Here is a 56,937-nt window from a genome sequence, read left to right on the forward strand (position 1 = left end):
ACCCAGGTCGAGCAATAGCCGGTGATCGCAGCGGCATCCTGGATACCGTAGGTCGCCTCCAATTGCGGGTAGGACTGGAACCCCAGGATACCGCACCCGCCATATTTGCGGGCGCGCGCTAGGAAGTCGGACAGCGATGGCAATTTCTGCAGCGTGGGGAGTTCGTCGATGACGCAATAGAGGCGTCGGCGGCGATCGGGCGTCAGGCTCATGACCGCCGAAATGGCGATATCGAGCCAGACCGTGATCAGGGGCCGAAGCGACGGGAGCTGGTCGGCCTTGACGGTGATGAAGAGCCAGCCGTCCCCCTTTTCGTTCGCCACCCAGTCCCGGATCGACAGCCCTTTGCGGGTGTCGTCGAGATAGGAAAAGCTGCGCATGACGGAGGCAAGTTCGGCCTGGATGCCGGCAGACGTGCGCTCCCCTTCGAGGCTGATGAAAGCCGCGGCATCGGTACCAGCGGCGAAGGCTGCAAGATCCTTCAGCTTGGACCGCAACAGGCGATCAAGCAGGATCGAGACCAGCATTTGCTTCTGATGCGCGAGCTTGCGCATGACCGCGACGAGCGTGCCGCGGGCGGCCTTCGCCCAGAACGGATCACCCGCCTTGTCGGGGATCGTCGACTCAGCGATCTGGTCATAATGGTAATCGCGCGGGACGTCGCCCCAGGGCGACCAGCGGCTGGTGCGCTTGTCGAGTGGATTGAGAAGAATGTCCTTTCCCGGGCGGTAGAATTTCTCGACGAAGGTGCCGGCAGTATCATAGACGATCGCCCGCTTGCCCTCCTTGCGGATCCCCTCGAGCATCTTGACGATGAGGTTGGTCTTGCCGGTGCCGGGCGCGCCGCACAGGAGCACATGCTCGGGCTCATAGGCATCCGGAATGGGGACGCCGCCGATCGAGAAGCTCCCCTTGCGCTGGTGGCGGAGCAAGTGTTTGACCTGCCGGATCGTGCCGAACCGGGCACCGCGCAAATACTCGTTCGAGCCGAGTCCCCTGCCCGTGCGCGTGAATGTGAACCAGGCGAAGAACAGCGCCAGCAGCGCGAAGGCGCCGGCGATCAACGCCCCGTGGATGAGGTCGAGCTCGACCTTATGGAGAGTCTGCTTGGCGAGTTTGGAGGCGAGCAGCCAATCGGCTGACGTCCAATATTGGTGTCCCGCCGGCGTCTTGAACAACACCGGATCGTTGGTGCCGGCGGCCGCATCGACCTTGAAGCTCGCCTCGACCAGTTTGCGCAGGATGAAGCGCTCATAGTCCGTCGACATTTCGAGCGCATACCAGATGGTGCCCATCACCCAGAGGACGAACCCCGCGATGACCGTCTGGAAAAACACCTGGGTTGTCATGCGGACATTGTGGACGATCGCCTGTCCGCCGCGGGTCCAGGAGCCGAGCGTGTCGTTGCGAAAGATGCTCATCGTGCGTCTCCCGCGTCCACATGGACAGGAAGGACCGATCTGGGATGCCCGAGATACAGGAGCGGCAGGAAGCCGATCGTCCAGGGGATGGTCGGCAGCTGCGGCGATGCCTGAAGCTCGGCGGTGGGGGTGGGATCAGCCCGTCGTTCATCCCCGCTCATCGGTCGGCTTCCGGGTCGAGCAGACCCCTGTCCCGCAATATGCCGCGCGCCTCCGCCATCCCCTTTTGCAGAACGTCCGGGGTCCGTTGGCCGATCGAGGTGCCGAGGATGGTGAGGATTTGAATGCAGGTCGCGAGGATCTCGTCCTGCGACGAATAGATGTACCGGCCGCGGGGATCGGCGGCCTGTTCGAGAACGGACCGAATGAACACCGAGAGGGAGAGATCGGCGCCGGCCGCGCGCCGGTTGAGGCGGTCGTGCAGGGCGCTGTCGATCCGCACGCTTATTCTGATCATGTCGTAGCTCCAGCACTGGGAGCTCGACGGGCAAGTCTTGAAGCAAGCGCATCATAGCGCGGATGCCGCTGTTTTTCAACGATTTATGCTGTCCGACATGTCAGACAGGAATAGACGCGCAAATCCAACGATTTGCTCGACGCACTGTCGTTCGCGGGTGACATGTCGGACGCCGCGCCGTGTCCAGCGTCGGACTTGTCGGACAGGCTTATAGCATTGATTTATCGTCGGAATAGCCGCGCAGCACCCGTGCGTACGGTGCATTACAAACGGCCAAGGCCGTGAGTGCTCCCCTTCGCAGCGCTCTGCGCGCTGCGTTGTCTCGACCGGGCATGGGCGGACAATCCCCGGCAGGGGATTTCTTCTTCTCGCCGGCGGCACGCCGGCAAGCTCATCTCGATCGCGCTACCGTTGGTGTGCATGAGATCGATACCCCAAGTTCGGGATTGAACGCGCGCGAACCCAGCTTACAATCCGGGACGGCGGGCAGACCCATCACAAAGGACGATGGACATGCCCAAGATGACGGAACGTGAGCGACTTGCCGACCTCGAAGCGCGACAGCGCAAGGTCGCCGACGAAGTGGAAAGTGCCCGGCGCGCCCTGCGCGATCGCTATGCGGGGATGGTGACCGAACTCCCAATCGAGGCGCTGACCGAGCGGGATTTCAAAGACCTACTCAACCAGGCGATCCGGGTCGGTGGGAGTCAGGCCCTCGCCGCCCTGAAGGCGCTGCCAGTGGCAGCGGCCGAACCAAAAACTCGCCCGAAGGGTGGCCCAGCGACGAGCATGGCGTAGCCACGCGCAGGAGGCCGACAGCACGCTGTCGCACCGCCCCGCGACGGACCCGATCTCTGATCGGGCTCCCGAGCGGGGCGGTTCTCTACGCCAACAAAAAAAGGGATCGGCCGGGCATCATGCCCAACCGATCCCCATCACGATCTCAGGCGACAGCGCCGGCTGTGCGCTGATCCGAGAGCCGGAAGAAGTGCGCCGGCACCCGCTTGTCGCGGACCATCCGGGCGAGGTGCGACTGAAGTCCTGACCCCTCGCAGACCAGCGCTTCGACGGGGCGCAGTGCCAGCAGCCGCTCGTTGCGGGCGAACCCTGCCCGCTTCCCCAACCGTGCGTCGAGCGTGAAGGCCACCAGCTTCACACCCGACCGCGCCGCCCATGCCGCCGCGATCGCGTCGCATCCCTTGTTCTGGGCGGTCGTCGCCAGCACCATCGCCGGGATCCGGGCGTGGATCGCGTCGAGCTGATCCCACAGGAGCTGATGGTCCTCCCATTGCTGGCCGCCCGAGAAGATCACCACCGGCCCCTGCGGCGCGTGTTCCTCGATGCGGCGCTGGCGGCGTGCGGCGAGGAAGTCGGTGGCGGCGATGACCGAGGCGGTCCGCTTTCCCGACACCAACGTCGCGCGCGGTGCCGACCATGGCCGGCCGGTTTCGGCATGATACATCTGCGCCGCGTGATCGCGCATGCAGGCGACCGCATCCCGGGCTTCGTCCAGCGACTGGCAGAGCGTCTGGGCCTCCTCCAGTTCGCTCGTCGCGACCTCGCTCCCGTCGGCGGAGCGGATCAGTCCGTTGACCTGCTGCGCCGCGCGATCGGCTTCCCCGTCGAGCTGGTCGGCGACCTTGTGGAAGCTGTGAACGATGCCCCAGGCGAGGCGGTCGGCGATGCTCTCCAACCGGGTGTCGTGCAGGACGTCGAACAACGTCGTGATAAGGAGTTCGGTCGCGCGCTCGGCCTCCAGCGGATCGGGCATGCCGGCATCAATGCTGTCCTCGGCGCGGTCGATCCGGAACTCGCCCACCGTCTCGGTGAAGGCGACGGCGAAGCGGTCGCTGGGCTCGGCCGTCTCCTCGGCATAGTGCGCGGCGATGTCGGCGAAGCGGGAAATGGAACGGGGTGAATGCGTCATGATGGCCTCCTGAAATTTAAAGAGGCATTTTTCCCGGCACGGGCTCTGAGCGACGGGGTCAAGGATCGCGAAGCGACCGCGTAGCGGCGATGGGGGTCACGATTTTCTTTGGCGGCCACCGACGTCGACGCTGAGGCGCTGTGTTCGATCCGCAAAAGAAAATGGTGGGGCCCCGTCGTCCTTGAGGCCGGCGCTGTCCCCGTGCCATGCTTGGACTTCTTGATAGATAGAGAGAGGCTGTGATTCGGGGGGCTCGATGCCCCCCGAATCGCATCGGCCGGTGCGGACCCTTTGTCCGCACCGGCCGTCCCGCACGTCTGAGGATTGTGAGACGCTAGCCGCGCGTAACACCCTTCCACGGCGGTCAAGGAGAAGGGCCAAGCCTGTTTGTCACTCGCCGCCCTTGCATAAAAATAGGCCGGCACGCGGGAATGCGTCCGGCCTCACAGGAACCTCAGATCGTCAGGGGTTCAGCCAATCGAACCCTTCATGGTGCCCGCAATGATCGCAGGCGACCGTGCGGTAGATATTGAGCGAGCCTTCCGCGCGCTCGACTTGGCCGTGCTCGGCTGGTTCGCCACAACGTGGACACGGCGCTCCCCATCGCTCGTCGGCAAGCTCCACGCCGCCGGGCTCGATGCAACCTCCATAGCCGATCATGGCTGCTCCGATCTATCGGTGTCGGGAGGTAGATAGGCCTCATACGGGTCTCCATCGTGAAGATGGCCGAACGGCGTCATCACGTAAGCACCGTCGTCCCGTCCCACGGCGCAGATAACGTAGCGCGGGACGCCGGTGACCGCGTCGGTGCACTCCATCAGGGCGAGATTACCGTCCTCGGCCGCGCGGCGCAGGGTTGCGAAATTGCGCCGGTACACATCTGGTATGGCCATGTCGGCCTCCTGTGAAACGGTGGGAAAGGAGGCGGGAGCGAAGCCCCCGCCCCCGATGCTCAGGCCCGCATCCGGCGTAACGCGGTATCGGCGATCTGATCGGCCTTGCGGAAGGCATGGATGGGCACGCCCGCCTGTTTCAGAGTCTGATAGAGGTTCGCCTGCAGCCCCGAGCCTTCGCAGAGCACCGCCTCGACGGGCTTCAGTTCGGCGAGCTTGCGGTTTCGGGTGAAGGCGGTTTTCCGACCCGAACCGTAGAGGCCAAACGCCACCAGCGGCACGCTATTGCGGGCCGCCCAGGCCGCCGCGATCGCGTCGGCGCCTTTGCGCTGTCCGGTGGTCACAAGCGACATGTGCGGTACGCGCTGATGGACCTCGTCGAGCCGCGCCCACAGGGTTTCCCAATCGTGCCACTGGGCGGGTCCGGAAAAGACGACGATCGGTCCCTTCGGACTGTGCTTCTCGCGGGCGGCAAGTTCGCGGGCACGCAGGAAATCCTGCGCCGCGATCTGGCTCGCTGACGATGCGGAGGATGCCCGGCTTCCCCGCGCCGGCGACCACGGCCAGCCCGACTGCGCACGGTACATCTCGGCCGCATAGTCGCGCATGCACTCGATCGCCTCGCGGTGCTCGGCGGTCGACTGGCAGAGGAGCTGCTTCTCCTCCAGCTCGTTATTATAGACCTCGCTCATGTCGGGATGTCGCACCAGGTCGCCGATTTCGGCGGCGAGGCTGTCTTCGCGGCGTTCCAGCTTCCCGGCGACGAAATGGAAGCTGTTGACGAAGCCCCAGGCGATCTCGGCGGACAGCGGCTCAAGCCGCGTGCCCGCGAAGAGATCAAAGATGGTGGCGATGATCGCCCCGCATTCGGCCTGAACGGCGAAGGGCTCGGGCATGTCATGCTCGCCGGGTTCATCGCCAAGCTCGACGATGCTGAGCGGCATGGGATCGCCGAACGCCGCCTGAAATTCCGGGGTGGCGATCATTTCGGCATAAAGCGTGGGCAGGTCGGCCAGGCGGCTGATGCTGTTTGAGGATGCGGTTCGAGCCATGATGGCGAACTCCTTGTCGAAAGGGGAAACAAAAAAAGGGCCGGAGGCGCTCGACGCACCCCCGGCCCTCGTTCACTTGGCGGTCAGAACGGGATGTCCTCGTCCACGTCCGCGTCCGTCCGGTCGCCGTTCAGGCTGCCGTCGGCGCCGGCGGTGCTGTCACCGAAGCCGTCCTGGGTCCGTGGCGCATAGTCGCGCTGGCTGGTGCCGAACCCACCGCTGCCGAAGCCGCCGCCGAACCCGCCGCCGAGATTTTCGCGACGCCAGGCGACGGTGAATCCACCCGCCTCGTTCGGGAACAGGGCGACCGGAAGCGGCTCGGGCAGGCTCGGATCGTCGATCTGGCCCGCGAGGAAGACCTCGCCGGTCTTCTTCGACACGGCTTCCCAGAGCGCCCCGATCTGCACCCAGCGCCGCGCGATGTTCAGCGCCACGATCTCGTAGATCGGCGCCTTCTCGCTCTGGCTCTGCACCGGGCGAAGCCCGATCCTCGGCAGGTCGATGGTGCGCGTGAAGACCGAACCCATCAGGCGGCCGTTCTCCTTCTTGAATTCACCAATGTTCATCGCCTCAACTCCTTCGAATGTCGCTCTCGAGACCATCTCGGCGACACTCCTCCAGATCCCCCTTTCCTCTGATCCCCGGCCTCCCCGCCCGCGCTGCCGCCCAAGAACAGCGCCGCGCCGCCACCAGCTCCTCCCTCCCCCGCCCCGCCGCGCGCCCAACCGCCGACGCGCGCTCGTTCGCCCGCGCCCGTCGACAACTAGGCAAGGCTTCCGGGGCAAGTTTGGCGTGTGGGTTAGGGGGGCGCGAACGGGAAAGGCCGGCGGGGCACCGACGCGGCGGTGGATTCGAGGAAAGTGTGGGGCGATCGGCATCAGTCGCTGCGGCGCATGGCGCCGTTCGGGTATCCGGAGCTACACGGGCAGAAATGCCGTTGGCTAGGCGTGGCCTGCGGGATGCGCGGTGCCGATCGGTTTGACGATGACTGGGTGGTGTCGGCCGAGCATAGTGAGAAGCCGGTCTTCGGTCTGATCGAGGGCGTCGATGCTCTCGAACATCTCGGTGGTGTAGCAACCGCGGGCAAAGGAATCGCTCGTTGGCGGCACCATTACAGTAAAGTTGGCGGGCCAATGGCAGAGAAGCAGGAGCGGCCAGCCCGGAGCCGGCGCGGCGTAGCGACAGAAGACAATGTCACCACCATTCAGCGCCGAAGGGCGTCGGTCGAATAAGTCTGGGACGACGGGGAAGTCCCGCTCGGCGGCGAGAAAGGTCTCGATCTCGTCGAGTTCGAAGCGGGTTTCGATGATGATGGGATAGTAGCGGCCGAGCGGTAGGCTGGGGGCCGCGTACCGCGGTGGTATATCAATCACCAGGATATCCGGCATGGTCGGAATCGGCCGACGATACAGTATTCGGCGAACGGCGAGGTCGTGGATCAGGCGCATCGTCACGGTAGAATGACGGCGTGGCTAGACACCGGTCAAGGTGAAGCTGCGCGGCCCGGGCGGGGCGAGAAACGGCTGTTATGCCGCGAGTCGGTCGACACCCTCATTGAACCGGTCGAGCCACTCACGCATCCGTGGGCGACGCTCGATCGGGCTACCGAGCGGTTGCTTGCGCGGTGTTGCCTGACCCTCGGTCCAGTTTGAATTCAGCGAGGGACTGGCGGATGATCTGCGCCCCGCCGGTTATGCCAAGGCCTGCGATGATCGCGGCGACCGCGAGATCCGGCCAGGCCGTACCCGTGCCGATGACGCCGGCGGCCGCGAGCAGCACCGCGAGATTGCCGATCGCGTCGTTGCGCGAGCAGATCCAGACCGAGCGCATGTTCGCATCGCCGCTCCGGTAACGATAGAGCATGAGCGCGACGCCGCCATTGGCAATCAGGGCGATCATGCCGACGATTCCCATCGTCCCGGCCTGCGGCACGCCCCGGCCCATAGCGGCAAGAATCGTCGTGACCAGGACATAGAGGCCGAAGGCGAGGATCGTGCCGCCCTTGAGCAAAGCAGCACGCGACCGCCAGCGCAGCGCCATGCCCGCGACGCCGAGGCTGATCGCATAGTTTGCGGCATCCCCGAGAAAATCGAGCGCATCCGCCTGGAGCGACCGCGATCCCGAGGCGATGCCCGCGCCGATCTCACCGGCGAACATCACGACATTGACGGCCAGCGCGATCCACAGAACGCGCCGCCAGCGTGTGTCTTCGATGCGCTGGGTTTCAGCACAGCATGATCCGCAACCGGCCATGTCGCCTCGCTTCCCTTGAGTCGAGGCGCTATATGCACCCTGTAGCAACTACAGGGTCAAGCGATGAAGATCGGTGAAATGGCGTCAACGACTGCGACCAACATCGAGACGGTGCGCTATTATGAGAAGATCGGCTTGCTGCCTCCGCCGGCGCGCACCGGCGGCAACTATCGCAGCTATGGACCGGAGCATCTGGCACGCCTCTCGTTCATCCGGCGGGCGCGCGATCTTGGCTTTTCGATCGAGCAGGTCCGTGCCCTTCTCGATCTGTCGCAACGGCGTGGCCATGACTGCGCGACAGTCGACGCGGTCGCCACGGCCCATCTTGTCGAGGTGGATCGCAAGATCGCCGACCTGACGGCGCTGCGCCGCGAACTGGGCGCGCTCATCGAGTCCTGCGCCGGCGGCACCGTCGCAGATTGCCGCATCCTCGAGGCGCTCGCGCCGAATTCGTCCGATATGGCGTAGGACAAATGTTTGATCAGGCCGGGGACCGCAGCGCCGTGTAGTTGCGCGGCCCAGGCGGGTCGAGAAAGCGGCAGTCATGCCGCGATTCGGTCGACACCCTCATTGAACCGGTCGATCCATTCACGCATCTGCGGGCGACGCTCGATCGGGATATCGGCGGCAACAAGCTGGAAGTCGACAAGGTCGACGGGAGCCCCGGCGATGATGGCATCGATCTCCGCGGGATCGAGCAGAGCGTTCGCACGAATGAACAGCGTCATGGAGCCGGGTCGAGACTTGGTAGAGCTTCGCCACAATCCCTCGACATTGCGCAGGCGCGGTGCGGCACGCGCCTCCAGGAGCACGATCAGTCGGAGGCACCAGCGCGGGAGTGTTATCAGTTCGTTCGGTTTTTGCGCCGCGCAGAAGAGCAAGCCGATTTGATCGGGATGGGAAGGCCCTCGGCGCGGATCCGTGCGGCACAACGCTGGCGGTCCCACCCCCACTCGCGAAGTGGATAGCGATAGTCATAAAGCGGTGAGACATGACCTTCGCGATGTGCATATCGCCGGGTGTCGGCGGGTGAGCTGTCATAACCGATAAGCTTCACCACACGCTGGCCGTGAGCCCATGCTCGTTGCGCTGGCTCCCAGTTCGCAACCCATTGATCTTGAGGCTGAATTTTCCATTTCGAGCTGCACGAATGGCGCCCGAAACTGATTGACGGCAGGGTCGCGTTAGTCAGGCAGTTCTCAAGTAACGTGAAGTAGGGCGGCCAATGTTTGAAGCGCTTCGGGACGTAACGGACGACATGATGCTCGATGCCGTGATCGTCCATCCATTTCTGGAAGATCGGGAGATACGCATAGGTTTCTTCGCGCTCGACTCCAGTATCGGCCGTCAAGACGACGGACAGGGGGAGGCTTCGAGCGACCCATTCAATAATGAGGGTCTGAGCGGAACCGATTAACGCCCTTTGCGGAAGCAGTTATACTGAACCGGCAATTCGAGTCGTTCCCGCAAGGAGAATAGTGGATGCCGGCGTGACCGACAAATCTGCCCGTTTGCGTTCTGGCGCAACGGTGCGGTTCGCCCGAAATCCGGCAGGACGGCCGGGGCAAAGATCGTGCACGGGCTGGTATCAGTCGATCAAGGCTGGCGATGCGCTACCTTATGAGAGCCTGCTCGAGCGCGATGCGCTGTTGCTTCTCGACTTCGATCCCGATGTTGCACAGTTCGGGGTGCAACCGGAAACGTTCGTTTGGACGGAAGCTGGCCGACAACGGCGTTACACCCCCGATATCCGGCTGGAGACGGTGGGCGGCGCGGTCATCTACCGGCAGGTGAAACTGGCCACGCGATTGGCGGCTGACCCGACCTTGGGCGGACGGTTGCCAGCAATCGAAGCCGAGTGCGCCGCGCGTGGGGCCCGGCACGAAATGTGGCTCGATACCGATATCCGGCGACAGCCACGCTTGTCGAATGTGCGACGCCTGCGCGCAACGGTGGCGGTGCTGGCGGCAGAAAACCTCGACGCGATCCACACCATAATCACCCGCCTCCCCATTCCGTCGAACCTGGGCGCAGCCGCCGAGGCGCTCGGCGGCCGGCCCGTGCATGTCAACATTGTGCTCGGCCTCGTGGCAGTCGGCGAGCTTGCGGTGGATCTCGATCGACCGCTCGATGACGACACGGTCCTCATGCGGGGAAGGAATGCGAAATGAACGCAACGCCGATGCGCTTCCAGCAAGGCGACACGCTCTCGATCCGGGACGATCAAGGTCAGGTGGCGCTCTGGTTGGTGATCGAGCGCAAGCGCCGTGGCTATTTGCTGCGACCGCAGAGCGGCAGCGATGCGCGAACATGGAGCGACGATGAAATCGACATCGTTTATGGTGCCCGGCGGCTGACGCATCATCCTTGCAATGCGGACGGCCTGCCCAAGGCGATCGCCGAGACGCTGGAGAAAACCTGGGAGTTCTGGCCCGAAGAAATCCGCCGCGAGGCCGAGCGCAGGGACACCTATGTACGCATGGTCGACGCGATCCGCGGCGAGCACCCGACACTCATGGGCGCCTATGCCGCTGCCGCCGAGGCCGTGTTCGACGCGCATCATGAACAATGGGAACGCGAAGATGCCGCGCTTGCGGCCCGGATGGCTGCGGAGCGGCGAAAAGGGAACGGCGTGCCACGCCGCACCAAGGCAGCGGCCCGGCCCAATCCCTATACAGTGCGGGCGTGGTATAGCGTATGGAGCCGGCACGGCCGGGATGTCCGGCTCCTGATCCCGCATTATCATCGGCGCGGGGCACGCCAACCCCGCTATGCGCGCGAGGACGGCGATCACCCCGATACCTACAAGCTCATGCGGCAGGCCGTCGAAGTCTGGTATTTGGGCATGCCGCGGCGGCAGAAGAACTATGCCTATCGCCGCTATGTGGATCTGTGTCGCGAGAAAGAGGTTCCTGCGGTCAGCGACCGCACCTTCCGCGTGTTTATTCGCGACAATTATACCGAACGGCAGGAATATGAGCGTCGCTTCGGTCGGCGCGCCGCCTGGCTGAAGTTCGGCATCTTCGAGCGGCGGAGCCCGCCCGAACGGCCGCTCGAAGAAGTGGAGGTGGATCATTGCCTGATCGATCTGGTGGTGGTGCATCCGGAGAGCGGCCGCGCCTTGGGGCGGCCCTGGCTCACCGCGCTTCTCGATCGCGCCACCCGCATGATTATAGGGGTGCATCTGAGCTTCGAGGCGCCGTCCTATGCCTCACTTCAGAGAGCGCTTGCCCATTCCTTATGGAAGAAGGATCTCTCCGGGCTCGCCGATATTGAGCATGACTGGCCGTGCCACGGCGTGCCCGAATGGCTGATCTGCGACAACGGCAAGGAGTTCCGGTCGCAATCGCTGCAGTCGGCCGCCAGGATGCTCGACATCGGCATCGTCAATCTGCCGGTGAAAATGCCATGGTTGAAGGGCGCGGTCGAGCGCGTGTTCCAGACCATCGGCGTGCAGGTGTTCAGCCATGAGGAAGGGACGACGTTGTCGCGGACCATGGATCTCTATGATCCGGTGGCGCAGGCAAGGCTGTCGCTCGAGGATGTGCGTAATCGTGTCCTCAAGTGGATCGTCGACGACTATCATCACAGCGTCCACGATACGTTGAAATGCACGCCCTACGAGCGCTGGCGAGAACTCAGCGCGCTTTACCCGGTGCGCCCGGTTCCCGACTTCGACCATATTGTGCGACTGACCGGAGAGACCTTCTTCCGGCGCATCTCCAACATCGGCATCCAATATGAGGGGCTGCTTTATGCTGATCGGGAGAAGCTCGAACCCCTGCTAGCGCGCCGCGGCGGGTTGGAGAAGGACTGGGAGTTACGCTACGACCCCTATGATCTGGGTGAGGTCTGGCTGCTCGACGACGAGCGCGGCGAATGGCTGATGATCCCGTGTATCGACCAGAGCATATCGCGGGGCGTCTCCAAATATCAGCACAAGATCCATCGTTCGATAGCAAGGCGAAGCCTGCCGAAAAATGCGCCGGTGACTGTCGCCGATCTCGAAGCGGCGCGCGGTCTTGCCGAACAGACGGCGGGAGAGCTGCAAAGCAAGGCGAGCAAAGTCCGCAGCAAGACGCGGGCGGCGCGGTACGAGACCGACGGTTGCTACTTCACGCCGATCGAAGGCCAGAAACGACCGCCTGAAATAGGAACGCAGGGACCGGCGATAGAGACCGCACCACCTGCGGCGAAACAGATTCCGGCGCCGGCGCCTCCCATCATAGATCTCGACGCGGACATCGAGGCTCTGGTTGCACAATGGGCGGATCCGAAGCGATGACACATCGTCGCGCCGCGAAGTTATCGGCACGGCCAGCGGTGCCCGACGCCGTGCTTGCGTTCGAGACCACGGTGATCCCACATACGCGCCACACGGAAGCGAAGGCGGCGATCCGCGAGTTACATGGCCGATACCGCCCGCGCGGGGACAGCCGACGCTTCAAGGCCCGGGCCCTGCTCATCATCGGCTCTGCGGGGTCCGGCAAGACGACGGCGCTCGAGGACTATATGGCCGACTACCCCGACAGCGCGACAGAGGATGCCGATATCCGCCGCATCGTTTACGTCGAAGCACCGGAACGGACGACGCGACGGGCGCTGGTGGGGGCGATCCTCGGCGCCTATGGCTATCGTGCGCGGGACCATTGGAACACCAGCGAGGTGATCGAGAAGATCGCGTTCTATGCCGAGGAGACGGGCACCGAGATGATCTTCATCGATGAAGGGCATCACATGGTGAACGAGAATAATCCCGACATGACGGCGGAAGTGACCGAGTTCATCAAGTCTTTGCTCAACCGTGTGAAAGTCCAGATCGTGATCGCGGGTCTTCCCCGGCTGCTCGACATCTCCGTGCCGGGCGAAAAGACGATGCAACTGCGCCGTCGGCTGCAACCGACGATCATCCTCAAGCCCTATGACTGGGCGACCCGGAGCGGTCGCACGATGTTCTCTGGCGTGCTCGGCGTCATGGAAAAGATGATGGGGTTGCCGGATGCGTCCGGCCTCGCGAAGCATGAGATGGCGAAACGCATCTACGTCGCGACGGGCGGCGAGATCGGGATCGTCTCCAAATATCTGAGCCAGGCGCTGAGCGTGGCACTGGCGATCGGCCGACGGTCGATCGATCTGAACCTGTTGGGAGAGGTTCACTCGGGCTGGCATCCGATTTATGAGCCCGATGTCAGGGATATGCTGGACTTTGATGCGATCCTTGAGGATGAACCGACAGTTCCGAGCGGCGGCCCGCCCCACCACGACAATCCCTTCCTGTGTTCGGCCGAACGCCTGCGCGAGATCTGGCTGCGCGACACCGTACCCCCGTCACCCAGGAATATGAGCCGCGTCACAAAGCTGCGCGGAAGCGGCGCGCAACCCCTGCGGCCCTTCGTGCGCGAGGGATTATGACAGCACCGGCAACTCGACTTGCGTTGCGGGTACGGCCGGCAGCGTTCGAGCCAGGCTGGGCACTGTTCAACCGGCTTGCCCTGCGGCATGGCTGTGAAACCCAGCTGGAATTTGCGCGTCAAGTGCCGCTGGTCGACCGAACCGACTTCGTTCGCGATATGGAACGTGGGCGACGCTTCCACGATATCGCCCGGCTCAGCGGCGTCCCGCTCGAAGCATTGCTTCGCAACTCGATAATGCAGACCCAGGGTGGGAGCGTCCTTGCAGGTGAGCTGGTGAGCCGCAGCGGCAATATCAGCTATAGTTGTCACTTCGCCCGTATCTGCCCGGACTGCATGCGATCGGATATCGAGCAGGGTCAAGGGCCGGTCGCCTGTCGGTCGTGGCGGCGCTCCTGGTGGGATCTGGCGAAGGTATCGAGCTGTCCTCATCATGGTCGGGCGCTGTTAGCGATCTGTCCTGCCTGTCGACATGCGTTCCGCCGTTCGGACCTGTCACCAGCGCGTTGCACGTGTGGGCACGATCTGACGCAGGAATGTACCGACGCGGTCACGTCGGATGGCACGATCGGCGACGCCTATCTTGTCGGCAGGCTTGGTGATGGACCCCGTATCTCTCACGCGTTCCTCGACAGCCTGGCGTTCGCGGACGCCGCCGAGATTATGCAATGGGTGGGCTCGGTCGCACGCTGGGGCAGATCGATCGTCAGCTGGCGTAGGCAGGAGCCTGCGGAGCGTGCCCGCACAATGGCGGCGGGCTTTGCGGTCTGCAAAGACTTCCCCGACCAGTTCGAAAAGATGCTGGACGGGATGCTGGCGGCATGTCCGCTCAAGCGTCTGACGCCTGTGGGTGTCTATGGGCGTCTGCAATACTGGCTCGGCCTGTCCACCAATCCGGCTCTCGACCCGATCCGGGAGGCCGTTAAGAATCATGTGGTGAAGAATGTGCCGATAACAGCAGGCACGATGCTCTTCCGTCAGCCTGCTATGGAAGGGAATCTCAAGACATTGGGAGGCCTAGCGAGGCTGTGCGGCGTATCCTCGGGACGGGTCGCAACGGTAGCAGCCGCACTGCACCTGATCGAACGGTTGCCTGGCGACGCCCGGGGCGTGGTCATCCCGAAATCCCTCGAGGAGCCGTTGACCGCCTTCTTCCGTGAGTCCTGTTCTCCCGAAGACGCACGGCGTCATCTCGGCGTCGGCCTCCCGCTGTTCAAGGCGCTCATAGCGCGACACTATCTTCCCCGCGCCTTCCCGCTTGGTGGGGCGTCGATCCCGGCGCAGTATCGTCTGGCCGATCTCGACCGCTTCCTCATTGCATTGCACGGCGATGCGCCCTTCGTCACAGCGCCGCCACCGGGCAGCGAGACGATCCTGCGCGCCGTGCGCATCTGTTATCGGTCCTCGGAGGCGATTATCGGCGGGCTGCTGCGCGGCCAGATCAGGGCAACGGGCCGCTTACGCAGCGAACGAGGCATTGCGCAGATACTGGTCGATACCGACGCGGTGATCGCCGGCCTCGAATATAAGGATGATCCGGTGTTCATGCTCATGGCGCAAGCCGCGCGCCACCTCGGCCTGACCATCCCGACGGTTGCAAAGCTCAAACAAATGGGATGGCTGACAATCGACAGGAAACAGACACGGCTCAGGATCGTGCCCGCCTTACGGCGAGCGGAGGTCGAAGCGTTCGGTGCGCGCTTCGTCAGTGCTGCCGAGTTGGCGCGCATCCCCGGAAAAGCTACGCATGCCGTCAGGGTTCATCAACATCTGCGAAGTGCCGGTCTGGTGCCGGCGATCGCTGGAAGCCGAAAGCTGCAGCCCTTCTATGATCGTGAGAGCGCCGAAAAAGTGATCCGTGGGGTCTATCGTGATCGGTTGCCCGAAACGACTGCAGCGATGTGACCGGATCTACCGGCATGGATGAAGCGGTACGGCTGCGGGCCCGGCTCAAGGCGCTGGATGATGAGCGGGCGGCAGTGGTCGTGGCGCTGGATGCCCTCGCGGCGCAACAGTCGACCGAGCACCGAAAAGCCGATGCTGTCTCGCTGTTCTCCGACGCGCCGGTGACCGCGACATCGCCGACAGGCGAGAAGGTCGCGTTGTTCCGCAGGCTGTTCGCCGGTCGTGAAGATGTCTTCCCACTGCGCTGGGACAATCGCAAGACCGGGCGCGGCGGCTATGCGCCCGCCTGCGGCAACGAGTGGAAACGCGGACTCTGCGACAAGCCACAGGTCAAATGCGGCGAGTGTCCGCGCCAGGCGTTCCTGCCCGTGACGGACGAGGTGATCGACAAACATCTGCGTGGGCGGGCGTTATCGCGATCGGATGCCGGCGACTTTGTGGCGGGCGTTTACCCGCTGCTTGCGGACGAGAGCTGCCGATTCCTCGCGGCCGACTTTGACAAGGCGAGCTGGGCCGAGGACGCGCTCGCCATGATGGAAACCTGCCGCCTGCGAGGGGTGTCCGCCGCGCTCGAGCGATCCCGATCCGGCAATGGCGGCCATGTCTGGATCTTCTTCGCCGACGCCGTGCCGGCACGAACCGCCCGCGCGCTGGGCGCATCGCTATTGACCGACACGATGGAGCGGCGTCCGGAGATCGGGTTCGGCTCCTATGATCGCTTCTTCCCGAGCCAGGACACCATGCCGCTCGGCGGGTTCGGCAATCTGATCGCGCTGCCGCTGCAGGGGCATGCCCGCAGGCGGGGAAACAGCCTGTTCGTGGATGAGCAGTTGCGCCCCTATCCCGATCAATGGGCGTTCCTGTCTTCGCTGTCGCAGCTGGATGCGCACGACGCCGCGCGCATGGTGGCCGACGCGGAAATGCGCGGGCGGGTGCTGGGTGTGCGGATGCCGGTGGAGGACGAGCATGCCGCCGAGCCCTGGCGGATGACACCGTCCCGGCGGCCGCCCTTGTTGCCTGTGGCCGAACCGCTGTCTGGGACACTCGATATCGTGCTGGGCGATCAGGTCTACATCGACCGGACTGGGTTGCCGGCGGCGCTAACCGCGCAGATCGTCAGGCTCGCGGCGTTCCAGAATCCCGAGTTCTATCGGGCGCAGGCGATGCGCCTGCCGACGTTCGGCAAGCCGAGGATCATCTCCTGTGCGGAGCTTCACCAGAAACATATCGGGCTGCCGCGAGGATGCCTCGACGAACTGGTCGCGCTTATAGCTGCTCATGGAAGCACTGTCAGGATCGACGACCAGCGAATGGCAGGGACTCCGCTCCCGGACGGTCTGTCGTTCCAGGGTGATCTCGAAGAACCCCAGCAAAAGGCGGTCGACGCGCTCGATCCGCATGATGATGGGGTGCTGGCCGCGACAACGGCGTTCGGCAAGACGGTGGTAGCCGCACACCTCATCGCAAAGCGGCAGGTCAATGCACTCGTGCTCGTCCATCGCAAAGAACTGCTCAGCCAATGGGTCGAACGGCTGCGAACGTTCCTCGATATCGATCCGAAGCTGATCGGGACGATCGGCGGTGGCAAGTGGAAGCCTACAGGCATGATCGACGTGGCGCTGATACAGAGCCTCGTAAGGCGCGGCGAGGTCTCGGATCTGGTTGGCGACTATGGTCACCTCATCGTCGACGAATGCCATCACCTGTCCGCGGCGAGCTTCGAACTTGTAGCCCGGCGCGCCAAGGCCAGGTTCGTGCTCGGCCTGTCCGCCACGGTTGCGCGCAAGGATGGGCATCAGCCGATCATCTTCATGCAATGCGGCCCGATCCGCTATCGGGTAGATGCGCGAACCCAGGCCGCTCGCCGGGGGATCGCCCATCGCACACGGCAACGGCGCACGGCATTCCGGCTGCCGCAGCCGCTCGCGATCATGGACAGACCGCCAATGCCGGCGGTTTATGCCGCGCTGGCGCAGGACGAGGCCCGAAACGATCTTATCTTCGATGACGTGCTGCGTGCTCTGGAGGCGAAGCGGTCGCCGGTAATCCTGACGGAGCGCAAGGACCATCTCGAATATCTGCAGGGCCGGTTATCCCGGTTCGTGCGAAATCTCGTGGTGTTGCGGGGTGGAATGAGCGCGGCGGAACGCAAGGTAGCGGACGCCGCACTGCGTGTGCCTGACGGCGAGGAGCGGCTCATCCTCGCAACGGGTCGCTATATCGGCGAAGGGTTCGATGACGACCGTCTCGACACGCTGTTCCTGACCATGCCGATCTCCTGGAAAGGGACGCTCGCGCAGTATGTCGGGCGCCTGCATCGCCGGCACGCGGGGAAAACCGACGTGCTCGTCTATGACTATGTCGACGATGCGGTTCCGATGCTCTCGCGAATGGCCGCCAAGCGTCAGGCCGGATATCGCGCGCTCGGCTACACCATCGAGTAATCCGGGGCAGAATCACTTATCGATTCTCGGAGGCCACCGGCGAATCGAGAACCAATTCTGCGAATGAGATTAATGGTTCTCGACGGCCGCCAGATGCCGCCTGCAACCGCCAACGTCATATGAGCTTATCGATTCTCCACAGACCAGGGCTCGTGATGATCGGCCTCGGAGACTATCGGGAAATCACAGCCAACGGTGAGGCCGTGGAAATTGATGCGCGGGCAATCCAGCGGTCGATTGCCGAGACCGCGGAACACGCCGATGCGACATCCCTTCCATTGTTCGACATGGATCGCTCCGCCAAGGAAGTCGGCGCGAGGCTGGACGTTGCCGTGCAAGAACACGGGAAGCGGATAATGCAGTGCGCAATGGGCGGCAGCGCCGTCGAGCGCAGTTTCCCAGATCTCCGGGAAATCGATGAGGATTTCGGTTCCGGCGTCGATGTCGAATGGCTCGACGGCAAGCGGTGCGCCGGTCTCCCAGGCATCCGGGGTGATGACGACGCGCCAGCCCTGCGCAGCCGAACGGGAATAGGAACGGATCTCGACGCGGTGTCCCGCAAGGCTGAACACGCCCATGCCCGCCGGGTCCTCGCGGTCGGCGATCTCGGCGTTCCAGCCTGAGTCGCCGAGCGTCACGAGTTTGACAGGATCGTCGATCCCCGAACCGTCGTCGCGAACGACAAGTGTCGGATGGCCAGCAAGATCATAGGAGCGGATATCGACATAGGTCGCGGCGGCGCGGCGTGCGTTCTGAAGTAGCTCCGTGAGAACGTCGGACAGGCTTCCGTTGAATAATCTCGACACTTTGTGGACCAGGGATTGGCCGACGGTGGTCCGGATGGTGGTTGGGAGGGACATGGGGGCGCTCCAGGTGGACAACGGACCGATTCCGCCGCCTCACCTGTCGTCCCCTCCCTCCTCCCATGCGCGAGCGGTGGCCCGCCGAAACAGGATCGGCCCTGCTTGATACCGTGCGCAGGCCCGTAGTGTTCGGCGCGTGTTTCGGCTGGCGTTCGGACCTAAGAAAGGTCCTGGCACGGGGCGTGCGATGGAGCCGGTCACGCGCAGGATGCTGTCTCAGGCAAGGGATCGAGAAAGCGCTCAACGACCGTAGCGTCTGCTTCGCAGTCGGCGCAGAAGGCATAGTCGAAGACCTCGCCCAAAACCCATGTCTGGGACGTGACATCCCAGGTCGCCCAAGCATCGCGCATGATATCTTCGCCACCGCATTGGCCACAGTGCATGCTTTTCTTGGTCATGATATCCTCCAGGTTGAAGTTATGCGGATGTGCAGCGCCCGTGCGCCCATGTTCTTCAGGCGAAGAGGCGCTCAGGTACGGCGGAAGGTGCGGAGAGACGCAGGTCACGGCGGATGCGCGCGGCGAGCCGCTCGGGCTGGACAAGCTCGTGGACCGACGCCCAGTGATTACCTTCGCCAACATGATCGTGGCGTCCGGCGACGCGGCGGTACATGATCTCCTGGCCAGGGCCCATGCAGCCGAGACTCAAGCGAACCTGAACCTCGGCACCGTGCAGGACCACGTCACCGCTGACGGCAACGCCGCCATGATGGGAGCGAACGTCATAGCTGTCCGGTGCAAGTCCGAGGGCATCGGCGAGGCGCTTCATCGCCTTGCGGCCATCGGCGTGAAACAGCGTCTTGGCCGGAGCATCGTAGGCGACGCCTTTGTGCGCGAGAGCGATAAGGGCGGGATGACGCTTCAATTCGGCGACGGCATCCATGCAGGCGCGGCGCAACTGCATGTCAGCGGGGCCCATGGCTTCGGCGACGGCGCCGAGATGGCGCGCGAGAAGCAGGACGGCGGGATCGCTGTCGCGCAGCTTGCCGGCATTCCGGCAATCCTCGATCGCGGCGGTCAGGGCATGGAGGCAGGCCGGGAGCGTCGTCAACGCGGACGGATCGAGGGCCTGGCTGAAGCGGAAGGCGACATCGTACGGCATGAGTAACTCCGACGGCAAAGCGCATCGTTGCGCCTCCCTTTCGTCCCCCCTCCCTCCGCGACGAGGCCGGGCAGTCACAGGTCAGGCCGCTCGGATCCTGTTGTTCGCGAGGAGTTCTGCGAAGCGTCGCTGAACCGACCACGCATCGGGATAGCGATGATCAAGACCGTGGCGGGACAATATCGGCGCGCGCGCGATCGCTATCATGCCTGCCTCTTGCAGCGTCGGCAGCCGCGGCGGCCAGCCTTTGACGAACCGGAGTCCGGTCGGCATCGCGCGCTCGATCCGCCGTCGTTCGATCGCGTCGCGTTTCGCGCGCGCAACGTCGATGGCAAGCGACTGGGGAAGCAAGTGTGGGGCAGCGTCCGCCAGCCACCGTTGCGGCTGGAACGAGAAGGTCGAGTCGGCTTCCATCGAGACGAGATGGCGATAGAGATCGAGATTGCCGTCCGCCTGCGTCGCCGCCTGAAGATCGTGTGCGGATGCGAGTACGCAAAAGGCGCAGGACAATCGCGTGGAGCGATAGCGGCAATACGCTTCGTGCAACGCGAGGTCGTGACGTGCGTGGTAGGCGAAGATGTCGTCCGATGACCAGTCGACCCCGGGGTGCCAGCTGAGCATCCGCGTGCCGGCGGCATTGCCTGCTTTGGCAAACCGTTCGTCGGTGCGCGACACGGGCGTGAAGCGGCGGCTGGCGCTCTCCTCCCGTCGCAAACCGATGACGGAGACGATCGTCTCGCCTTTGTAGCGCCGCGCAAGGTCGGGACCGATGACCCGTATTTTCAGTTCACTCGTGCAAAATCTGAGCGACGCCGAGGACCATGGTCCGATGAGATTGTACGTCGAGAGCGCCTCGTACCGGTTTTTGCCGGAGGTGAAGCGTTGTCCCCAGCGGTCGACCATATCGCCCGCGCGCCGGCGCAGGACGAGGAGCGGAAGACCCAGTTGCTGCGCAACGCCTTCGACGAAGGACGACGTCGATCGCCACTCTGCTTTTCCCAGATCGGCATGGACGGCGATACGCCGCGTGCGGGGATGGCCCTGGCGATCGAGCCAGACCATCGCGGCATGACTTGTCGCCGTGGAGTCCTTGCCCCCGGAGAGGTTGAAGACGAACCATGCATCGCGGCGGACGGCGTCGAAGATCGTCGTGTCGGTAGCGACGTCGAATTCGGCGCCATTCGTGTGGCAGGCGGCGGTCGTGGCGATGCTCATTTCGCGGTCCGAGGTGCTTTGATCAGGCGACTGCGATCAGGATATCGACCGCCTGGCGGAGGACAGCGTCGTCCGCGCCATTGACGATCACAGCGTCGGGATTGGTTGCGACGACCGCGCGGGTGACGATAGCGAGCGGCCGCTTGCGCAGCGGATATTGAAAGACCTGGCCGCGCTCGATCGTCACGAGGTTCGTGCGCAACAGGCGCTTCAGGCGGCGATATTCGAGTTCATGGGCGAGGAGATCCCCGACCTCGGTTTCGAGGTCCGCCTCGAGGGTAAGGCCGTGGACCACACGCGCCGGACGATTGGCCTTCAGCCATGCGTTGACCTGTGCTTCAGTCCAACGGCCGACCTGATGGTAGAAATCGCATCCGCCATGGCCCTGGTTACGGGCGTGGAAGGCGAGCTTGCCATCGATCCAGATGTCGGCCGTGAAAGCGCTCGTCTCCTGCGAGAGCGCGGCGCTGTAGGTGATGTTGCGCAGTTCGATCTTCATGATGGAAACTCCAGGCGCACCTGTTCTGAGGAGCATCCCACACCTCCCGCTCCCCTTCGGGTCGATTGCGGTCTTTGGGATCATCGGATTCCGGCACGCACGGTCGACCAGATGCTATAATGGGTCCGCCGACTCAGCGTCGGCTGGATCAACTACAGCGCGCTGAACTCATCAGGCTGCGAGCGTCGCGATGGAGCGAGACTGCAATGCGTGAGCTGGACGATGAAGAGAAGTTGCTTTTGCACCAGCTGGATGGCGATATTTCAACCGGCGATCTGATCATCATGGTTCGGGATCTTGGAGAGATCCTGCGTGGGCGAGGCCATGTGATGCAGGCCAACGTCGCTGAACTCGCCGCTGACCGGCTCAGACTGCTCAGCGGCCGCAGGCAGGAGTGATCTCCGCGGCGAAGATTTGAATCTGCTTCTGGCGCGGATGGCGAGACCGCCGACGTTGCTACCAGCTGTGAACCGGTAGTCCGTCGGCGGTGCCGGCGTCGCAGTCGAAGAGGATGTGGTCGAAACCGCGGTCCCGGCCAAAGCAAATGGCTGCAAGCAGGTCGTTCGGAAGTTGGCCTTGTGTGTCCGGGTCGATCTGCCGGGTCGGCACGAACCAGCCATAGATGCTGCTGGCGATATTGAGCGGACGATCGGTCGCCTCTTTTGAACACCAATGGTCGAGCAAATCGGCGGTTGATGTCGAAAGATGCGCGGTGGCGAGAACGCAGTACCAGCCGGTTTCGAGCAGGTACCCGGCGACGGGAGGCGATGCGCCGAGTTCGATCCGATCGGTCGAGAGATGCTCGTTTTCATGGATATCGAAATAGACGCCGGCGACGGCTTCGTCGTCGAGCGTGGCGGGATCGCGAGGGTCACTGATTTCGGTCCAGCCCTCGCGGCAATAGGCTGCGACTGCGCCCATAAGCCCCGCTCGCGTCAGCGCGACATAGTGATTCAGGCCATGCCGATGTTCGACCGAGGCGATGTGAATCTCCAGCGACCACGGCATTGGCGATCCTGCGACGTGGGATTCGGCGCTGGCCAGTGCCCCCAGCAAGGCAGCGCGGTCGTGCTCGACAAGGCTGGCGGGGTCTTCGATGGCGCGACGCGCGCGCGCCAGCAACCGCGCGAGATCGCGTTTCGACGTGTCGGTCATGACAGTTCCTCATCGTATCGGGCGAGCAATCGCCGATTTCGGCCATGGGCGGTGCTCGGCTGAGGTCAGGCAGCCTCGGCAAAAAGCGGTGGAAGCGTCACGTCGCCTTCGAGCGCGCGCCGATCGAGGACAGGATATGCCAAATCGGGCACCTTGCGCGCCGCGAGCTTGGCGGCGCGGGTCAGTGGGAAGAGATAGGCGTGGCAGCCGGGATGGCGCTGTCGGCGAAGGAAGCCGGTCCGTTCAAGATCGGTGAGCCAAGCGGCGCGATCTTCGCCAAATCCTGGTGGTCGGGCGCCGGCGCGAACAAGATCGTCCATGGCGTAGCGTTGTCCGCATTCCGCGTTGCGGATCTTGGAGACCGCGCGCGAGGAGATTGGGCGGCCGTTCGGCAGGATGAGATCGGTGCGCGGGCTTGAGCGCCCGACGTATCGGCTTCCCATGACCGCATAGAGTCCACCCACATGTCCCGGCAGGAACACGTGCCCGCCCTCGTCAACCCTTCGAACGGGGTCGGCGTAGGAGATGACGGAAAGAATCTCCGGTTTCTCGCGGCGCAGGATGCGGAAAGCGCGGGATACGAGGAAAGATTCAGCGTTGCCGCCTTGGGCTTGGTCGATCACGAGCCGGCCGAGGTCGCAGGCGGTGCGCGGATCGGAGAGTCCTGCCGTCTTGGGGACGCTGGCATTGTTCACCGGGTGCGAGAAGACGCAGACCCCGACAAGCTCCGATCGGCCACCCTTGCCATTGGCGAAAAGGCCAATCGAGAGGCGAGCGACCGGCATGGATGCGGCATAATGGTGCGCTTTGACGAAAGGTGCCGCGTGCAAGCGCGTGTCGATCACGTCGACGGAAAGGCGCGCGGGATCGATTTCGCTGGCGTTCGGGATCCAGCGGCAGCGGCGGTCGCGCCACCGCTGCGTGCGGGTGGTGAGCATCGTGCGATCTCCTGTATGATCACCGTCTGCGCCCCCCCTTCCCTCTCTTGAGCCATCATTGATCGGCGCGAGGGTTTGGAGGTTCGACCGAGGGCAGCGGGATTGGGACGGCTTGACCGCTAGCCAGATTGAGGAAGGCTCCGGCGTGGCCGATGGAACCGCGTCCGAGAAGATCGAATAACAGCGCCAGCGCGTGGCTGGCGAGGACCCGGTTGACGAACAGGGACTGGCGTTCGAGCGCCTCAGCAACCGAGCAGGACGGTGCATCGTCGTCGGCCACGCTCTCGTCGGCAAGTTCCGGAAAGGCCTCGAGCACGGTGGAAAGTCGTCCGGATCGTTCGTCGGCGCGCGACGGACAGCCGATTAGAAATTGGCCGTCGCTGGCGCGGTTTCCGAGATCCATCCAGTAAGCAGGCGTCGCCTTGCCATTCGCGATCGCTGTGCCAAGCGCTCGCCGTGCGGAGGCGGTATCGACGCAACTGATCAGGAGATCGATGCCTTCGAGCCCTATTGCACCAGGCGCGCGGCCATGAACCGCCCTCCAGTCAAGTCCGTGCGCGAGGTTGATCCGTTCGGCGAGTGTGCGCGCCTTTGAGTTGCCGATGTCGCACCGGTAGAATGGCTGGCGGCCAAGATTCGCCTCGGTGACGATATCGTCGTCGACCACAGTGACGTCGAGCGAACGCGAGGAGATCGCGCGCAGCGCCGTATCGAGTGAGGCGAGACCCATCAGCATTTGCCCGCCATTTCCGCCGCAACCGACCAGCAGGATGCGGATTGAGCGATTGTCGAAGGTGGCGGGCAGATAGTGGCGCTGCCTGGTCTCAGTTCGCATGGGACTCTCCTGCAAATGGGCTGCGCGGCAGGGGCAGGAACATGGCGCCGGCGCAGAGGCGGGATGCCATCACTGGGCCGTCCGGCTGGTCGAGCCGGCCGAAAACGAGCGATATCTTGGTTGTATGTGAGTCGTCGGCATTATCGGTCGCGCTAAAGAATGCGGGCCCACGACCATGGCTATGGATGTCGCAGATCATATGCCAGTCGGGCGGCAGGGCCGGCGTGCGGTAAACGAGGCGGGAGGGTGTCGCCTCTTCGATGACGGGTAGGTTCACCGTGAAATCCCCGGTCGCTTCGTTCCAGAGCACGAACGCCGCCGCCTCGTTAGGCAGCGATGCGCGGAAGTGGTCGAGAATATACTCGAGATGCTCACGCGGGATCAGGCCGCAGCGCAGGTCGGCCCTCGGCGCGCCGATGCTACCATAGGGAAGATAGGCGGCGATCGGCGGCGTGATAGGCACGTCGAGCGCGAGCCAGGGGCGGCGGAGGATGAGCATCACGCCGTCGGCTCCTACGGCAAGGCCGTGGCCGGACCGGGCGCTGCGAAGCGCTTCGAGGGCGGACGATTTGCCAAGCGGCGGGACCGGATGGCAGGGTACGGCGGCGAGCACCGCGGCTGCGGTCGGATCATCGGCGAGCTTCGTCATACCCGCGCGCTCATGGAAATGAGACTTGCCACGGTTATCTTGGCCGCGACTGCCGCTTTCGCCTGTGGCCGATTCTGCTGTCCACCACGCGAACCGAAGGGCTTGAGACGGCTGACCGGAAAGCGGGTCGCCCGGCGCGCTGCTAGGTCATCCCATAGACGGACGAGGCCGCCCTTTCCGCTGACTGTCAACTCCTGCCCCGGATTGGGGTGCGTCGACCAGGAGTCGAACACCGCGCTCTCATAGGCCGGGATGGACGCGGTGCTGAGCGCTTTCGGCCTCGGGATGTTGCCCCAGCAGAGGCGCCCGTTGACGAAAACATTGAGGACCGGGGAGTGCAGCACCGGCGTCGCGGCGTTCGGACGCTCGCTTGCCGCCAGGGCGTAGACGCCGAGGCCCGAGCGCGTGGCGATGAACAGGTGCGCCGGATACGGAACCGGCAGGGTCGTTCGACCGGAGAGCGCCCTGAGGCCGGCGGGAGGAGCCGACAGGGCGAAATAAGCGTGGCGCACTTGTGCCGGGCTCCACCAGGCCAGCATGTCGGGATGGGCAACAAGGATATTGTCCGGCAGGATTTCGGGCACGACGGTGCGGCCGAGCGCCTCGGTCCATTGGCGCAGGTGCGCGCGTGACAGCGGCACGCCCGCGGCGATCGTCGGCCGGCCGTCGCCGTCGTGCTCGACCGCGTGAAAGCTGGCGAACGCCGGACCGCTCTCGCACGAAGCGCCGTAGGGCTTGAGATTGCGTGGCGCCTGGTTCCTGTAGAGCAGGATGGCGTTAGCCAGGACCAGGCCGCCACCGCTGGCTTCGAATTGGGTGCTATGTTCGGACATGAGAGCCTCGAGATATGGGTGGGTCGAACTGGACGAGGTCCTGGGCTGCGAGAAGGAATTGCGCGCCGAGACGCATTGAGGCGAACCAGTCGTCGATACGGCTCGCGTCGGGCAGCGGGCAGATGCCGGCGATGTCCATGAAGCCCATTTCCATGCCCTGCCGCCCGACATCATCGAGCTCCCGCGTGAACTGGTCGAAGGGAACGAGGGTCAACGGCGGCAATGAGGCGCATTCCTCGATGCCCGGAAGATATTCGGAGGCGACCTGGAAGTCGAAGTGCCAGGCGTTGCGTTCGGGCGTCAGGGATCCGAGAGCCTGGTGCGCTTTGCGGAGGTCGGCGAGCTTTCGGCGGAGAGCCGCTGGCAGCCGCGCAGAGGGCGCCGCATTCGCCGCGATCATCCAGTCTGGCCGCCGCGCGTTCATCTCGGATGGCAGCGTCATCCCGTCGAGATCGTCCTCGTCCGCGCCGTGATATGCGATCAGGCACTGCCGGGCGGCTTCGTCGTCGGTTGCGCCTTCCCAGTAATACATCGCGATCTCGTCGAAGAGATCCTGGTAGCCGAAGACGGGAAGCGCTCGGCCGAGGGTGTGCTCGAGCGCCCTATATGCGGCAGCGCGCCAGCCGATGGGGGCATCGCTGGTCTCGATCCAGCCAAGGTCGAGTTGCCCCATGCTCTCGCAGACGATGGCGATCGCGGAGGGTCCATCCTCCTCGCTGTGAAGAACGGCGACGCGTAGATCGACAAGTTCGACGGGAGCCAGAATTTCAAGCACCGCGGCGTCGAAAGCGCGCTCGATGTACCGGCGGGCCGCCACACGCGTACAGGATGGCGTCGAATTCTCCCGCGACACGACCCATCGACCGATGAGCTTGTGATGTGGCGCGAGCGGGGCATCGAAGATGGTTGGGATGTCGGTTGAGAGCGCGACGGTGCGTCCTGCAAGCTCAGCCCAAGGGCGGAAGGGGAAGACCTGCAGGGGGCTGGAGCGGCTCGCAGGCGTCGCCCTTGCCGTCGTGCGGGTCGTGGACGATCCGCGCGTGAAGGGCCTGGGCCTGCGGGGTGCAGGCAGGATAGGTGAAGCTGGTCGTGTCGCCATCGTCGGTCTCGATCCATTCGAGGAGCGTCTTGCGGATGGTGGGCGGGATGGCCTCGCCAGGCCTTCGGTACATGGTCAGCCCTTGGTCCCGACGGCGCGCCTGTATTCGATGACGTGAGCCGCGCCCGACACGCCGGCATCGACCGTCTCGGCGTTGAGGATCGCCGGGTAGAGCGTGGCATGATAGGCGCGGAGCGCAGTCGGGTCGTTTGCGAGATGCGGCGGGACCGGGAGGTCGATGCCGTCATAACGATACGCGCGGGTGAGGTGGTTGATCTGCATGGGTGCCTCCGGCTGATGATCATGGAGAAGGTCGTGGCGGTGCATCACCAGAGGCTGGCGGGCTCCTCGGCCGTGGCGTCGACGGGCGGACTGGCGGGAGCGTCGACCTTCGCGCCGGCGGTGGCGGGCTTCGGCGTCGGCGTTGCCGCCTTTGCCTTCGCGGCCTCGGCAGCCGCGGTGCGCGCGGCGTCGGCCGCCTGCCGCTGCTCGGCAAGTTGATCGGCGAGTGCCTTGCGGGCCGCGATGAGCTGGCCGAGCGCGCCGTCCTCGCCCTTGGCGAGTTCGGCGTCGATGTCCGCGGCGCTCGCCGTGAGCGAGATCGGGCGGGTTTCGCCGGATTCGAGCTTGTCGGCCGCGCCTTCATGCCTGCGGGGAATGACGGTCAGGGTGACGGTGTCGTCGGGGCCGGCGACGAGATCGAAGCCGAGCGAGTAGCGCGCGAGCAGCGGGAGCAGGGTCGTGATCAGCATGGACGCGTTTCCTTATTTGGAGCGTGCGGGAAATCAGGCGGCGAGTTCGGTGATCGGCGCTTGGGCGAGCGGTGCGGCGTTGACCGGGGGTGGCCCGTATTGGCCGTCGAGGGTCATCGCGCTGGGCAGGCGGCCGGCCCATTCAAAGCCAGTTCGATTGAGCATGCCGGCGACAACATCCGCCTTCTTGGAGCCCAGGAGCTTGGCGAACGCTTTCTCGCCCATGTGCGAGACTAGGCCGGTTTCCTGGGCGATGAACCTAAGTTCGTCTTTGGTGTACCGCTCCAGGAATGCCTTATCGACCTGCCAGACGTCGCGCAGATCGACGTCGAAAGCGCGGGCGAGATCGGCGACGTGCCCGAAGTTCAGCACATCCTTGGCATAGGCTGCGCCGATCGCGGAAAGCACGGTCGCGGCTTGGCCTTCAGGCAGCGTGCGGATCTCGGCAATCTTGGCGCTGTACGTAAGTTCCGGGAAGGACGCGCCGACGAGCAGGCCCGCGCGTCCCTTCAGGGTTTCGCCCTTGATCTGCGAGAGCGTCCCGGACATCGCTGCGACGAGGACGGCAATATGCGCCTGTGCGGCATTGGCCGCGAGCGCCCGGGCGAGCGCGGTTCGCCACGTCGCTTCGCGAAGATCGCTGGTACGGCTGGCTATGGACTTGACGGTGACGGTCGGCTTGTGCGCGGTCGAGACGCCGCTCACGGAAGGGGGCGGCGTCGGGGTCGCTTGTGCGGACACGTGCGCCCCGGTCGTGCCGGGAGACGGGGCTCGCGGGTTCTTGGAATCGGCCCCGCTCTCGTCGATGGCATCGTCCTGCTCGTCATCCTCCGCGTCTTCGTCAGCGTCTTCGTCAGCTCGTGGAGCTGCGGCCCTTGCCGCTTTTTCGGCCCGCTCCTGCTCCTCGAAGCGGATCGCTTCGGCGGTTTGCGTCTTCAAATCGAAGCATCCGGGATTGGTGCAATGCCCGTCATCGACATGAGTCTCGAACAGAGTCCGCTGGGCGGCCGAGTTGAACGGGCAGGTCGTGCACTCGGTCTTGTCGAAACAGGCGGCGCCGAGGTTCTGCGTGACGCGCATGAGGAGGTCACGCGTTTTGTTCACATCGAGGCCCGAGCCGAGGATCGTCTCGAGGGCCTTGTCCTGCTTGTCGGCGGGGATGGCGGCGAGCAGCTCGGCATGGCCGACCTTGATCCGGCGTTCGTCGAGCGCGAGCTTCACGGCGTCGGAAAGTTCGGCGAGCGCCAGACGACGATCAAGCTTGGCCCGGGACCATCCGAGACGCCGTGCCGCCTCGGCGCGATCGTTCTGGCAGGCCGCGAGGTAGCGGACGGCGGCATCGGCCTGCTCGGTTTCCGAAGGATCATCGCGGTCGTCATTTTCAGCGATCGCGGCGTCGAGGGCCTCCTGATCGGTCATCTCGCGAATGATGACGGGCACTTCAGCATCGGGGCCGTAGGCTTCGAGGCCGGCCCTGTAGCGGCGTTCGCCGGCGACGATGGCGTAGACCTCGCCCTTCGGACGCAGCAGGATAGGCTGCAACATTCCGCGGAGGCCGATCGAGGCTACAAGCTCGTCATGCTTTTTCCGATCGAAATAACGGCGGGGGTTATCCCCCTTCGTGATGAGGGAGAGCGGCAGCGTGGAGCGGGTTGAATCTGGTGTGTTCAAGGCTGATCTCCTCAGGGAATGTGGCAGGGCCGTGGCTCGGGTCGTGCGTCCTCATTTTGACGCGCCCGATCCCGCTCCCTCCCCCTCATCTTCATGGCGGTTTGTCGCCGACGCCCGCAGCGGTCAGACCGGTGTCGGTGCGCCGCCGGATGCGGGCGGCGGCCCGGGGTCATCTGAATCGGGCGACGTGATCTCGATCGTGCGGCTGAGATCGGGAACCCGTTCGTCATGGTAGACGCTATGGTCGGCCAGGCCTTCGGCGGCAGCCTGGGGATCCTGGCCTTCGGGAAGGTCGATGATGAAGGTCTCGACGGCGAAGCATTCGCCGTCGGAGAAGAATTGGACGCATATGCGGAACGCGCGCGTCGACGTCGCCGAAATCTCGGTCATGGCTGGGCCTCCAGATAGCAAAGGAAGAAAAGGTGCCGGGCACGCCGGCACCGCACGTTTCAATTGGCGCGTTCGAGCAGTTTCCGCGCCTTGCCCTCGAACTCTAGGCGATCGTTCTGATGCGTCTTTCCGCGCGCGACGGCGGTGATCCCCTGGACGAAGTCGTAGAGCGAGGCTGCCGGATGGCCTTCCTCGTCCAACACCGTCGCGATGATCTTCGCGGTGTCCGACTTGGAAAAGCCACGCTTGCGGAGGAACGCCTCGCGATCGTCATCCTTGCGGGCGACGATACGTTCCCGTGCCGCGCGGACGCCCTGCACGAAGGTCAACGGGGAGGAGTCCGCGAAAGTCTCGAGCGCCGGTGCTGCCTCATGGGCAAATCGATTGGCCGCGAATTTGGAATGGCGGATGGAGATTTCCTCGAAATTCTCGACGCCCCACAAGTTGCGGTTCATGCACACCGCGCGTAGGTAAAAGGTAGCCATTCCCAACGTCTTGGAGCCAACTTCTGAGTTCCAGCAATAAAAACCGCGAAAGTAGAGATCGGGATCGCCATTGGGGAGTTTGCCGGCCTCGATCGGATGCGTGTCGTCAACGAGGAAGAGGAAGACGTCGCGATCGGACGCATAGAGCGTCGTCGTCTCCAGGCTGACATCGACATAGGGATTGTAGCGCATGCTCGACCAGTCGAGAACGCCCGGCACTTTCCAGCGCGTGTCGGATACGCCGTCCCCGGCGATTTTCATGACGGCGCCAACAAGCTCATGATCCCAGATGCGGCCATAATCGGGGCCGGTCACGGCGCGTAGTTCGGTGCGCCCATCTTCGGTCTGAAGCATTTTCACCTGTTCACCGCGGTGGGAGAGCAGGCCATGCTGGAGATTGATGCCGGCGAGCGCCGCCGGGAGCGTCCGCAGATAGGATGCCGGCGCGCCGACGAGGCTCGAGAGCTGGCCGAAGGACCAGTTGGTGGGTGCCACCGGCCGGTCATCGCCGGGGACGATGAGCGAAAGCCGTTCGGGATCTTCGCTGCGCGCTTCGACGCGAACGGACTTGCTCTCGACCACACGCGTCGTGGCGCGTTCCGCGCGGGAACGGACGCTGTCGTACAGCTCGGTCAGCGACAGGAACTTCTCGTCGTCAGGCCGCGAGAACCATTCGGAAGACACGCGCCCGACATTGCGACCGCGAGAAATGTCGACATGGTAGGCGCCGCCGACGAGACGGCCGGCGGCAAGAGCGAGACTGGCCATTTGGGGTTCTCCTGATGGGGACGATGGAGCAGCGGCGACAGGGGTTTCACCCGACCCGCGCCACCACCCCGTTCCCTCCCTCCCCTTCGATCAGGCCTCGTCGGGCAGATTCGCTGCCCATTCGAGTATCCACGCTTCGGTGATTTGCTCGAAGCCGATTTCGCCTTGCTCAATGAGGTCGCGAATTTGCTGGCGTGCAGTGGCGAGGGCCTGTTCCCAGGGACTGGAATTTCGTGGTTGGCCGATTGGCAGATCGAGCGTCTGTTGAACTGCCCGAACGGGTTCGCGCAGGCGATCGAGCTGGCGGCCTGTCCAACGCGCCATATGATCGGCGACGAAGCAGTTGGTCTTCGATTGTCCGGACATGAGTGCGGATTGACGGGCCGCGACCCCATAGGCGGGGCTGTCGATGCTGGCGACGCGATCGCCGAAGGCAGCGAGCGATGGAAGCGCACTTCCCTTCACGCCGAAGAGATGAAGCTGCAATGTCTTTGGGAGGCGGCGATCCAGGAGTTCGATGACGGCGATCAACCCTTCGGGGCCGTGAAGATGGCGGCGGCACATCGAGCCGACGCCGAGAGGTTGGCCGAGTTGGATGAGGTCGGCGATCGCCTCGAAGGATCGGATATAGTCCTCTAGGAGACGACCCTGTACGACCGGCATGAAGCGGTGCGTGATGTCGGCGTCGCATGCGCGTATGTGACAGGCGCGATTGAGCTGGATCGTACGGGCGATCCGGTCGAGGACCTCGTCTCGATCATGCGCGACTGCTTGTTCGACGCACAGATCGAGGCTGGCGAAGCGCCGGAATGGATGGCTTGAGGCAAGCGCAATGTAATCGTCGATGGTCCAGGGGATGCCGCGTTCGCGAACCGCCAGCACGAAGCCGGCGCTGTCGAGATCGATCGATGCCAGGCCGTGTGCGTTGGCGAGTGATCCCAACCGCCATCCGCGCCACTCGCGGGTGCCGTTGCGCCGGTCCCAGCGCGAAAAGCTGTTCGCCGAGACCAGGACGGGCACCTGCATGGCTCGGGCGCGATCGAGCAGCGGACCTTCCGAGAGTCCGGGAAGTCCGACGATCACCTCGATGGCCATGAGGGTCAGACGTCGCGCGACATCGGGCGGCCGTCGTCGTCATAGCGATCGGGGTCAGCGCCCGGTATGTCCCAGCCGAACATTGAGCCGGCTAGCATGGCCGCGAGCTGGGCCGGCCTCGCCTCGAAGGTCGTGTTGATCAGATCGACGGTCATGCCATCGGGTAGCGGCCAATAACCGGTTTCGCCGCGTTTGATGACGATCGGTTCGCCCGTCTCAGGAAGATGGGTCGCGCACATCTCGGGCAAGCGGTCGAGTACGGCCAACCTGCGCGCGGCCGCGTCGAGCGTCGCCTTTTTGAGATCGCATAGCCAGGATGGCCCGAGATGGTTGCGGATCATCCTGAGCGAGCTGCCAAAGGGTTCGTAATCGTCACCGCCGTTCATCCATTTGATCGACAGCGTTTCCTTCCAGCGACGTCCGTGGCGCGCGCGGAAATCGACAAGGGCGCGCCACATGGCGTCGTCCGGTTCGGTCATGACGATGCTCCGATATAGGCGACATTGCCGAGACGGTCTGTCGCCTTGAAACGAATCGGCTCGGACATCATGGGCTCCCATGGCTGAATTCACCCCCATCGCCCTCCCCCTTGCTCCTCGGGCAATCGTGTGCGGCGGCCGGGATCGCGGGCCGTCAGAAAGGCGAATGTTGAAGGGGCTGCCGGCCGGACGGGACGGGATCGCTGCGTGAACGCTCCGTCGCGGCACAGCCGAGCGGTCACTGCTCCGCTGGCAGCCACTCGTAGAGAAGATGTCGATCGGGCTCGTGCTCATTCCCATTGGCGAACCGCACGAGCCGGCCATCACAAGCGAAGCCCGCGGCGCGCGGGAAGTCGAGATAGACATTGCCTTCGAAAATGAGATCGCCGGAGCGGACGGCTTTTACGGACCTGGTCGTCCCAAGGGCGCGGTGTCCGTCGGGTGCGGCGATGAGTTGCAGGCGGTCGCCGGGCTTGATCCGCCGTTTGAAGGCCGCGAGCGAAACCAGCGGCTCGACCTTATTGGCGTTGCCGCGTCTTGCGGCGAGTGCCGACCAATAGGTTTTGCCGATCTGCACTTCTGAATGGAACGCGCATTGCTGATAGTCCTGGTAGAAATTGGACCGAGTGAAGCCGAAACGCTCGATCTGGTCTCGCACCATAATAGTGAAGGCGCGGCGCTCAGATTCGTCAGTAAGGTCCGCGGGCGAATCGAGAAGCTCGACCGTTACCTTCCGACCGCCGGCATAGCGCTCGCCGCGGCTGGTGAATCGGGCATTCCCGATGAGGCTATGGAGGTGGTTTTCGATCCTGGCACAGAGCGCGGGAAGCGCTTCGCCGGGGCGATAGAGATCGCCATCATAATGGAAATTGCCCCGATCATCATGATCGGTCTGGCTGTAAAGGCGCGGCGGCGCGCTCGCCGGCTGGGCCTGCGTCATGAGCTTGTCCTTTCGAAGAGGTCAGGCGAGGAGCGCCGGATCGAGTCCATCGGTTTCGGAGCCGTCCGTGCTCCAGAGGATGCGATCAATCAGCGCGATGCCGGCGGTGATGACATCCGTTTCCGGCAGGATCATGTGGGACATGTCGCCGTCACGCCGGACAAGGCAGTGGTGGATACCAGTACTGACGTATCGCCCGATTGCTTCGGCCTCGGCGTCCCGTAGCGATCTGCCGGGACCGGCATGGATGAATGCCATGTCAGGCAGCCGTGGCGACCGGTTCCGGGTCGCCGACGATTTCGACATACGCGCGGCTATAGCCATGACGGCCGAGCCAGGCGGTGGCGGCTGCGTCGCCGGCTGCGACATGGAGCAACTCGCGGTGACCCTCCCATTCCTGAAGCACAAGCGCAGCGCCGGGTGGAGGTATTCGAACGATCTCGAATGTGCGGGCGTCACTGACCGAGAAGATCTTGTTGACCGAGAGGACGATGGTCTCGCCGCTCCCATAGTTACCGTCGTGCAGCGTGAAGGTCGCTGGGTAGGGATATTGACCGGTGCCAGCGGGCGATCGCTGGGTAAGCTGCCCTTTGCCGTTGCGCGTTTCCCACGCCTGAACCTTGCGCTTGAAGCGGTCCGGCGGCCGCGGTGTCCCGTCGGAATAGCGAATGATCGCGCCCAGCGGCGCTACGTCGAAGATCGATTGGGCGGTGGCGGTCATGCAAGATCTCCTCATGCTGAAGCGCCCGGCGTGGCCCCGGGCTTGGTTGGGGACAGGTGAAAGATGGCGCCGATGCTTCGGATCGGTGGAAGCCTGGTCGGCGCGAGCGGCACGTCTCAATTTGGCCGAGGCGTGACCTGGTCTTGCGCATCGTCGGCGCGCGACGCGACCCACGCCCAATAGCCGAGCCGTGTGTCGTCATTGGCGACCTCGGCCTTCCAGCCATCGACGGGATGATCGGGATGTTCGCCCCAGGGTCCATACAGCTGCAGGAGGCGATCCATCAGATGATCCCTCCCTCAAGGGCGCGACTGAGCGCCTCGTTGGTGCTTTCGATTTCGATGCGATCGGCAAAGATGGCGCACCATCCACCGCCAAATTCACCGACTCTCGGCCTGGAGCAGCTCACTGCCCATTCGAAGCCGATCGGTGCCTTCGTGAGGGTTTCGCGGCAGCACCGATAGATGAGTTGAGCTAAAGGATCCGGCTGGAAGTCGGTGTCGCTGGAGAAGCATATCGTGCAGACATCAGGCGCTTCGAGACTGTTACCACCCTCGAAGTCGACACCGAAGCTGGGAAAGTTCGGGTCGCTGAAAATCGCACGCAAGCCGCTCCAGCAATGGGCCGGATCGGTCGGTGGAAAGATGGCGAGGAATTCGGGCTTGGGATCTGACGGTTCGCAATCATCCATGAGATCGGCCGCGGCTTGAAATGCTTCCTCAATCAAAGCCATTTCGGCGTTGCTGCAGGTGAAGGCAAAGCTGCCCTGGATCCAGGTGTCAGCCATGATTGCCTCCGTCAGGCTGGCGGGCCTCGACGATGACGAGCGCCGGCACAGCGAGGTCAGCGGCCGCAAAATGCGTCTCGATGGAAGCGATCGAGCCCAGGCGGCGCACATCGTCGCGCGAGATCATGACCTCGTCGTCATCTGTGACGGCGAACGTCATCTCCTCTATGCCATTGAAGACGAGGCGTTCCGGTCCGAAGCTTCCGGCGCATCCGCCTGCCCAGCGAGCGAATATCAGCTGATTGTCGCGACAGAATTGTTCGATCGCCTCGAAGGTTCCCCAGGCCACTTCGTTGGCCATCAGGGAAAGGGGTTGATCGATCGGCAGTTCGGCGACGGTAAATTCAGAGCCTTGCCAGTCGGTCGAAGCGCCGTCGCTGATGATCGCCGCTTCGAAGTCGGCGAGCAAGGACCGCGGAAGCTGCCCGCCAAGCTTGATCGCTACGGAAACGCGGTCTGCCATGTACTCCTCCAGGGAAAGACGGTGGTGCGCGGATATCTCCGGGACTCACCATCCTCCCCACCCTTCCCTTTGACTTCACGATCGGGCCACGGCAGGATTTGTGTTTACGTCTTTGAAAATTGGCGCGGTTAGTGCGCTGTGCTGCGCATCTGTTCGCACAATGAAGGAGTATCCCATGGCCGAGGCCGAGACGCCCGATCTCACGACGCTGACAGTCCAGCTTTTGAGCGCTTATGTTTCGAACAATTTGGTGCCGAGCGCGGAGTTGGCCGGCCTTATTCAGTCGACGCGTACGGCGCTGTCGGGCGACGTCGCGGCCGTGGAACCTGCAGTGCCCGAATTTGCGCCGGCGACGACGGCTCGCAAGAGCCTCGCGTCTCGCGATCACATTCTCAGCATGATCGACGGCAAACCGTACAAGACCTTGAAACGCCATCTGTCGACGAACGGACTGACGCCTGCGGAGTATCGGGACCGGTACAAGTTGCCGAAGGATTATCCCATGGTCGCGCCAAGCTATTCAGAGCAGCGACGGGAGGTCGCGAAGCGATTGGGCCTTGGGCGCAAGCCAGCGGCGCCGGCAGTGGTAGTGAGCGAAAGCGAGGAAGCGCCGGCACCGGTGGAGACGGCGCAGAAGGCTCCGACCGTGAGGAAAGCGCGTGTCGCCAAAGCAAAGTCGGCCGTGCCAGCCAAGGATGTGGGACTGAAGGCGGGCCGCAAACCGAAAAAGTCGGCCGCGGCTGTACCAGCGGCTTCCGCTGCCGAGACCAATGAGGCCATCGTGAAGCCGACGCGGGATCGCAAGGCCAAGACAAAGTCCGCCCCGCAGGACGTGGCAGCTGAGCCTGCAACGAAGCCCCGTCGCGGCCGGAAGGCGGCGGTGGAAGCGGTGTCGGAAGCAAGCTGACCATGGTGGGCAGGATCCTGTTCCCGCCCATCGACCAGGCTTCAGCCTGATGGGGCGGGGTCAGCGGAACAGGTATCGGGGGAGTTGCGCGTCTCGTTGGTTGCTTGCGATGATGATGCCCCACCTTTAGCTGTCGGGATATGCAAGCACCGCGGAAGACACTGTCGATTCGGCGTCGTAGCGGCGACGGTTCCGCAGAATCCGATGCCCTGGCGCTGCTTTCGCAGGCGATCCGCAATCAGTTATGCATTCGTGCCACCTATAATCGCGGCATGGTCATTCTAGCGCCGCACATTCTCTACACACGTCACGATGCGCCCTTCGTGGATGCCGTCGTGATCGAACGGAACGGTGGAGCGCCTGAGGAGGCGAAACTGGCAAGTTTCAGGGTAGCTGGGCTCAAATCAATCGCGATGACGATTGAAGGCTTTGTGCCGTTTGCCGGTCTTGATCTAAGCGACGCGCGCTATGCTGAGCGCATCATGGCGCAACTGGAACCCTAGCGGTCTGGTGACGGCGTCGGACGTTTAGTAGGTAAGACCATATAGCCGAGACTGAGCGGAGCAGGATGCGACGCGCGGAGTGAAGCGACTGGCCGACTGGTTTCAGAGATAGCCGATATCGGGAGTCTCCTGCCTCATCGTCATCAATCCGTGCACACGGGTGGCATTGGGTTTGATGTTTTGCCGGTTTGCGCGGATCGGTCGATAACGGTGTTTCTTTGAGGTCGACCAGCGACGTGGAAGACGACATGGTGCAGGAGCGTGCGGAATCCGGGGATGTGATTGCGCAACGCCGTTGGGGGATGTTTGAATTTTCTCGGATGGGTCGATCACGACAGCGAACATGAACAGTCGGTCCTGCGTGCGCTCGGCGCCGCCAAGGGGCATGACGCGCGTGACGAATTGGGGCTGGGCACAATTCGCGACAGCTTCGCCGACCTGTTCTTTCCGGGGCTCAGCACCATCCAGGAACGGGTCCGCTATTTTCTGTTCGTTCAATGGTGCTGTGAGGTCGCGGCCCGGCAGGGTGATCCTCAGCGGATTATCGACGAGTTGCGCAGGACGGAAGTCCTTCTCATCCAGCGTCTTTCCGTGCTGGGGGCGGGCGAAGGTGTCATCGGTATTCAGAGCCAGGAAGATCTGGAACGGATGCCGAGCGAGATCTATTGGAACGGCCTTGCGGTGCTGGGCATGCGCCGTGCAGGCGGTAGCCGTCTGCGCTGGGCCCGGCAGATTGCCAGTTCTCGGGATCGCGTAAAACAGGCGGCACCGATCGAGGATGGCGGCGGCAGCGCTGTCGATATCGGTTTCGACATGGTGCGCCCGCCACCTCCGGCGGGGTTTCCGTCGATTGAGGGTTTGAATTTCGGCCTGGATACCGACGAGGCGGCATTCCTGCGCAACCGACTTCGCAATGCCTGTGTCGACCCAGTCGGGCGGGGTCATGAATATAATCTGTTCGGTCCCTTCAGCGCTTATCGGCGCAGGACATCGGCGAGCGATGCCTGGGACCATCCGCGGGTCTCGCGGCTCCGACCGGCGGCGCGCGATCTGCTGATGCTGGGTGCGGCGTTCTCGCGGCTGATGCACGGTGCGGTCATCCTCTACAATATCCGAGTGGCTGAGTTGATGTTGCCCGAGGGTGGCAGGCTCGATGTGCGCGACGCGCATGTCGCATCGTTCACCACATGGCGTGACCGTCTGTCGCCGGCCGATGTCGATCTCGTGATCAGACGGATCGGCGAGCTGCCGACGCTCGGTGCGATCACGCGCCACAGCGTGGACCCGCATGCCATCTTATTCGTCCGGCGTTGGGCAGAGCGATGCCTGGGGCCGGATACATTGCTCTCCGATCCCCGGGCGGCGGCGCTCGTGGGCGACAGAGAGGTGTTCCTCAAAGGCGCGTCGGGCACCTCCCGGATCACATCGCGCAAAGCCCGTGCCCGGTGGCGTGGTGAGTCGGGAAGCACGCTCGATTATCGCTGGCACGTGGCGCGGCGTTGCCTCAACGATCTGGCGGCCGCGCCTTGATGCTTGAGCCACAGAAGCGTCTGTCCATCTATGACATCGTGCGGCCACCCGCTGGGTTCGCGATCGATGCGCTTGTGGTCTGCACCTATTCGGCGTCGCTCGATACCGTGCTTTCCTTGCCGGCAGCGATGCTCGCTGATCTGCCCGGTATGGCGAAACGGAAAGCCGGGATTTTTACGGCGGTCGAGTTGGCGGCGCTCAAGCGCGTATGCGATCGGACGCTGATCTTCTGCCAGCGCGGTGCGATTCATCCCGCTGAATATCTGCCTCCGGCGATTATCGAGGCGGAGCGTATGGTCCACGAGGTGAAGGCACCGATGGGCGGCGCCTTCCATCCGAAACTTTGGGTGATCCGGTTCGTCGATCCAGCGACGGGCCGCTCCATGTTGCGGATCGCCATCCTCAGCCGCAACCTGACCGGTGATCGTTCATGGGATCTAGGCATCGTCATGGACAGCCGCGGCGCTCCCGGATCCGGCAAGGGGAATGATATCGGCGCGCTCTTGCGGGCTATGCCGTCCTGGTGCGCACGGCCGCCCGATCAGGGGCAGCTTCGGCTGATCGCGGAGATGGCTCGGGACGTTGAAAGGGCGCGGTGGCGTTTGCCGGACGGTCTTGGCGCGGTGACCTTCCGTGCTTTGGGAACCGGGCCTGGCCGGACATGGGTCCAGCCGAAGAGTGACCGGCTCGTCGTGATCTCGCCGTTCCTGACAGGTCTGGCGCTTCGCCAACTGGCGGGGTCGAGCAAGCAGCCGGTCATCGTCATTTCGCGGAGCGACGCGCTCGATCGGTGCTGGGCTGCCGCACGCGACGGGTTCGCGCGGCAGGCCGTTCTGGCGGTCCCCGACGATCCCCTGCTCGCAGGCAAGGTTGGAGAACTGCACGCCAAAGCCTTGATCTGGGAGACAGGGCGGCAGGCGCGGATGGCGATCGGTTCGATGAATGCGACCAGCGCGGCGATGGACGGGCGCAATGTCGAGGTCATGGCGACATTCGACTGTGGGCGGGCGCTGGGCGAGTCCGGCGTCGATGCCCTGCTCGACCGCCACAGCCTCGGCGCGGTGATCGAGGATTTCGAACCGGCTCAACCGGCCGACGAGAAGCCCGCGCCTTTCGACGATCGCCCCGCGCGCGCCGCGTTGTGCGACGCGAAGCTCCATATCGCCTGCACGGCATGGGACGATGGCTGGCACATCGCGCTGGTGGCCGATGGCAAGGTCGACCCGGCGTTGCCAGAGCTTCTCCCGGGCCTGCGTTTTCGCCCGGCGACGCTATCGGCGAACCGAGCCACCCGGTGCGGGGCGGGGCTTATCGCGGGATCGCCGGCAACTTTTCGCGGCACGCTCGACCTATCGGAGATCACTGGGTTCACGGTGTTCGAGGCGGATGGCGCCGATGGGCTGATTTCGTTCACGCTGAACCTCGAGGTGCGCGGCGTTGATGAAGAGGAGCGACGACACGCGGCGTTACGGGCGCTCCTGCCCGACCGGCAGCATTTTGCCGATTTTTTGCGAATCATGCTGGGCGATTTCACGGGCCTTGAAGGGCTGGCCGGGGGTGATGGGATGGACGGCGGCCCCACAGCCTGGAGGGCGTCTGGTCAGGCGGGGCTTCTCGAACTGCTCATCCGCTGTGCGACGGACGATCCCGAGCGGCTGGGCTCGATCCGGCAGATGCTCGAGAGCTTTGGTCCCGAGGAGCTGGAGACTGTCGCGCCGGAGGATTTCACGGCCCTGTGGTCGTCGGTCATGCGCGCGGCGGGCCATGTATCATGAGCGGTCCGACGCGCTTCCAGCAGCGGACCGCTGCTTACGTCGTCAAACGTTTCTGGGAAGACGCGCTGCCGGCACGGCGCTTTCTCGTTGCCGACGAAGTCGGTCTGGGCAAGACCGTCGTCGCGCGCGAAGTGATAGCCGAGGCGCTTGGACGCCGCGAGGGCAAGGCGATCGACATCGTTTATCTCTGCTCCAGCCAGCCCGTCGCCAGCCAGAATCTCAAGCGATTAAAGGTCCACGGCCATGGTGGCGCGGTCAGTGCGACACGACTGACATTGCTCGCGACCGAGGCACGGTCGGCCGACGGCGTGCGCTATTTCGCGTTGACCCCCGATACCTCCTTCAACGTGACCGGTCGGGCCGGCCATGTTCGCGAGCGGGCGCTGATCTACCTGTGCCTGCGCCGTCACTTTCGGAGTCCCGGCTTTCGCGTGATGATGCAGCAGGTGAACTATGTCAGTTGGCAGGGACGGCTGCATGATCTTCACCGGCGCCCGCCCGATCCGCAGATCGTCGACGCCTTCGCGAACGCAGTATCGACGGATGAGGATCTGTCTGCCGAGATTCGGGCGATCGCATCCGAGGCGTCAGAGGCACGCGACGCCCTCGCGGAGCGCGTGTTCCGGCGGAAGCGGAACCAGGTCATTGGCCGGCTGCGCAAGGAACTTGCGATCGGCAGCGCCGAGGCGCTGGCGAGCAATGGATTGATCATCGTCGACGAATTCCAGCGCTTCTCGCATCTTCTCGATGTGAGCAGGATCGAGACCGATCTCGCGGTCCGGCTTGCCGAGCGTTTGCTGACCGACACGCTTCCGGGACGACGCGTGCTTCTTCTGTCGGCGACGCCCTATCGCCTGCCCGGTGGCGCGCTCGCCCCAGGCGAGAAGCCTTACGATGATTTCGTCGGACTGGTGCGGTTTCTGGCCGGAAGGGATGCGGCCATCGCCCTGGAGAGCGCGCTCGACGCATTTTCGCGTGCGCTCCGGGCGCATCCGCCAGTCGAAGCGGAGGTAATGCAAGCACGCGATGGAGCGCAGGCTATTCTCGGCAAGATCATGAGCCGGACCGAACGTACGGGATCGACGAAGCGGGCGGACGGAATGGTTGCCGAAGACGTGCGGGTTCTGGCGAGCGAGCAGGAAGATTTGGCCGGTGCGATTTCTGCGCGGCGGATCGCGCGGCGGCTGAAAACCCGCGACGGTGTCGAATACTGGAAATCGGCGCCCTACTTTCTCGATTTCATGCGTGAGTATCAGTTCCGGACCGCGTCCGTCGCAGCGACCGGCGGCGATCGACGGTTCGTCGCGAAAGAAGCGAAGCGTGGGAACCTGCTGCTCGATCTGCCTGCATTGCGCCGACTCGATCCGATCGTGGCGCCATCGGCGCGCCTGCGTGACCTGATCCGCGATGCAGTGCCGGCCGGTGTGGAACGGCTTTTGTGGGTGCCCCCCGCCCTCCCCTACATTCATCCCAAGGGGCTGTTTGCCGGGGCACCGGTCGACCTCAAGCGCCTGATCTTCACGGAATGGCGGTTAGCGCCGGACGCGATCTCGGCGATGATCTCCTATGAGATGGAGCAACGGCTTGCCGCGGATCTGCGCGGGACGCGGACCACGCGGATCCGTCGAAACAGTCGTGAAGTGGGTCAGCGGCACATGCGGTTTGGCGAACTGGGCGATACGCTGCGTCTTGGCCGACCGGGCCGGGCTGCGTCGGACCCGACGCTCGGCATGGCGCCACTTGCCTTGCTGCTGCCTTGTGCCGCGCTCGCGGCACTGGGCGACCCGCTATCGTTCGCGCTGAGCGAGGGAGCTGCGGTCGAGCGGAGCGCGCTGCTGGCCGCCGTCCGGAAGCGGATCGTACCAGTCTTGCGATCGCTCGGAGGCGGCGGCCCGGTCGGGCGGATCGATGAACGCTGGTATTGGGCGGCGCCGCTATTGATTGAGGACCGGCAGGCGGTTGAAAGCTGGTTGAGCGCCGATCCTCTTCTCAGCGAGGGTGAAACCGGCCCGGCCGACCTTGATCGTGTCCGCGAGGCGATCCAGGCAGTCCTGGACGACCCGGGGCAACTTGGCCGACGGCCACGCGATCTGGCGGACATGCTCGCGCGCCTTGCGATCGGATCGCCTGGCATATGCGCCTACCGCGCGCTGGCGCGAACATCGCGGGGAGAAGTTGCCGGCAGCACGCTTCGGCGGGGCGCTTTCCATATCGCCCGTGGGTTTCAGACGCTGTTCAATCAGGGTGAGGCGACTGCTGCGGTTCAGCTCCAATATCCAGGGCGCAAGCGCGTCTATTGGCGCCAGGCCCTTGAATATTGCATCGATGGCAATCTGCAGGCGCTGCTTGACGAACATCTGCATTTTGAAGCCGATGGCCTCTCCATGTTCGAAGGAACTGCGGAGGAAAAGCTCGAGAAAGCCGCGAAGGCGGTCCATGGCGCGTTGACGCTGCGCCGGGCTTCCATCGAGGTGCGCGGGCTGGAGCGGCGGCGGCGGCGCGGCAAGAACGGACAGGATGTCGAAGGTGTTCGGCTGCGGTGCCGGCATGCGCTGCGATTTGCCGAGATCAAGGAAGCCAACGGCGCCGTCAGCCGTTTGGACGCAGTCCGGTCCGCGTTCAACTCGCCGTTTCGGCCATTTCTGCTGGCATCGACCGCCGTTGGCCAGGAGGGCCTGGACTTCCATCCCTGGTGTCATGCGGTCGTGCACTGGAATTTGCCAGGTTCTCCCGTCGAGCTCGAGCAGCGTGAGGGCCGGGTTCATCGGTACAAGGGCCATGCGGTGCGGCTGAATGTCGCGCGCGGCATTGGCCTGTCCGGGCTGGTTGCGGCAGGCGTCCAGGGTGATACGGATCCATGGAGCGACATGTTCGTCCTAGCTGCGCAACAAGACTTGGAGAGCGATCTCGCGCCCTGCTGGGTGTTCGAGCGATGTGCCGAGCCGGTCCAGATCAAAAGGATCGTGCCGGTGCTCGACTGGAGCCGGGAACATGACGCATGGCCGCGGCTGCGCAACCGGCTGGCCACCTATCGACTGGTGATGGGAATGCCGCGTCAGGACGATCTGCTCGAGACCCTGGAGCGTAACGGCATCACGCCGGATCAGGCTCGGGCTTGGAAGATCGACCTGTCACCGCCCAGTTGCTGAGCTCTCGTTTGCAACGGTTGCTCGCCCCGTGTCGATGTCGAACTATATTCGGCGCGCAATTCGCGTCAGTCTAAGAGACGCCATTGCCAGGAAATATAATTTCCGTTATATCGAACGCGCAGAACGTCGCTCCATGAGGTGTGAATTGCGCGAAACATCTAACCTCAAGACGCTGGGTCCGCGCGCTGCCCAGCTCGTCGTGGAGCTCAACGAGCGGCGCCAGCAGATTTTCTCGCTCGCCGATGTTACGGACATCACCGGGCTTAATCCGCCCTCGGCGCGCAATCTTGTCGCCAAAGCAGAGGCACGCGGCGTCGTTACGCGTCTCAAGCCGGGTCTCTACAATCTGGTGCCGTTCGAGCGTGGCCGCGACACCGAGCATGTCGGCAACCCCTACCTCATCGCCAGAACCCTGGTCGGCGATGCGCCCTATTTCATCTCGCACGGCAGCGCGCTCGAGTTGCATCGCATGGTCACCCAGCCGCAACTGGCGATTGTGGTGTCCTGCGCCAAACGCCTGCGTCCGCAGCATATCCACGGCTATGAATTCCGCTTCGTCGAGGTTCGGCCGGAGGACTTTTTCGGTCTTGCCCAGATCTGGATCACTTCCGAAGAGCAGGTCATGGTCAGTGATCCGGAACGCACCGTCATCGATGGCCTGGACCATCCGCAATATGTCGGCGGCGTCACCGAAGTCGCCAAGGGCCTCTGGATGAAGCGTGACACGCTGCGGATCGATCATCTGATCGACTACGCGCTTAGGCTCGGCGTCGGCGCGGTGATCCGCCGCCTCGGCTATCTGCTCGAATATTATGATCTGGCTGACCCGGGTGTGCTGGAGCCGTTGCGCGCGCGGCTGACCCCGACCTATCAGCGCCTCGATCCGTTATTCCCCAACGAGGGCCGGATGATCGCGCGCTGGCGCCTTCGGCTCAACATCGAGCCCGACGAACTCGATCTGGTCCGGAGCAGTTGATGATCCCCCAACGCGACTTGTCCCGCATCGCCAACACTCTGCGTTCATCCGGCGGCCGTCGTATTCCCGAGGCGGTGATCGAGCGCGACTATTGCCTGGCGTGGTTCCTGACCGGTCTGGCCCAGCATTCCCTGCGCGACTATCTCGCCTTCAAGGGCGGCACGGCGCTCAGGCGCTGCTGGTTCGAGAATTATCGCTTCTCCGAAGATCTCGATTTTTCGTTGATCAAGCCGATCGAGCTCGACGCGATCTTGTCCGGTCTGAACGAGATTTTCGCCCTTGTTGAGACAGCGTCGGGAATCAGCATGGCGTATGACCGGCCTGATCGGCATGGCCATCAGAATACTCACACCTTCTATTTGAGCTACAAGGGGCCCCTGCCCGCGCGCAGCGATGTAAAGGTCGATATCACGATCAACGAGGTGTTCTGCTTTCCTCTCGCCGAGCGACCGATCCTGCGGACTTTCGAGGAGTTTTCCGATCTGCCCGATGGACCGACCGTCCTGGCCTATGGCCTGGCGGAGATTTTCATCGAAAAGCTGGCCGCCCTGTCCGACAAGGCGCGTACCGAACCACGCGACCTCTATGACCTCTGGAACCTGCTCGACGAGCATGACATTCGCCCCGCGGAATATCTTGCCGAGTTCACGCAGAAACTTGCCCTTCGCGGTCGCCCGCCCGGTGGCGTGACGGCGACGATCGCCGCCAAGGAGAAGCGCCTAAGCACGCTGTGGACGGCGCGCTTGCAGCATCAGATGAGCGATCTGCCCGAATTTAACGGGGTGTTCCGCGAAGTGATGCGCGTGCTGCGCGAAGCCGAGCTGCCGGAATAGGGCGATGACACAACAAGAAACTTTCCTTGAGACCCTTGCTCGACAGCTCGCGCCGCGGGCGGCGTCCTTGACGCTGCCCTGGCCACAACCGGGTCAGCCGGCAGGGTTTCGGACCTTCGAGACCTTGTCAGAATGGAGGTTGTGTGTGGAAGATCTTGGCCTGCGCCAAGGGATTCCCGAGATCGTCGCAGCGAAGTATCGGCGGGCGCAAAAGCTCTATCTGCTGGCCTGGGTCGATATCGATCTGATCAAGGCCGGAGAACTGGTCGCCCTCACGGCTCTCGAGTTGGCGCTGAACGACTGCTACGGTGACAAGGTCCCTGCTCGCGGTAAGCCGCGCAAGCCGAGTATGATGCGCAAACCTCCGATCAAGGCGTTTGCCGATCTGCTCGACCATATGGTGGTCCAGGACGGCCTGACCGACGCGCAGATCCCGATGATTGCCCGCTATGGCGGGACCGTGGTGGATCGCTTGCGTCTCGATCGCGAAGGCGGCCCACCGGCCGCGCGACCGACGCTGTCGGAGATCCGCAACGACCTCGCGCATGGTTATCCGTTTGACGGCTTTCCCCGCAGCGACATCCTCGAATTGGTGCGCGACCTCATCGAATATGCCTATCGCGACTTCGGCACGGCGGCGGTGTGATGACAGGATCAGATCGAGACTGCGCGCAAGAGCAGGATAGATATTTCTGATGGCGCTTCCTGCTCAGCCCGGCGGGCCGATCCGTCCGGTCAATGCGGCGGCGCCCCCGCGTGGCGGGGCCGCAGCGCTGGAGGGTTTTCATTACCAGCTCGACGTGTCGATCCTGGCGGCGTTGGAACTGCTCCTCGTGAAGAAGCTGGCGTCGCACATCACGCTTGAGCCGGCGAACGAAGAGGACCTGGAGGCGGACCTCCAGCCTGCGGTTCCAGGCAGGGTCTCGTCGTCGGCAGCCATCGGTGGCTACAGACTGATCGTCCAGACGAAGCTGCGTTCGACGGGGCCATGGCAGATCCAGGATTTCGAGGCGCTTCTGCAGCACGGCGTGCAGCGCCCGCCCGCAGCCGTCCAACTCGAAACGCCGACGAACCGGTATCTGCTGGTGACGAGTGCCGACGTTTCGGGTGTACTGCGAGACCTGATGGTCGGTGATTTCGGGGAATGGCCGGATACGGGGCGATTTCCGGCCCACCTGCGAACGGTGCTCCCGCCTGCCCCCGAAGGCCGGGTCGCGATCTGGGCGGGCGCCACAGCCTGGGTGATCGATCGCATGATCCGTGAGCACCTCGGCGATTTTCTTGGGATTGCGCATGATCGGCTCGATCGTTGCCGCGGCCGACTGAGGGAGGAAGCGTCGATACGCATGCGCGGAAATCGTCCGGGCATCTGGACGCGCGCAGATCTGATCGGGCTTATCCGGGAACATGGCGGCTATCTCGCGAGCGCGCCCGAACTCGAGACATTCGTCGAGCCCTCCAATTGGGATGTGCTGTTGGGCAGGCTGGAGCGGGATCACGCGGTCGTGATTGCCGGCCCATCGGGAACGGGGAAGACCCGCACCGCGCTTGCACTGATCGCGGCCTTGCAGCGCAGGATACCGGAGTTGAGGGTCGACACCGTCGTGGCCGATCCAGCGTCCACGCGGACGGTCGTACATAGCGGTCCGACGCTATTTTATATCGAGGATCCGTGGGGGCAATATAGACTGCGTGGAGGCTCGGAGGCCTGGACCGATCAGTTGCCGCGGATGCTACGGGACGCGCGCGGCGATCGGATGTTTGTCGTCACCAGTCGCTCGGATATGCTGGGGCTGGCACGCGCCGACACAAATCTGAAGCGCTGGTCGGTTCTGCTGGATGCAGACCAGTATGACGGTGCGCCGCTGGCGCGAATCTACGACCTGCGTCTGAACGGGCTGGCGGTCGGCCTGCAGGGGCGTGCCGACAGATTCCGGGCGCGGGCCCTGGAGGCCCTTGAGACCCCGCTGGAGATTGACCAGTTTTTCGACCATTTCGCTGCCGGGCCAGAGGACGGCGAGGTCGACGAGGCATTTTACCGGAGGATTTTGGATCTCTCCCATCGCGACGCGATCGAAGGCGTTGTCCTGCGTCAGGTGGAGGCGATCGACAGCGCAGGATGGACGGCGATCGTCTGGGCGTTGCTGGCCACGTCGTCGGGCTTCGATCGAGAACGGCTTGTCGACATACAGCGTGCCCTGCGGTCGGATCGGGCCTTCGAAGATGGCCTTGATCGGTTCGTCAACACGCTCGTCGCTGCGCGGCATCTTCGGCAACCAGAGAGTGCAATCAGCTTTGCGCATCCGAGCGTGCGCGCCGGGCTGGAAGAGGCGATGCGTGCACAGCCCGGGCGCGCCTGCCGGGCCATCGAGCTATTGGTGGCGAGCCTGTCCGGTTTGACCGGTACCGCGCGGGGCTGGGGTCTGGAGACTGCGGCGCTCGTCATTCGCGCGGCTCGCAGGGAAAATTATTTGAATTTCGTCGCGCCTGCGGGCGCGATGGTGGCGATCGATCCGTGGCTGGCCGAGGGTCTGATTGATCCGCAATCGGATTTTCGCGCGCTGCTTCAGCTTGCCGCCGATGTCGGGGCACCCGCCAATCCGCCCGCCGAGCTTGCGCGATGGTTCGTGTTGGGCGTCCGGCATGGCGGTGACTTTTTCAATGATGACTGGGTCGCACCGACCTATCCGGATGCCTGGTATACTGCGATTGCGGCGGACCCACGCTCTCGGATCATCAGCGAAAGGTTCATCCGTGATATCCTGCCGCATGAGCGTGATAGCTACGGTGCCGACTTTTTGGAGTTGCTGGATCGGATTGCACCCGATCTGACGAGGGCCTTTATCGATGCCGCGCTCTCGGCCACGGGCGGCGGATTCGACAACAACTATGAGACGATCGCCGCCGGCGCCCTTGGCGACGCGCATGGCTACGAGGTGGTTGTCACGGCAAGCCTCGATGAGGTGTCGGCGTCGTCGAGGCAGTGGCGGGAGACAGGGCTTGTTCGCAAGCTCGAGGTCGAGAATGGCGAGTTCGACCAGGCCTATGAGGAACATTGGGAGGAGTCCTATCAGGAAGACGGCTATGCCGCCGGGGTCTTTCTCACGGCTTATGTCGAGCATATGCGTGATCGCGAGGGGTGGCTCGCCCTGGCGACCCATCCCCGCGGCGCCGAGCTTTCTTGGTGGTGGTCGGGGGCGTTGCTCGCCAAGGACGCCGTTTCGGAACCGGATGAACTGCGGGCATTGCTCGCGCTCGCGCGCGTGGACGATGTTGAGGCGCGCGCCTGGGATGCCGTTCGCAGGCAATGGAGCGCCGATCTTGAGTCGGATTTGATCCAGCGGATCTGCGAGTGTTCAGCGGACCAGGATTTGCGGGATGCACTTGCTCAAATCCTGGCCGGTGTGTCGCCGCGTTTGATCGCGGTCTGTCTGACGGAGAGCGCCCTGCCCCCGCACGAGTGTGTGATGATCGTGCATGACCTGTCCCGGACGGACGCGGCGCGGGACGAGGCCAGCGGGCGGGTCGTGGTGGAAGAGGCCGTGGCGCCAGCGGGGTCCGCCATGGTCGAGTTGTTTCAGGCCTTCCTCGCATCGCCGGGTGCCGCCGGTGAGCTTAGCGCCGACGCCCGGGCATTGATTGCGGCGGCTGTGCCCGAAGTTTCTGATCTCGCGCTTGATCGGCTGATAGACGTGCAACTGGCGAACGGCATTTATGACATTGACGCCGTGCAGCGCTTGTCGACTATCGCGACTGACGCGGCCGTCGCACGACGGGCGGTAGAAGCGGCGGCTGCGATCGGCCGGGTGGACGGCCTGGAACTTGGCCTGGTCTCCCGTTTCGCCGACGCGCGCCAGGTGACGATGGAAGCCTTGTGCCGCAATGCGATGACGCCCTTTCCGCCGTCGATTCTCGTCCTTCGCGAGGATAAGGGCCACCGTGTGCGGCGATCGCTGGTCGCTCAGCTAAGGGCTCATCCTCATGCTGATCATGTTGCGTCGCTCATCCATCTCCTCGGCGATCGGTGGTCAGACGCCGAGCCATATCGGGAAGAGCCGGCCTCTTATCCGATCGCCAGGGCGGCAGCCGCGGCCCTGACGGACTATGGACCGCTCGACGCAGGCATTTGTGATGCCCTTATTGGAACGGCGGACCGCACCGAAGATCGGTTGCTGGGTATTGAGGCCTTGAAGGTTGCAGCCAACTTCGGTCCGCCTGGCGCTCAGGAAGCGATATGGACATTGGCGTCCGACCCGGAGCCGCGTTGGGTTCGCGTCGATGCGATAGACGCCCTGACAGCTGCGGCGTCGGTAGCCCCGGCTATTCTCGAGGCGATCACGCCGCGGTTTCTGCTCAGAGCGCCGGCGCCCATCGCCGCTTCGGCTATCGTGTTGCTGGCCACCCATGGTGAGCTCGACAAGGCCGTTGAAGCCCTGGAGCGAGTGGCGCAGGCGCCAATGCAGCGCGCCCTGCTGCTGGTGGGAATTCGACGCCTGGCGGTTCGTGATCCGGATACCGCGGCGCGATTGCTGACGATGTTGCCGGACGGCCATCCCGGCCGACGCCTGTTGGAGCTGGAGGCGGGCGAGCGTCTGCCGCATAACGTGCTGGATGATCTCGGTCATATCCGGATTCGCAATGCTGCCGCTGTCTGGTTGAAGGACGTGATCGGAACAGCCCCGGCCGTTTAGGCCGTAGAAACTGTTCCAACAAGCGATAGCGGTCGGCGAAAAGGACAGCGCACCGGCGTCGCGCGTTGCTCATTTGGTGGACCTGCTCCTCTCCGGCATGCGCGTGCGTTGATGAGTCCGGTGATCCGGATTGCCGTGTAATACTTTTTGGTATATGTGAATGTTGCTGTGAAATTGGAAGGGTAGCGATGGCCCGCAATACATCCGTAACGATTGGAGACCACTTCACCGGCTTCATAAGCGAGCAGGTGCAAGCAGGGCGTTATGGGTCAGCCAGCGACGTCATTCGGGCCGGGCTGCGGCTCTTGGAAGAGCATGAAGCCAAAATAAAGGCGCTGCAGGACGCCTTGATCGCCGGGGAACAATCCGGAGAACCACGCCCCTTCGACTTCGAGGCATTCAAAGCCCGCAAGCGGGCGGGGTATGAGGGCTGATGAAGGCTCTTGCCTTCTCGCCTGCGGCGGAAGCGGATATCGAAGGTATTTGGGACTACAGCGCCGACAATTGGGGACCAGATCAGGCCGACCGCTACATCGACGAAATTCGCGACGTCTGCCATACGTTGGCGGCCGGCGCGAAGCGAGGAAGGGTGGTTGATGTGCGGCCCGGATATCTGAAGTTTTCGACCCGGTCGCACATGATCTATTTTCGCGACCACGGTGACCGGTTGGAGATCATGCGCATCCTGCACGGTAGGCAGGATGTGGAGCGGCATCTGTAGTCACTATCGCCGGGGATGCTTCTTCTCCCATTGGGGAAAGAGATTGGAGTTCAATTCCAGATTGTCCCACTGCCCAACGGGCCGATGGACTTTCAGCGCGGCGGGGCCTTTCACGACGCTCGCCGTGGTCAGCGCACTGGTATGCGCCGGGTTCAAACAGCCGGCGCGACGATGCGATCGATGATCTTCGGAGCCAGATCGGCCGGCACGAACATGCGCGCCTTGTACGCTATGATCTCGACGAAGCATCCGAGCGATTTCAGCCACTCGCGCCGCTCGGGCGGGAAGTCCCGGACTTCCAGTCGGCGCTGTCCATTGACCAGCGCCGTGACCAGGCGCGCGTCGCCGAATCCTGGCAGCGGTGCCCCGGCGCCGTCCCTGGCGGCGGCGATGATCTGGTGCGGCGTGAGGCGGAGTTCCGCGTCGATACCGAAGGCGGACGCGAGAGCGCCGATGGCGTGGTCGGGGACGATGCGCCCGAGGAGACTGTTGCCGCCTTCGTCCGACACGCGCCATACGCGAACATCGTCGGTGGGCAATTTGTGCCAGACCGGCAGGAGCAGGCCGGTTGCGATACTGATCGTCTCTATATCGACCTTCGATTGCGCTTCGACGGCTTCTTCGTCCCAGCGCGACTGGAAATCGGCTGGTTCGATCGAGGTCCAGTGTGAATGCCATAGCGACGCTGCATCAAGGCGATCGCTGCCGGTCGGGCGCACCATGCGACACATCGGAATGATGCGGCCTTCCTCGTCGGTGACGGACCAGGATGGGACGCGCAGCGCCACACGTTCGGATCGGCTGTTCCACAGATAGCCGATGTCGGGAGTCTCGCCCCAGACCGTCATCAATCGGTGAAAACTGGTCGCATGGCGTTTGATGTGGAGTTCGAGACGCTGCAGGCGGGTTTCGGCGCCGGTGACCGGGTCGCGCCGGAGAAGCTGGTCGTCGAGACGGATGATCTTCTCGGCGAGGATGGTTTCGACGCCGACATCGAGGGTGCCGGCTTCGCGTGCCGCGTCGACTCGGGCCTGGATGAGGCCGAGATATTCCTCAAAAATGGCGTTCTGGGTGGCAATACGCAGCGCGAGAATGCGGTTCAGCCAGCGTTGGATCGGCGGAAGATGCTCGAGCAGCGAACCGTCGTCGGCATTGACGAGCTTCAGCCCCGTGAGTTCAACGAAGGCTTCAAGCGTCGTGCTGGCGAGCTTGCCGTCGTGGAGCAGATGATACCATTGATTGAGTGCTTCGCGGGCATAATCGCTTTCGAGATTGTCGGCCGGGTCGAACAGGTTCTGACCGCCGGTCTGTCGCTGGCCGCGCGTGAGCGCCCCCAGGCTGTCGAGTCGACGCGCGATGGTGGAAATGAAGCGGCGTTCCCCCTTGCAGTCGGTGGTGACGGGGCGGAACACCGGGGGCACGGTCTGGTTGGTTCGGTGCGTGCGACCCAGCCCCTGGACGGCGGCGGCCGCGCGCCAGCCTGGTTCGAGGAGGAAATGGATGCGGCGTTTCCCAGCGCTTTTGGCGTTGCGCTCGGCATGATAGCTGCGCCCGGTGCCGCCCGCGTCGGAGAAGACCAGCACGGCCTTGCGCCCGTCCTGAAAGGCGTCGGCGTCGGCGATGCTCGCACGGGCGCCGCGCCGTTCGAGCTTCTGGCGCCCGGTCCTGTCGACAATGATACGGCGGCTGCGGCCTGTGACTTCCGCGACGGCGTCGGTACCAAAATGCCGGAGCAGGGAGTCGAGGGCTGCTGGGATAGCCGGCATGGAACAAAGCTGCTCGATCAGATTGTCGCGGGCGCGGATTGCCTCCTGACAATGGACGGGGTTGCCATCCTCATCGACCATAAGCTCCGACCGTAGGTCACCCCCATCGGTGCGGAAGGTCCGCATCTGCCGCGTGGGAAAGCCGCTGCGCAGATACTCGATCAGCGTGTCGAGCGGTGACAGCTCAAGGTCCAGGCTCGCGCGTTCTTCGTCGGAGAGACCTGCAAGGCGTCGATCGAGGATCGCTTCCGCCGTGGTGACAAGCTGGACGACTGCCGCGTGACCGTGGCCGATCTCGGCCTCGATAGCCTTAACGAGGGTCGGCATCTTGAGCGCGACCAGCAGGGCCGAAAAGAAGCGCTGTTTCGAGCTTTCGAAGCGGCTGAGGGCGGAACTGCGCGCCTGGGCATTAAGGACATCGCCCGACATGCGATCGACGATGCCGGAGGCTTTCAGCACCTCGTCGAGATTTCGGTGGATGATGCTCCAGCTGTCCGCAAATGCATCGTAGATATCGATCTGGTCAGCGGTCAGTTGGTGCTCGAGCGCTTCATATTCGACGCCGGCGAAGCTGAGCGCCCGGGCGGTGTAAAGGCCCATCGCTTTCAGGTCGCGATTGGGTCGGGGGGATGCGCCTCGTGAGAGGACACATCTCCCCCGCCCACCGAACCGGACGGGATACTTTCGCATCATCCGGCTCTCCAGTCCTGCGTGTCGATAACCGTTTGCCGTGTCAGCTTCCCGGCATGGAGCGCCCTGTGACAAGGCCGGCAGAGAACGACGCGTTTACGTCGCCGTGCCGCCGCGACCTGTTGCCAAAGCTCGGACCCCTTCATGTCCCGCATTCGCCGAACATGATGGACCTCACATGGCTGGTCCTGCCTGCCGCAGTATTCGCATGCGTTGGCCCGTAGGCGATCGAGTACGTCCGATCGTGCCTTCGTAAATTGCACGACTGGCCGTATGTCGACCGCCTGACCGAGCTTAGGCAATTGATCGATCTCCTTCATCTTGAAGACCGACGCCCCACGCTCCTTCCCGCCCATTTTGACAGAAACCGCAAGGTCTGTCCCGCTTCTGAGTTGATGCACGACCTTGTTGACCGACGACCGGTACTTACTTGCCAAGGTCCGCAACAAGCTGGTCCTCCAAAGGAAGTAAAGCTTGTTGAGGCTGTGCTTGACGAAATATGCGAGCCGGTAATAGTTCGCAAAGCCGCGCATCTCGGCGTTGTATGCCAGCACGATCTCCAGCGCAGAGCTGTCGATCAGATAGGCACGATGGACCGCCCGGAGACGCCCCAGATCGCCATACCCTTTTTCACGGTTGAACCTCACGATCCTGTTTTGCGGAACGAGAAGGCGGACACGGTCGCCGGGCGAGCGCATGAGCACCACCCGACCACCGATACGTGTTTTCCGTAGCCTGTTGGCCGTGGCGGTTTTCACGCCGTAGCCGAGGAACAGGGTTCCGGTCGTTGCCTTGCTTATCCCGCTCTTTTCCGCCGATGCTTCGAGACGCAACTCGTCCCGCAAAAAGTCCGTGACGCGTTGCATGATGTCCCGGGCATCGGCTTTGCTGCCGATGACGCCGATAAGGAAATCATCAGCATATCGACAGAAGAGCAGCCGTCGGTAGTTCGGGTCGAACCCATCCTTCGACGGCGTGGATCGCCGTTCTGCTTCGAGCTTCGCCACCTTTTGCTTCAGCCGATCTGCCTCGACCGTCCGGCCTTCAGCGTAGAGGACATCAGCTTTCTGGCGGTTCAGCCGTATGGCCGTTGCTAAGGTCCGGTAGCGCCGGGTGAAAGCCCGCATTCTACCCTTATCGAACCGCGCTTTCTCCTGCTCCAGAAACTCGTCGAGTTCATGAAGATAGATGTTGGCGAGGATCGGGGATACGATACCACCTTGCGGCGTACCGCTCATGGTCGCGTGGAATTTCCACTCTTCCATGTATCCGGCCTTTAGCATCCCTTCGACGACCTTGATGAAACGTTTGTCGTCGATCCTTTTCTTGAGAAGGTTCAGAAGGATGCGATGATCGATGTTGTCGAAGAACCCGACCACATCGACATCAACGAACCATTTTACACCCGTCCAGCCGTTCTTGATCTTATCCAGCGCGGTATGGCAGGATCGGCCACGCCGGAAGCCGTGCGAATGAACGCTGAAAACAGGTTCATACACGACTTCCAGCAACAGCTTCACCACGCCCTGAACGAGCTTGTCATCGGCGGTAGGCACACCCAACGGGCGCTTCTTTCCGTTGGCCTTGGGAATATAAACCCGGCGGACAGGGGTAAATCGGTAATCCCCCGCACTGATCCGCGCGATGAGGTTCTCGACCCGCTCGGATGAGAAGCCATCGAGCGTGTTGTTCGTCACACCACGCGTGAGCGCGCCCTTGTTGGACGCCATCTCGGCATAAGCTTTCTCCCAAAGGATACGGCTTTGCATCAGGCGCGAGAGACCATTGATCCTCTTTCCCTGCCGGGTCAGGTTACCGATGGTTCCCAGCCTTTTGTACACGGTATCGGGTAGCATCAGCACATCCACCATGTTTCTTTGACTGGTCCTGCAAGTCCTGCCGTCCTTCACCCGGCTTCGGAAATCCCGTCTCCGGTTGCCCGGAGCCTTTCATCCTTCGACCGTCCTCCCGAAGAGGAAGGCTGTCCTGCCCATTACGGCAAGCGTTCGGCTACTATGACGGCTCTGTCGCCATGCGGGTCGTTGACTGGGTCAACGCCCGTTTAGGCGATCCCGTGTTTACGCAATCGAGGAGATACAGCACGGACAGGTGCCCCGTTCGTCCCTTTGATCCCCCTGATAGAGGGCAGGCCGCGTCGGCTGGACCGGGAGCGTGTCGCACGGATGCTCCCTTCATCGATGGCCCCTAGTCCGAGGACCATCTTCAACGCGGTGCGACGTGACAGCCATTGCTACGCCGCTGTGGAACTTAACGCCCTGAGGACTGGGGTTCAGGCAATTCAGCTTTCACCATACGTGCCTTGCGCTGATCCTCCCGGCATACAATGGCTTCTGCCGCTTGGACCTTTTCCCGACATGCTATGGTCCCGTTCCCCTTTCGAGGTTTCAGCCGATTCATCGTCGGCACCGGTGAGTCGGGGGCGCATGGATTCTTCCAGCTATCCAGATGACATGTCATCACTCCTTTCAATCGCGCCACCACGGCGCACGGCGACGATTTCCATGGCGGCAATGCCCCCTTCGTCCATCGCCGCCATGAAGGCGTTCCGGTCGGGAAAGGCTGTGCCTGGTCCCCATAGGCCGAGACGCGCGGCGTAGCAGAGATTGGAGGGGTCGGTGGCCCCGGTCGCGGACAGATAGAGGATGCGAGCGCGTGGCTGCGCGTTTTGAAGACGGACACCGGTTAGTCCCTGTTCCGAGCCCTTTGCGGCGCCGAATTGCGTCTCGGTGCCGGCGGCATTGGCGAGCGCGTGGGCCTCGTCGATCACGATGATGCCGTCGAAATCCTCCCCGAGCCAGTCGAGGATCTGCTGGAGCCGGGAGGCTTCATCATGCCGCTGGGAGCGTAATGTGGCATAGGTGCAAAAGAGGATTCCGGACGGCATTGCGATCGGCTTGCCCAGCGGGAAGACGTCGAGCCCCTGAACGTCGACGGAGAGGCCACCAAGGGCGGTCCAGTCGCGCTTCGCTTCGACCTCCAGCGCGCTGCTCTTCGAGAGATAGACGGCCTTACGGCGTCCCTGGCACCATTGGTCCATGATGCAGCCGGCCGCCTCCCGCCCTTTACCGACGCCGGTGCCATCGCCGATATAGAAACCGGTGCGGTACGCCTTGCCGTTTTCGTCCTCGATCAGGCGATCGCCGGCGGCGTTAGCCCGAAAGCGCCCAGGCAGGTCGCGCTCGAAGGCGTCGCCGGCCTGGATGATGACCTCAAGCTGGGCGTCGGAAAGCGCTCGGACGGTGCGGTCGGGCAGCATCGGGCGGTAGCGCGGCGCGGGCGGCGGCACGGAAGCCATCGCCAGCGACTCGACCAGGGCGTCGGGATGGGGATTGGCACCATCGATATCGATGCGTGCGAGCCGCCAGGGTGCATAGATCCCGCTGGCCTCGCCGGCGGGGCGGATCTCGTCTCGGACGCGATACGCGAGCGGGGCGATGGGTGATGGCGGCGGGGCTGTCGGCGTGGGAGCAGTGAGTGCCTTGGTCGTCAGGCCGCGCAGCAATCCATTTGAAGCAGGCCGGGTCGGCAGGCGGGGTCTGATTCCGGCAGCGGCCGGCGCCGGCGGCGGCTGGTCAAGCGTGAGGCGCGGCGGCAGAGCCAGGACCAGCGGCAGTGCAGCTTCCAGATTGGCCGCGCGGTGATGTTCGGTGGCGCCTGACCAGCCCTTGTCGAACACCAGCAGGCGGACATTGATCGAGGTGCCATGTTTCGCATAGGGGCTGCCTTCGATGTCGATCTCGACGCGCGGCGTCGCGACCTCGCAGACCGCCTCATAACCAGGGCCTCCGGTGTTGGCGCGGGCGAAGCCCGGGGACATGATCGCGACACAGCGCCCGCCTGGGGCAAGTCGCAGCAATGCCGACCGGAGATGACG

General features: G+C 63.7%; 55 protein-coding genes and 2 pseudogenes (1 of these 57 only partly in view). 19 read left to right on the forward strand and 38 right to left on the reverse strand.

From position 1 onward, the window contains the following. Both RN629_RS12305 and RN629_RS12310 read right to left on the reverse strand, forming a co-directional pair. A partial coding sequence (locus RN629_RS12305) for a type IV secretion system DNA-binding domain-containing protein (RefSeq protein ID WP_407035492.1) occupies positions 1-1,421 on the reverse strand: 1,421 nt, incomplete at its 3' end. Between the two features lie 157 nt (positions 1,422-1,578). Beyond that, positions 1,579-1,863 (reverse strand): CopG family transcriptional regulator, encoded by a 285-nt coding sequence (locus RN629_RS12310; RefSeq protein ID WP_348636850.1) that lies wholly within the window; start codon positions 1,861-1,863, stop codon positions 1,579-1,581. Between the two features lie 528 nt (positions 1,864-2,391). Here RN629_RS12310 and RN629_RS12315 point away from each other — a divergent pair. Further along, entirely contained in the window at positions 2,392-2,676 is a 285-nt protein-coding gene (locus tag RN629_RS12315) for a hypothetical protein (RefSeq protein WP_255530183.1), read from the forward strand. 145 nt (positions 2,677-2,821) lie between these two features. On the opposite strand, the gene RN629_RS12320 is transcribed toward RN629_RS12315, so the two are convergent. From RN629_RS12320 to RN629_RS12350, 7 genes are all read right to left on the reverse strand, one after another. Beyond that, complete coding sequence (locus RN629_RS12320; protein ID WP_281124152.1) at positions 2,822-3,805, reverse strand: DUF2493 domain-containing protein; 984 nt, start codon at positions 3,803-3,805, stop codon at positions 2,822-2,824. Between the two features lie 462 nt (positions 3,806-4,267). Continuing rightward, positions 4,268-4,465: a hypothetical protein gene (locus tag RN629_RS12325; protein WP_194917665.1), complete on the reverse strand. Its 198-nt coding sequence runs from the start codon at positions 4,463-4,465 to the stop codon at positions 4,268-4,270. Continuing rightward, a complete protein-coding gene (locus RN629_RS12330) occupies positions 4,462-4,698 on the reverse strand; it encodes a DUF6117 family protein (protein WP_194917667.1) in 237 nt (78 codons plus the stop codon). The genes RN629_RS12325 and RN629_RS12330 overlap by 4 nt, the downstream gene beginning before the upstream one ends. A 59-nt stretch (positions 4,699-4,757) precedes the next feature. After that, a complete protein-coding gene (locus tag RN629_RS12335) occupies positions 4,758-5,750 on the reverse strand; it encodes a DUF2493 domain-containing protein (RefSeq protein WP_194917669.1) in 993 nt (330 codons plus the stop codon). An 83-nt stretch (positions 5,751-5,833) separates the two neighbouring features. Continuing rightward, positions 5,834-6,316 (reverse strand): DUF736 domain-containing protein, encoded by a 483-nt coding sequence (locus RN629_RS12340; RefSeq protein ID WP_194917671.1) that lies wholly within the window; start codon positions 6,314-6,316, stop codon positions 5,834-5,836. Positions 6,317-6,691: 375 nt separating this feature from the next. Further along, positions 6,692-7,198: a hypothetical protein gene (locus RN629_RS12345; protein ID WP_281124318.1), complete on the reverse strand. Its 507-nt coding sequence runs from the start codon at positions 7,196-7,198 to the stop codon at positions 6,692-6,694. 154 nt (positions 7,199-7,352) lie between these two features. Continuing rightward, a complete protein-coding gene (locus RN629_RS12350) occupies positions 7,353-8,003 on the reverse strand; it encodes a cation transporter (RefSeq protein WP_194917672.1) in 651 nt (216 codons plus the stop codon). A gap of 63 nt (positions 8,004-8,066) precedes the next feature. Between RN629_RS12350 and RN629_RS12355 the strand changes: the two genes are divergently transcribed. Then, positions 8,067-8,471 carry a MerR family transcriptional regulator gene (locus tag RN629_RS12355; RefSeq protein ID WP_281124153.1) on the forward strand — a complete coding sequence of 135 codons (405 nt, stop codon included), beginning with the start codon at positions 8,067-8,069 and terminating at the stop codon, positions 8,469-8,471. Between the two features lie 74 nt (positions 8,472-8,545). Here the strand turns inward: RN629_RS12355 and RN629_RS12360 are convergent. Then, positions 8,546-9,438 (reverse strand): annotated as a pseudogene (locus tag RN629_RS12360) (hypothetical protein). Between the two features lie 55 nt (positions 9,439-9,493). Here RN629_RS12360 and RN629_RS12365 point away from each other — a divergent pair. From RN629_RS12365 to RN629_RS12385, 5 genes are read left to right on the forward strand one after another with little or no spacing between them, the layout of a single operon-like run. Then, complete coding sequence (locus RN629_RS12365; protein WP_281124154.1) at positions 9,494-10,174, forward strand: hypothetical protein; 681 nt, start codon at positions 9,494-9,496, stop codon at positions 10,172-10,174. Further along, entirely contained in the window at positions 10,171-12,288 is a 2,118-nt protein-coding gene (locus RN629_RS12370) for a hypothetical protein (protein WP_281124155.1), read from the forward strand. The genes RN629_RS12365 and RN629_RS12370 overlap by 4 nt, the downstream gene beginning before the upstream one ends. After that, positions 12,285-13,415 (forward strand): TniB family NTP-binding protein, encoded by a 1,131-nt coding sequence (locus RN629_RS12375; RefSeq protein WP_407035493.1) that lies wholly within the window; start codon positions 12,285-12,287, stop codon positions 13,413-13,415. The genes RN629_RS12370 and RN629_RS12375 overlap by 4 nt, the downstream gene beginning before the upstream one ends. Beyond that, a complete protein-coding gene (locus RN629_RS12380) occupies positions 13,412-15,319 on the forward strand; it encodes a TniQ family protein (RefSeq protein ID WP_281124157.1) in 1,908 nt (635 codons plus the stop codon). The genes RN629_RS12375 and RN629_RS12380 overlap by 4 nt, the downstream gene beginning before the upstream one ends. Before the next feature lie 14 nt (positions 15,320-15,333). Then, complete coding sequence (locus tag RN629_RS12385; RefSeq protein ID WP_407035494.1) at positions 15,334-17,763, forward strand: TOTE conflict system archaeo-eukaryotic primase domain-containing protein; 2,430 nt, start codon at positions 15,334-15,336, stop codon at positions 17,761-17,763. Positions 17,764-17,888: 125 nt separating this feature from the next. Here RN629_RS12385 and RN629_RS12390 read toward each other — a convergent pair whose 3' ends face one another. From RN629_RS12390 to RN629_RS12410, 5 genes are all read right to left on the reverse strand, one after another. Then, entirely contained in the window at positions 17,889-18,623 is a 735-nt protein-coding gene (locus RN629_RS12390; RefSeq protein ID WP_281124159.1) for an ATP-binding protein, read from the reverse strand. 200 nt (positions 18,624-18,823) lie between these two features. Next, positions 18,824-19,024, reverse strand: coding sequence for a hypothetical protein (locus tag RN629_RS12395; RefSeq protein WP_281124160.1), 201 nt, complete (start codon positions 19,022-19,024; stop codon positions 18,824-18,826). A gap of 55 nt (positions 19,025-19,079) precedes the next feature. Beyond that, positions 19,080-19,727: a hypothetical protein gene (locus tag RN629_RS12400; protein ID WP_281124161.1), complete on the reverse strand. Its 648-nt coding sequence runs from the start codon at positions 19,725-19,727 to the stop codon at positions 19,080-19,082. Positions 19,728-19,808: 81 nt separating this feature from the next. Continuing rightward, positions 19,809-20,942, reverse strand: a complete 1,134-nt coding sequence (locus RN629_RS12405) for a phosphoadenosine phosphosulfate reductase family protein (RefSeq protein WP_281124162.1) — start codon at positions 20,940-20,942, stop codon at positions 19,809-19,811. Positions 20,943-20,964: 22 nt separating this feature from the next. After that, entirely contained in the window at positions 20,965-21,441 is a 477-nt protein-coding gene (locus RN629_RS12410) for a hypothetical protein (protein ID WP_281124163.1), read from the reverse strand. Positions 21,442-21,647: 206 nt separating this feature from the next. Here RN629_RS12410 and RN629_RS12415 point away from each other — a divergent pair, with 206 nt between their 5' ends. Further along, positions 21,648-21,839 carry a hypothetical protein gene (locus tag RN629_RS12415; protein ID WP_194917697.1) on the forward strand — a complete coding sequence of 64 codons (192 nt, stop codon included), beginning with the start codon at positions 21,648-21,650 and terminating at the stop codon, positions 21,837-21,839. A gap of 58 nt (positions 21,840-21,897) precedes the next feature. On the opposite strand, the gene RN629_RS12420 is transcribed toward RN629_RS12415, so the two are convergent. The 20 genes from RN629_RS12420 to RN629_RS12515 all read right to left on the reverse strand — a co-directional run bounded on the left by RN629_RS12420 (position 21,898) and on the right by RN629_RS12515 (position 35,501). Further along, complete coding sequence (locus RN629_RS12420) at positions 21,898-22,596, reverse strand: DUF5983 family protein (protein WP_194917699.1); 699 nt, start codon at positions 22,594-22,596, stop codon at positions 21,898-21,900. Between the two features lie 65 nt (positions 22,597-22,661). Beyond that, entirely contained in the window at positions 22,662-23,534 is an 873-nt protein-coding gene (locus RN629_RS12425; RefSeq protein ID WP_281124165.1) for a Mom family adenine methylcarbamoylation protein, read from the reverse strand. Between the two features lie 55 nt (positions 23,535-23,589). After that, positions 23,590-24,369: a PRTRC system ThiF family protein gene (locus RN629_RS12430; protein ID WP_033965271.1), complete on the reverse strand. Its 780-nt coding sequence runs from the start codon at positions 24,367-24,369 to the stop codon at positions 23,590-23,592. After that, positions 24,359-25,018, reverse strand: coding sequence for a PRTRC system protein A (locus tag RN629_RS12435; RefSeq protein WP_281124166.1), 660 nt, complete (start codon positions 25,016-25,018; stop codon positions 24,359-24,361). Before RN629_RS12435 ends, RN629_RS12430 begins: the two co-directional genes overlap by 11 nt. Continuing rightward, positions 25,015-25,851, reverse strand: coding sequence for a PRTRC system protein B (locus RN629_RS12440; RefSeq protein WP_281124167.1), 837 nt, complete (start codon positions 25,849-25,851; stop codon positions 25,015-25,017). The genes RN629_RS12435 and RN629_RS12440 overlap by 4 nt, the downstream gene beginning before the upstream one ends. Beyond that, positions 25,838-26,704 (reverse strand): hypothetical protein, encoded by an 867-nt coding sequence (locus RN629_RS12445; RefSeq protein ID WP_281124168.1) that lies wholly within the window; start codon positions 26,702-26,704, stop codon positions 25,838-25,840. Before RN629_RS12445 ends, RN629_RS12440 begins: the two co-directional genes overlap by 14 nt. A gap of 94 nt (positions 26,705-26,798) precedes the next feature. Further along, complete coding sequence (locus tag RN629_RS12450) at positions 26,799-27,023, reverse strand: hypothetical protein (protein ID WP_081988734.1); 225 nt, start codon at positions 27,021-27,023, stop codon at positions 26,799-26,801. A 2-nt stretch (positions 27,024-27,025) separates the two neighbouring features. After that, positions 27,026-27,232, reverse strand: a complete 207-nt coding sequence (locus RN629_RS12455; RefSeq protein WP_025546410.1) for a PRTRC system protein C — start codon at positions 27,230-27,232, stop codon at positions 27,026-27,028. A gap of 44 nt (positions 27,233-27,276) precedes the next feature. Further along, complete coding sequence (locus RN629_RS12460) at positions 27,277-27,702, reverse strand: PRTRC system protein E (RefSeq protein ID WP_281124169.1); 426 nt, start codon at positions 27,700-27,702, stop codon at positions 27,277-27,279. Positions 27,703-27,735: 33 nt separating this feature from the next. Continuing rightward, a complete protein-coding gene (locus tag RN629_RS12465) occupies positions 27,736-29,373 on the reverse strand; it encodes a PRTRC system ParB family protein (RefSeq protein WP_194917713.1) in 1,638 nt (545 codons plus the stop codon). A gap of 123 nt (positions 29,374-29,496) precedes the next feature. Next, positions 29,497-29,763 (reverse strand): hypothetical protein, encoded by a 267-nt coding sequence (locus tag RN629_RS12470; protein ID WP_033965418.1) that lies wholly within the window; start codon positions 29,761-29,763, stop codon positions 29,497-29,499. Between the two features lie 59 nt (positions 29,764-29,822). Further along, positions 29,823-31,016: a DUF932 domain-containing protein gene (locus tag RN629_RS12475; RefSeq protein ID WP_281124170.1), complete on the reverse strand. Its 1,194-nt coding sequence runs from the start codon at positions 31,014-31,016 to the stop codon at positions 29,823-29,825. 90 nt (positions 31,017-31,106) lie between these two features. Then, positions 31,107-32,111 carry a deazapurine DNA modification protein DpdA family protein gene (locus RN629_RS12480; protein ID WP_281124171.1) on the reverse strand — a complete coding sequence of 335 codons (1,005 nt, stop codon included), beginning with the start codon at positions 32,109-32,111 and terminating at the stop codon, positions 31,107-31,109. 5 nt (positions 32,112-32,116) lie between these two features. Beyond that, positions 32,117-32,590, reverse strand: a complete 474-nt coding sequence (locus RN629_RS12485) for a hypothetical protein (protein WP_281124172.1) — start codon at positions 32,588-32,590, stop codon at positions 32,117-32,119. Positions 32,591-32,828: 238 nt separating this feature from the next. Next, on the reverse strand, positions 32,829-33,530 hold the full coding sequence (locus tag RN629_RS12490) for a hypothetical protein (protein ID WP_281124173.1): 702 nt from the start codon (positions 33,528-33,530) through the stop codon (positions 32,829-32,831). A 21-nt stretch (positions 33,531-33,551) separates the two neighbouring features. Continuing rightward, on the reverse strand, positions 33,552-33,788 hold the full coding sequence (locus tag RN629_RS12495) for a hypothetical protein (protein ID WP_281124174.1): 237 nt from the start codon (positions 33,786-33,788) through the stop codon (positions 33,552-33,554). Between the two features lies 1 nt (position 33,789). Beyond that, positions 33,790-34,251: a hypothetical protein gene (locus RN629_RS12500; protein ID WP_281124175.1), complete on the reverse strand. Its 462-nt coding sequence runs from the start codon at positions 34,249-34,251 to the stop codon at positions 33,790-33,792. Between the two features lie 116 nt (positions 34,252-34,367). Further along, positions 34,368-34,535: a hypothetical protein gene (locus RN629_RS12505; RefSeq protein WP_281124176.1), complete on the reverse strand. Its 168-nt coding sequence runs from the start codon at positions 34,533-34,535 to the stop codon at positions 34,368-34,370. Beyond that, positions 34,535-35,038 (reverse strand): hypothetical protein, encoded by a 504-nt coding sequence (locus RN629_RS12510; RefSeq protein ID WP_281124177.1) that lies wholly within the window; start codon positions 35,036-35,038, stop codon positions 34,535-34,537. Before RN629_RS12510 ends, RN629_RS12505 begins: the two co-directional genes overlap by 1 nt. Beyond that, complete coding sequence (locus RN629_RS12515) at positions 35,031-35,501, reverse strand: hypothetical protein (RefSeq protein ID WP_281124179.1); 471 nt, start codon at positions 35,499-35,501, stop codon at positions 35,031-35,033. Before RN629_RS12515 ends, RN629_RS12510 begins: the two co-directional genes overlap by 8 nt. Before the next feature lie 175 nt (positions 35,502-35,676). Here RN629_RS12515 and RN629_RS12520 point away from each other — a divergent pair, with 175 nt between their 5' ends. The 11 genes from RN629_RS12520 (at position 35,677) to RN629_RS12570 (ending at position 50,586) form a co-directional block, all read left to right on the forward strand. Then, positions 35,677-36,408, forward strand: a complete 732-nt coding sequence (locus RN629_RS12520) for a MucR family transcriptional regulator (RefSeq protein ID WP_281124180.1) — start codon at positions 35,677-35,679, stop codon at positions 36,406-36,408. A gap of 140 nt (positions 36,409-36,548) precedes the next feature. Next, entirely contained in the window at positions 36,549-36,911 is a 363-nt protein-coding gene (locus RN629_RS12525) for a hypothetical protein (RefSeq protein ID WP_281124182.1), read from the forward strand. 282 nt (positions 36,912-37,193) lie between these two features. Further along, complete coding sequence (locus tag RN629_RS12530; RefSeq protein ID WP_281124183.1) at positions 37,194-38,441, forward strand: DUF6361 family protein; 1,248 nt, start codon at positions 37,194-37,196, stop codon at positions 38,439-38,441. Between the two features lie 74 nt (positions 38,442-38,515). Continuing rightward, entirely contained in the window at positions 38,516-40,216 is a 1,701-nt protein-coding gene (locus RN629_RS12535) for a phospholipase D family protein (protein WP_407035495.1), read from the forward strand. Further along, positions 40,213-43,365 carry a helicase-related protein gene (locus RN629_RS12540; protein ID WP_281124186.1) on the forward strand — a complete coding sequence of 1,051 codons (3,153 nt, stop codon included), beginning with the start codon at positions 40,213-40,215 and terminating at the stop codon, positions 43,363-43,365. The genes RN629_RS12535 and RN629_RS12540 overlap by 4 nt, the downstream gene beginning before the upstream one ends. 34 nt (positions 43,366-43,399) lie before the next feature. Beyond that, a complete protein-coding gene (locus tag RN629_RS12545; RefSeq protein ID WP_407035500.1) occupies positions 43,400-44,341 on the forward strand; it encodes a type IV toxin-antitoxin system AbiEi family antitoxin domain-containing protein in 942 nt (313 codons plus the stop codon). Next, on the forward strand, positions 44,341-45,174 hold the full coding sequence (locus RN629_RS12550) for a nucleotidyl transferase AbiEii/AbiGii toxin family protein (RefSeq protein ID WP_281124189.1): 834 nt from the start codon (positions 44,341-44,343) through the stop codon (positions 45,172-45,174). Before RN629_RS12545 ends, RN629_RS12550 begins: the two co-directional genes overlap by 1 nt. A 4-nt stretch (positions 45,175-45,178) precedes the next feature. Next, a complete protein-coding gene (locus RN629_RS12555) occupies positions 45,179-45,820 on the forward strand; it encodes a hypothetical protein (protein ID WP_281124191.1) in 642 nt (213 codons plus the stop codon). A gap of 49 nt (positions 45,821-45,869) precedes the next feature. Then, positions 45,870-49,865: an nSTAND3 domain-containing NTPase gene (locus RN629_RS12560; RefSeq protein WP_281124192.1), complete on the forward strand. Its 3,996-nt coding sequence runs from the start codon at positions 45,870-45,872 to the stop codon at positions 49,863-49,865. 188 nt (positions 49,866-50,053) lie between these two features. After that, positions 50,054-50,299, forward strand: a complete 246-nt coding sequence (locus RN629_RS12565; protein WP_281124194.1) for a type II toxin-antitoxin system ParD family antitoxin — start codon at positions 50,054-50,056, stop codon at positions 50,297-50,299. Further along, a complete protein-coding gene (locus RN629_RS12570) occupies positions 50,299-50,586 on the forward strand; it encodes a type II toxin-antitoxin system RelE/ParE family toxin (protein WP_281124196.1) in 288 nt (95 codons plus the stop codon). The genes RN629_RS12565 and RN629_RS12570 overlap by 1 nt, the downstream gene beginning before the upstream one ends. 152 nt (positions 50,587-50,738) lie before the next feature. Here RN629_RS12570 and RN629_RS12575 read toward each other — a convergent pair. From RN629_RS12575 to RN629_RS12585, 3 genes and pseudogenes are all read right to left on the reverse strand, one after another. Then, positions 50,739-52,967: pseudogene (locus RN629_RS12575) on the reverse strand (strawberry notch C-terminal domain-containing protein); the annotation flags it as partial. A 74-nt stretch (positions 52,968-53,041) separates the two neighbouring features. Continuing rightward, the gene (locus RN629_RS12580) at positions 53,042-54,913 is read right to left on the reverse strand and encodes a reverse transcriptase domain-containing protein (protein WP_407035496.1); all 1,872 of its coding nucleotides are present in this window, start codon (positions 54,911-54,913) and stop codon (positions 53,042-53,044) included. Between the two features lie 587 nt (positions 54,914-55,500). Then, on the reverse strand, positions 55,501-56,937 hold the 3' portion of the coding sequence (locus RN629_RS12585; protein WP_407035497.1) for a strawberry notch-like NTP hydrolase domain-containing protein. It continues 675 nt past the right edge of the window; only the last 1,437 of its 2,112 coding nucleotides appear in the window; its start codon lies beyond the right edge, outside the window; it ends in the stop codon at positions 55,501-55,503.

Source organism: Facivitalis istanbulensis (genome assembly GCF_040560405.1).
Lineage (GTDB): Bacteria > Pseudomonadota > Alphaproteobacteria > Sphingomonadales > Sphingomonadaceae > Sphingomonas > Sphingomonas istanbulensis.

Excerpts from the sequence above, each read along its gene's own strand:
- RN629_RS12355 (WP_281124153.1), top strand. The coding sequence starts at position 8,067 with ATGAAGATCGGTGAAATGGCGTCAACGACTGCGACCAACATCGAGACG.
- RN629_RS12480 (WP_281124171.1), bottom strand. The coding sequence starts at position 32,111 with ATGGCCATCGAGGTGATCGTCGGACTTCCCGGACTCTCGGAAGGTCCG.
- RN629_RS12325 (WP_194917665.1), bottom strand. The coding sequence starts at position 4,465 with ATGATCGGCTATGGAGGTTGCATCGAGCCCGGCGGCGTGGAGCTTGCC.
- RN629_RS12425 (WP_281124165.1), bottom strand. The coding sequence starts at position 23,534 with ATGCTCACCACCCGCACGCAGCGGTGGCGCGACCGCCGCTGCCGCTGG.
- RN629_RS12490 (WP_281124173.1), bottom strand. The coding sequence starts at position 33,530 with ATGACGCAGGCCCAGCCGGCGAGCGCGCCGCCGCGCCTTTACAGCCAG.
- RN629_RS12320 (WP_281124152.1), bottom strand. The coding sequence starts at position 3,805 with ATGACGCATTCACCCCGTTCCATTTCCCGCTTCGCCGACATCGCCGCG.
- RN629_RS12515 (WP_281124179.1), bottom strand. The coding sequence starts at position 35,501 with ATGGCAGACCGCGTTTCCGTAGCGATCAAGCTTGGCGGGCAGCTTCCG.
- RN629_RS12370 (WP_281124155.1), top strand. The coding sequence starts at position 10,171 with ATGAACGCAACGCCGATGCGCTTCCAGCAAGGCGACACGCTCTCGATC.
- RN629_RS12420 (WP_194917699.1), bottom strand. The coding sequence starts at position 22,596 with ATGACCGACACGTCGAAACGCGATCTCGCGCGGTTGCTGGCGCGCGCG.
- RN629_RS12495 (WP_281124174.1), bottom strand. The coding sequence starts at position 33,788 with ATGGCATTCATCCATGCCGGTCCCGGCAGATCGCTACGGGACGCCGAG.
- RN629_RS12335 (WP_194917669.1), bottom strand. The coding sequence starts at position 5,750 with ATGGCTCGAACCGCATCCTCAAACAGCATCAGCCGCCTGGCCGACCTG.
- RN629_RS12430 (WP_033965271.1), bottom strand. The coding sequence starts at position 24,369 with ATGCGAACTGAGACCAGGCAGCGCCACTATCTGCCCGCCACCTTCGAC.
- RN629_RS12555 (WP_281124191.1), top strand. The coding sequence starts at position 45,179 with ATGACACAACAAGAAACTTTCCTTGAGACCCTTGCTCGACAGCTCGCG.
- RN629_RS12405 (WP_281124162.1), bottom strand. The coding sequence starts at position 20,942 with ATGAGCATCGCCACGACCGCCGCCTGCCACACGAATGGCGCCGAATTC.
- RN629_RS12375 (WP_407035493.1), top strand. The coding sequence starts at position 12,285 with ATGACACATCGTCGCGCCGCGAAGTTATCGGCACGGCCAGCGGTGCCC.
- RN629_RS12475 (WP_281124170.1), bottom strand. The coding sequence starts at position 31,016 with ATGGCCAGTCTCGCTCTTGCCGCCGGCCGTCTCGTCGGCGGCGCCTAC.
- RN629_RS12415 (WP_194917697.1), top strand. The coding sequence starts at position 21,648 with ATGCGTGAGCTGGACGATGAAGAGAAGTTGCTTTTGCACCAGCTGGAT.
- RN629_RS12380 (WP_281124157.1), top strand. The coding sequence starts at position 13,412 with ATGACAGCACCGGCAACTCGACTTGCGTTGCGGGTACGGCCGGCAGCG.
- RN629_RS12390 (WP_281124159.1), bottom strand. The coding sequence starts at position 18,623 with ATGTCCCTCCCAACCACCATCCGGACCACCGTCGGCCAATCCCTGGTC.
- RN629_RS12440 (WP_281124167.1), bottom strand. The coding sequence starts at position 25,851 with ATGTCCGAACATAGCACCCAATTCGAAGCCAGCGGTGGCGGCCTGGTC.
- RN629_RS12470 (WP_033965418.1), bottom strand. The coding sequence starts at position 29,763 with ATGACCGAGATTTCGGCGACGTCGACGCGCGCGTTCCGCATATGCGTC.
- RN629_RS12460 (WP_281124169.1), bottom strand. The coding sequence starts at position 27,702 with ATGCTGATCACGACCCTGCTCCCGCTGCTCGCGCGCTACTCGCTCGGC.
- RN629_RS12340 (WP_194917671.1), bottom strand. The coding sequence starts at position 6,316 with ATGAACATTGGTGAATTCAAGAAGGAGAACGGCCGCCTGATGGGTTCG.
- RN629_RS12570 (WP_281124196.1), top strand. The coding sequence starts at position 50,299 with ATGAAGGCTCTTGCCTTCTCGCCTGCGGCGGAAGCGGATATCGAAGGT.
- RN629_RS12315 (WP_255530183.1), top strand. The coding sequence starts at position 2,392 with ATGCCCAAGATGACGGAACGTGAGCGACTTGCCGACCTCGAAGCGCGA.
- RN629_RS12385 (WP_407035494.1), top strand. The coding sequence starts at position 15,334 with ATGGATGAAGCGGTACGGCTGCGGGCCCGGCTCAAGGCGCTGGATGAT.
- RN629_RS12550 (WP_281124189.1), top strand. The coding sequence starts at position 44,341 with ATGATCCCCCAACGCGACTTGTCCCGCATCGCCAACACTCTGCGTTCA.
- RN629_RS12540 (WP_281124186.1), top strand. The coding sequence starts at position 40,213 with ATGAGCGGTCCGACGCGCTTCCAGCAGCGGACCGCTGCTTACGTCGTC.
- RN629_RS12545 (WP_407035500.1), top strand. The coding sequence starts at position 43,400 with ATGTCGAACTATATTCGGCGCGCAATTCGCGTCAGTCTAAGAGACGCC.
- RN629_RS12345 (WP_281124318.1), bottom strand. The coding sequence starts at position 7,198 with ATGCGCCTGATCCACGACCTCGCCGTTCGCCGAATACTGTATCGTCGG.
- RN629_RS12455 (WP_025546410.1), bottom strand. The coding sequence starts at position 27,232 with ATGCAGATCAACCACCTCACCCGCGCGTATCGTTATGACGGCATCGAC.
- RN629_RS12505 (WP_281124176.1), bottom strand. The coding sequence starts at position 34,535 with ATGGATCGCCTCCTGCAGCTGTATGGACCCTGGGGCGAACATCCCGAT.
- RN629_RS12565 (WP_281124194.1), top strand. The coding sequence starts at position 50,054 with ATGGCCCGCAATACATCCGTAACGATTGGAGACCACTTCACCGGCTTC.
- RN629_RS12510 (WP_281124177.1), bottom strand. The coding sequence starts at position 35,038 with ATGGCTGACACCTGGATCCAGGGCAGCTTTGCCTTCACCTGCAGCAAC.
- RN629_RS12520 (WP_281124180.1), top strand. The coding sequence starts at position 35,677 with ATGGCCGAGGCCGAGACGCCCGATCTCACGACGCTGACAGTCCAGCTT.
- RN629_RS12450 (WP_081988734.1), bottom strand. The coding sequence starts at position 27,023 with ATGTACCGAAGGCCTGGCGAGGCCATCCCGCCCACCATCCGCAAGACG.
- RN629_RS12330 (WP_194917667.1), bottom strand. The coding sequence starts at position 4,698 with ATGGCCATACCAGATGTGTACCGGCGCAATTTCGCAACCCTGCGCCGC.
- RN629_RS12435 (WP_281124166.1), bottom strand. The coding sequence starts at position 25,018 with ATGACGAAGCTCGCCGATGATCCGACCGCAGCCGCGGTGCTCGCCGCC.
- RN629_RS12395 (WP_281124160.1), bottom strand. The coding sequence starts at position 19,024 with ATGACCAAGAAAAGCATGCACTGTGGCCAATGCGGTGGCGAAGATATC.
- RN629_RS12410 (WP_281124163.1), bottom strand. The coding sequence starts at position 21,441 with ATGAAGATCGAACTGCGCAACATCACCTACAGCGCCGCGCTCTCGCAG.
- RN629_RS12500 (WP_281124175.1), bottom strand. The coding sequence starts at position 34,251 with ATGACCGCCACCGCCCAATCGATCTTCGACGTAGCGCCGCTGGGCGCG.
- RN629_RS12485 (WP_281124172.1), bottom strand. The coding sequence starts at position 32,590 with ATGACCGAACCGGACGACGCCATGTGGCGCGCCCTTGTCGATTTCCGC.
- RN629_RS12560 (WP_281124192.1), top strand. The coding sequence starts at position 45,870 with ATGGCGCTTCCTGCTCAGCCCGGCGGGCCGATCCGTCCGGTCAATGCG.
- RN629_RS12525 (WP_281124182.1), top strand. The coding sequence starts at position 36,549 with ATGCAAGCACCGCGGAAGACACTGTCGATTCGGCGTCGTAGCGGCGAC.
- RN629_RS12580 (WP_407035496.1), bottom strand. The coding sequence starts at position 54,913 with ATGGTGGATGTGCTGATGCTACCCGATACCGTGTACAAAAGGCTGGGA.
- RN629_RS12350 (WP_194917672.1), bottom strand. The coding sequence starts at position 8,003 with ATGGCCGGTTGCGGATCATGCTGTGCTGAAACCCAGCGCATCGAAGAC.
- RN629_RS12400 (WP_281124161.1), bottom strand. The coding sequence starts at position 19,727 with ATGCCGTACGATGTCGCCTTCCGCTTCAGCCAGGCCCTCGATCCGTCC.